This window comes from Staphylococcus sp. HMSC069E10, from assembly GCF_001809205.1.
GTDB lineage: Bacteria > Bacillota > Bacilli > Staphylococcales > Staphylococcaceae > Staphylococcus > Staphylococcus hominis.
Genome location: NZ_KV796485.1, coordinates 1 through 57,671, shown reverse-complemented (window position 1 = coordinate 57,671; position 57,671 = coordinate 1). Strand labels below are relative to the sequence as shown.

The window sequence follows — 57,671 nt, the reverse complement described above, 5'->3', positions numbered from 1 at the left end:
TGCATTTCTAAATAAAATATTACATGCAGTTTCTTTTCGTAAAATTGAATTAGGATATGAATGATGTGATCGATACTGCAAACGTATCTTATCTTTATCTACATATTGAGGACGTTGCATTGTAAATTTGTGTACCGGTGCAATTAATGTATCTAAACCATTGATATGATTTAAATAATATTCAATAGCATATGAGGCTAATTGATCATCCGCATCTAAAAACATCACGTATTGACCTTTTGCTAAGTCTAAAGCGATATTTCTAGCATGTGCATGACCAGTATTTGTTTCAAGTTGAATAAACGTCACATCTTTATCATAAGATGCTAACGTTTTATTTAAGATTTGTGTTGAATGATCCGTAGAACCATCATCTACAATAATGATCTCAAAATCTTGATTCCTTTGAGTTTTTAAGCTATTAATACAATCTTCAATATATTCTTCACTATTAAAATATGTAATAATTATTGATAGTTTATTCAATATCATTCTCTCCAATTTTATTTATGTTTATTCAATTAATTTTTAAGCAATGTGTTTGTGTACTAACTATATCTTATCAGTCTAAGATTTTTTCATCTACACTGTAAAATTATAGATTACTTTATCATCGTGATATTTGGATGTTCGACATCCATTATTTATTTATATTTTGTGTAGTCACAAATTGATGATATTTCTCATGATATTTCATTAATTCGTCATGTGTACCTTCACCTGTCACACATCCTTGATCAATAAAAATAATTTGACCTGCCTTTTTAATCGTAGACAGACGGTGTGCAATCACTATTGTTGTTCTACCTTTCATCAATACTTCTAAAGCTTCTTGAATTTTTTGTTCACTTTCACTATCAAGATTTGCAGTAGCTTCATCAAGTAACAATATGTCTGGATTTTTCACAAAACTTCTAGCGATATCAATACGTTGTCGTTGCCCCCCGGACAGTTTTAATCCACGTTCGCCCACTAATGTATCGTATCCTTCATCAAATTGCATAATAAAGTCATGACAGTTTGCTAGTTTTGCATATTTAATTAGTTCTTCATCAGAGACATTACGGTTAATACCATATAAGATATTATCTCGAATTGTTCCTGTCATCATAGAGTTTGACTGCATGACATATCCAATTTTGCTACGCCAATTTGTAATTGGAATATCATAAATACTTTCATTGCCATATGTAATATCACCATTATCGATATCATACATACGTTCAATTAAATTAAAAATAGTACTTTTCCCAGAACCTGAAGGACCAACAAAAGCACTAATGTCACCCTGAGGTATACGAAATGATACATGATCAAGAATCGTTTTTACATCATATTTAAATTCTACGTTATTAAATTCAAGTGCTCCATTCTCAATGTTGATATTAGCAATGGGTTTTAACTGTTCCATCGGTTCAACGGGTTCTTGCATAATTTCATAAATACGTTGACTTGCACCTACAGCTTTTTTGTAATCAGTAACGAGTGTAGATAAGTTCATAAGCGGCATAGATAACTGCATCACATAAAAAATCATAGCTATTAAAGCACCTGCTGTAATAGCACCTGTAGCAATTCTAATGGCACCAAATCCTAAAATAATGGCTATCATTAATAACATAATTACACTTGAAATAGGTTGAATAATCGCTACTATTTTTGCTTGTCTTAAACCTAATTTATATATTTCATTTAAGTTATAATGTGCATTATTTAATTCTTTTTGTTCAGTATTAGAAATTTTTACTAAACGCATTTCTGTCAATACACGACCTAATAACCCACTAAAATTGGCAATTTCTGCTTGGGTATGTTTTGAAATTTTTTGCATACGTCTTCCAAGTGGAATCATAATACCCATAAATATTGGAATAGCTATGAAAGTCAGTAAAGTCATTTGCCAGTCCATAATAAACAGCATAATAATAGAACCAATCAATGTGATAATAGCTGGTAGTAATTGTGGTAATTTTTGAGAGATAAAATCGTTAATGACCTTAGTATCATCAGTTAAACGACTCATCAACTGACCACTTTCATTTTTGTCAAAAAATGGCATTTTCAGTTTAATCATGTGCTCCCACAATAATGAACGAATACCATAAATCATTTTTTCTCCAATTTTACTTAAGAGGTAAATACCTAAACCGCTAAGTAATGCATTAATGATAAATATACTTGCAAATAGAACGACAATATTCCAATTAATATTATTAGTAGAAAATTTATCTACTAAGCGACCTGTAAACAGTGGAATCAATAATCCGCTAAGACTTCCTAACGAAGAAATGATAACAGCAGTTATTATTAAACCATAAGGCCAAGACAATCGTTTAAATAGAAAAAATAATGGATTGTGTTGTTTCATAAATAAACCTCTTTAATCATCAATTTGTATTTGTATTTTTGATATTATATTTAGTGTTTATCCTAATTTAAATGTACATTAAAATGTATTTTAACTGGTAATTTGATTGATTGTTCTTAGTATAGCATTTTATTTAAAATGTTTTATTACATAAAAATAGGAGTGCCCTAGAATTCGTTTTGAATTCACTGTTCACTCCCAAAAGGATGAGTCAAATCAAACAAATTATTGTTATCTACTTGATTTAATCAAAGATTGAGACATAGCTAAACTTCTAAGGCGTTTATATATGCCTTCAATACATTATTATTTTGCATCTTTTCCGTATAGCTCTTGTTTAATTTTAGTTGTTGAAATACCCTCCGTGCGTTTTAGGTATACAACTTCACATTTGTCTTTTAGGAAGTCAAATTGACCTTCCCAGTCATGGCCCATAACAAACACATCAACATCATAACGATCAACGTCTGTTTCTTTTTGACCCCATCCATCTTCTGGAATCACTAAATCAACGTAACGAATAGATTCTAACATCATTTTACGTTGTTCAAAATCATAATAAGATTTTTTATTTTTAATTTGGTTAAATTCATCTGTAGATAAAGCTACAATTAAATAATCACCCATTTCACGAGCTCTTCTTAGTAATTCTATATGACCATAATGTAATAAATCATATGTACCATATGTAATGACTCTTCTCATATTTCCTTTCTCCTTTACAAATATTTAACATTAATTAATAATCTTAATTTAGCATAAATATATTTAACATACCATTAATTTTATATTGACCAGACCCTTTCTCATTTACTTATTCATTATACGTTTCAATGATTGCTTTCCACTGAATGCTAATTTTTTAGGCATTACTTGTGCTTGAAAACGTAAAAAACCAGGTCTCCCAATTCCTACATCAATAAGTGTATGTCTCCATAACTCATAGGTCTCACGTGTCCAATGAGTCGCACTTTGCTCTACGGCTTGTACTATTCTAAACAACGCTTCTCCAGAATAATTTGTATGTTGCATATCTCTGATATATTGAGTGATTTTGTCTATAATTTGAAGTGTCACTTTACTGTATTTTATTAAATATGCTTGAATGAGATAGCTGACAATTAAGTCATCCATTCGATAACTATAATATGCTTTTTCGTTGACAAGTAATAACATATCCATGACTTCACATCGAACTTTTCTAGCATCTTCTAAGTAAGATATAAACGTATCTGCACGTTGATCTGTAATAGAACCTTCTCGCTCATTGTATCCATATACTATAAAAGGAACTAGTTGGATATCCCTTGCCATTAAATAAGCACGAGTGACAAATGTATGTTCTTCACAAAATACTACATCTTCATCGAATCTTAGTGTATTAAATTTAGCTTTGAATAACTTGCCACCTGGTCCAATAGATTGAAGTATTTCTGGCGCTTCTGCTAAAGAAACTATTGCTTCACGATGAATGTCTTCGTGTGTTGGAATAACTTTCCAGTCGCCATTCAATCCTCTACCGATTTGCCCAATCACAATATCTAGATGCTCATTTTTTTCATAATATTGAATCATTTGATCCATTTTTCCAGGTAAAAATTGATCATCTGCATCTAAGAACATAAACGCATCGATATCATCTGACATTGCAGAAAGACCCATATTTCTACTTTTTGCCGCTCCTTGATTGTCTTGATGATAAACAATGAGATGTTTAACTTCTTTTTGCAATTCAGTTAACACTTGTTTTGTACGATCTGTTGATCCATCGTTAATACAAATAATTTCTACGTCATGTGTTGTATCAATCGATTTAACTGCTTTTCGAATTGTATTTTCAGCATTGTATACTGGAATAATAACCGCTAATTTCATTCTTTCACCAACTTTTCAATAAATTTCAATACGTTTTCTAAGCTTTTTTCACTATTATATTTATGCCAATTTTTAAATAATGGTTTTATTTCTTTTTCATTATATTTAATCTTAGTCACTAATTCATCTATATGTTTCACTTTATAAAATGTTGGAATATCGCGATAAAATTGATTCAATCCACGTACCTCTTCATACTCTTCTTCGTCAAATACATAAAATAATGTAGGCTTATTGAGTAAACTAGCTTCTATTGGTAGAGAGCTATAATCACTAATAATAATATCAGCCATCATTATTAGTTCTGATGTTGGCGCAATATGCTCACTATTAGGGATTGATGGATGAAGTTGATTAATGAGAGTATAGTTGGGTAATTGCTTTTCAAAATATACTTTATCAATTTGACGATTATCCATTTGATTTTCACGATAAGTAGGCACATATAATGCTAATTTATTAGGAATATTATAATATTTTTTTAACTTTTTTTGCTCCGTCTTAAGGTCTAGTTTAAAATATTTGGTTAATCGAGGTAGACCCAACTTAAGCATTTGAGTGCGCTTAGCGTCAAAAGCACTTTCAAAACATTTACTCATCTCTTCTCCACCGACTAAATAATAATCAGTAGCCTTATAAACGCTTTTATATTGTTGAACCATTTTTTTATTATTTAAATCTACTTGATGATCCGTTAAACCAAAATTTTTTAAAGCACCTGAAGCATGCCATGTTTGGATGATGGTCTGTCCTTTTTTCTTATGATACCCTCCGAGCATAAGATAATATGTATCAATCACAATCACTTTTGCTGTACTTATCGTCTTGATATGTCTCACTATATGATTATTTCCTGCAGGAACAAAAGATACATTTTTAAATTGCTTTAGCTTAGCCCATTCTTTTTCTTTAGCAATGACTGTTAATTCATAACCTTTCTGATTTAATTGCTCAATTATTGGCATAACGTCTTCGGGAAATGTCATTAAAATCGCAATATGATTCGATTTTAGTCGTTTAAATCTAAAAATTTGGTTTACGATAGTAATAAGTGTCATATAAATATTTTTTATCACTACTCTTGTCATCATTTAATCCCCTTACTCGTTAATAAAATAATTTATAAAGAAAGAGTAGGACAGAAATACATTGATTTTGTCTCTACTCCTTATCCTTTTCACATACATCTCTATCGACATCGTCGATATTTTATATTTATTCATGATATATATACTAAAGAGCTTGAAATGCAATCTAATACATTTCAGGCTCTCTACTAATAAATGTAAGTATTGATTTATCTAGCACACATTTTATAAGAAATCTGCAAAATGATCTCGATATCTACGATGTAATATAGACCCTAATACAAAGAATACTAAAATAATAATCATATTATAAAGAAGTAATCTCCAATGTTCAATAAAGTACCATTGATGGAATAAAATTGCTGCACGGTAAGACTCAGCTAAAAAGTATACAGGGTTAAATTTCATAATGTCATTAATTACGCTACTAATTCCAGTATCTTTTGGTATCCATAAAATAGGAGACATATAGAATAAAATTCTTAGTAATGCTTGCATAATCATCTGTGTGTCACGAACAATGATTCCAAGTGTTGATGTAAAAAGTGCTACAGAAGCCACAAAGAAAAATGTTAGTGGTACGTAAATTAACAATTGGACAATATGGATAGACGGCATAATACCATTTCCCATACAAATTGCAATAATAAGTGCTAATAAGCCAATATGGCCATAAAATTTACTTGTTACGATATAAGTTGGAATAATTGATAAAGGAAAATTCATTTTCGCTACTTGGTTAAACTTCATAGATACTGATTTCGTACCTTCAAGAATACCTTGGTTAACAAAGAACCACATGCTAATTCCTACTAGTAACCATAAAATAAATGGAATGCCATGTATCGGTTGATTACTACGAATTCCCATACCGAAGACAAACCAATACACCATAATTTGAAGTGCTGGGTTAAGTAATTCCCAAGCCATACCTAAGTAATTATTTGTATTTGTTATTTTAATTTGAAATTGTGCAAGTCGTTGCACTAAATAAAAGTTTTTTATATGTTCTTTAAAAACAGTTCCTACTGCCGACATTGAAATAAACCACACTTTCAATTGTAAATTCATAATGGCTTTTAATTTCTTTAACTACTGATTAAAATCGTTTTATTATAAAATTTCTAAATCAACGTTTAAAATGATTCATATAAATCCATTATATATTTACGCAACTTATTCGTCGAAAATTTTATTAGGATAGACTTAATTCAGAAAAGAAAGTAAAATTAATATATTGTTTACAAAAAAGATACAAAATCTCATATACACTTTACACTAGGTTAATAAATTTAACAACTATTGAGTGATGTATTATAATCTATATAATAAATCATAAGAAAGGAAAAATCATGAGCGTATCTGTTAACATAAATCATGTGACAAAAGAATATCGAATATATCGCAATAATAAAGAACGTATCAAAGATGCGTTAATTCCTAAAAATAAAAACAAAACCTTCTTTGCTTTAAATGATGTGTCTATTACTGCTTATGAAGGTGATGTGATTGGTTTAGTAGGTATAAATGGTTCAGGAAAATCCACGTTAAGCAATATGATTGGTGGTTCATTATCTCCAAGTTCTGGAAATATAGATCGTCATGGTGAAGTAAGTGTCATCGCCATTAATGCCGGTTTAAATGGGAGACTGACAGGCATTGAAAATATTGAATTTAAAATGCTTTGTATGGGGTTTAAAAAGAAAGAAATTAAAAGACTTATGCCTCAAGTTATTGAATTTAGTGAGCTTGGCGAATTCATTTATCAACCTGTTAAAAACTATTCAAGCGGTATGCGTGCGAAACTTGGTTTCTCTATCAATGTAACGATTAATCCTGACATTTTAGTTATCGATGAAGCACTATCTGTTGGCGATCAAACATTTACTCAAAAATGTTTAGATAAAATATATGAGTTTAAAGAAGCAAATAAAACGATTTTCTTTGTAAGTCATAATATCAGACAAGTGCGTGAATTCTGTACTAAAATCGCTTGGATTGAAGGTGGAAAGCTAAAAGAATTTGGTGAATTAGATACAGTGTTACCTAAATATGAGCAATTTTTAAAAGATTTTAAGAAAAAATCTAAAAAAGATCAAAAAGCATTTAGACAACAACTTGATGAAAAACGGTTTGTTGTAAAGTAAAAGAGGTAGAGACCTAAGCGATTCATAGGCTTAAGTCTCATCCTCTTTTATTTTTTCTTCTTATTCTGCAATTTCCAAACTTTAAACATAAATTTAGGAATACTTTTTATACGACCTATTCGCTTCCAGTCAATAAGTAATCGGTATACCCATTCAATATTTAAATTCCTAAAAAGACGGGGCGCTCTTTTTTTAGTACCACTAAACACTTCTAACGAGCCACCTACCCCCATCATTACTGTATGCTTAAAATTACTTTCATTTTTTTGAATCCATTCTTCTTGTTTTGGAAAGCCCATTCCAACAAACAAATAGTCAGGATTGAAACGTTGAATTCTTTTCACTACAGTTTCATCTGACAGATCAATATACCCATGATGATACTCAAAAGTAACATTAGGATATTTCTGTTGTAATTTATGTTGTGCTTGCGCAACAATTTCATTTTTTGATCCTAACAAGTATACCTTTTGACTTTGCTCGTGTGCAACTTTAATACATTCTTCCATAAGTTCAATACCTGGTACACGTCGCTTTAGTGGTTGTTTTAATCTATTAGAAGCTTTAACTACACCTGTACCATCCGCAATGATATAACTTGCACTATTTATAAGCTTTCTATAGGTTACATGTTCAGAAGCATACACTACGATTTCAGGATTAGCAGTTACAATAAACAAGTTATCATTTGTATTATTTTCAAAAAAATGTTTAATATTTTCAACCATATCCAACATTGTCACATTATCGAATTGTACGCCTAATATATCTACTTTATCGTTTTTTTTCTTTTTTGAACTATACATTTACGTTAACTCCCTGCTTTCTTACCCTCTTTATATGTTGTAATGAATTTATAATAACCTCAACTTATTCATCATATATTATTTTTGTCATTGTATTCAAAAATACGTCTAAAGTCTAAAGGTCCAGTTTATCTTAATGATTTATAATAGAAGTCATACTATTAACGTGAGGTTGATTATGGATTATTTGCAACAATTTTTAACTACGACTGTTATCTTAAATATTTATTTAGTCATTATTATAGCAATATCTTATATCATTATTCATCAAAATCGACATTGTTCTTTTAATCAATATTTAGATATTTATTTAAATTATATTCCAGTACTGACTCATGAAATGGGTCATATTCTATTTAATAAGTTAAGTGGGGGGCATGCTAAAGATCTTGTCATTGTTGTACGCCCTAGTGAACGTAAAGAAACGTTACAACAAGGCTATGCAATAACACAATCTAAATCAGTTACTGGACAATGTATTACGACATTAGGTGGATATGTCATGCCACCAATCATGTTAATGATAGGTTTTTGGACCATTCATTTTAACTATCCAAGCTTATTTTTAATCTTATATAGTTTGATATTTATGTATTACCTTATTTTAACATCTCGAAAATTGTCTCCCATTATCGTTTTAATCATTTTAATTTCATTATTGTATTTTTTATTGCAAGACAATAATCAATTTATGATTTTTTATATCGTAGTCCTCCTATGCCATCTTATCTTAGGTGTCCTATTAGGAGAAGTTTTGCAATCTAGTTGGACAATTATATTATTGACTTTCCAAAGAGTAAAAACACATTGGGATGGTAATACTTTAGCTGAATTGACACATTTACCAACATTATTTTATAGTCTATTTTGGATTATGATTAACGGTTTCTCTTTATATTTAATATACAAATTTATGATTTAAAAACGGCTCATCATATTCAAATTGAATAGATGACGGTTTGTTTAATTTTTCTCTACAAATATATTCATTGCATTATCATAACTTAGAATCGTCATAGTTGTATTATTATTTATAATCATGACTTTATTGGTTTTATCTTTGGATACTATTTCAATGTTATCTCCAATTGAAATATGCTTACTGGATAGATAAACAAGTAAATCCGTTCTATCGCGAACACGTTTAATGTTTACTATGTCTCCTTCATCATATTCAAGTAATGAGTCATTATACTTTTCTTTATAAATATAATTTCTTGGAATAACTCCTCCATGCGGACAAGTTTCAGGATAATTTAACAGTTTATCTATCCTTTCTAAAAATAAGTCAGAAATTTTATGCTCCAAAATTTCCGCTTCTTGATGTACTTCTTCCCAATTATAATTTAACACTTCAATTAAAAATTGTTCTAATAAACGATGTCTTTTTATAATATCGAGTGTATGAGAGAGACCTTCTTTAGAGAGTTTTACCCCTTTATAATGTTTAGTTTCAACAAATCCAGCTTTTTCTAAACGACTTACCATTTCACTTACAGAAGGTGGTTTTATATCTAAATATTGAGATAGTATTTTATTTGAAACGAAAGCGCTATCACCACCATTAGTTAGAATTGCTTTGAGATAATCCTCTTTTTCTTCAGTTAACATGATTTCACCTCATAAACAGTTTCATCTTATTGTATCACGAATGGTTGCGTAATGTGATTGTCTTCTATTATCTTACAATAAGAGGAATATATCTTAAATTTCAATGTTAAACCTTCCATTTATACTTAAAAAAACCTAAGACATAGCGAGTTGTCTTAGGTTTAGTATTAATCATTATTGAATTATTAAATTAGTCAGTTAAACTGTCTACAATAACCATTTCATCATAGTTAATTGCCTCACGTAATTTTAAAGCTGTCGCTTCTGTAATCTCTTCATCACTAATAAGTTCAGTTAAAATACGACGTTGCTCTCTTAAAGCATTCAACTTAATTTTAGTAATTGAATCTTCAGAACGTGTGTTAAAGAAGTTAGATGGTGATAAGTTGTCTATTCTCATTAAATATCCATCACATATCATACCCACTTCTAATTTATTATCTTCATTTGCCTCTTTAACAAGTCGGCTTACAACATTATAATGGACTCTTTTATTGATTTTAGAAAGTTCCATTAAGTTTTCAGTAACACTTAATGATGAAGCTGCATTTGTACGTGTACGAATATGACGTTTCAAAAGTAATCCTCTAATTCCAACAATAATACGACGAATGAGTGAAGCTTGTCTATAAACTTGTGTACGTTCAGCAAATCGCATATAGTTTTCTAACATGCTTTCCGTAATTTCGCCTTCGTCTGCTAATTTTTCAAGCGTTTTTGTTTCTACGTTAAAAGCAATTCGTTGTAAACGTTCCAGCTCTTTTGAATTCTCGTCATCTTTTTCTACTGATTTTAGGAAAGTTAGTTTATCATGATATTCTTTAATAACATTTCCATATCGATAGCTTGTTTCAAATGAGGAACGTTTGTTTAAATAATCAATCACGTGTTCTAAAATATAAATTCTTGCTTCTTTAAAATTCATACTTCCTATTTTAGGTGGAGGCGCATTTTTCGTAACAAAAGGTAAAATGATTTGTGCAATCACTAAGCTTAAAATAACCATACCTGAAGAAATAAAGAGTAAGTCATTACGATACTTAAATGACTCATGATTTTCTAAATAGTAAGGTAACGTTAATGCGATTGCGAGTGAAATTGTTCCATGAACACCACAAAAAGTCATAATTAACGCATACATACTTCGTTTAGGGGGTTTCTCTTTCGTATTTGTTCCATCATCATTCATTAATTTTTGGAATGGACTGACTGATAGATAAAATAAAGGATATAGTACATAAACCCAAATAAATCTAAATACATATACAGCCAATGCTACTAATAAAGTAATTCCTATTAAGAAAAGTAAGTTATGTGGTTCACTTTTAATAATTTTTACAATGACTTCCGGCACTAAGAAGCCAAGTATTGAGAATACAAAACCATTTAACGCATAGCCTAAAATATTCCACGTATGGTTATAACTTAGTTGAAGGCGTGTACGTGTTTGAGCAATACGGTCACGTTCAAAACCATGAACAAGTCCGGCTACTACAGCAGCAATAATACCTGAAGCATGGAATAGTTCTGCCACAAGATAGGTTACAAAAGGTGTTAACAATTGAAGAAATACAAACATATTAATATTTTCAATACCACGTCGTGTTAATGTTAGACGGAATCGAACAAGTAATATACCGATTAACAATCCTACAATGGCCCCTCCTATTGAAGCAATTAAGAATTGTTGAATCGCTTCAAATAATGAGAAAGCGCCAGTAACAAGTACCCCTACTGCTATTTTAAATGAAATGATACCTGCAGCATCATTTAATAAAGACTCACCTTCTAAAATCGTCATTGCACCTTTTGGTAATACTTTACCTTGAGTAATAGCTTGCACTGCCGGAGCATCGGTAGGACAGAGAATTGCGGCAATCGCAAACGCTGCACCAATTGGTAAATCTGGCCATACTAAGTGAATAAATAACCCTACACCTATGACGGTAGTAATTACTAAGCCTAATGCCATTAACATGACAGGTTTAATATATCTTCGTAAATGTACCCTAGATACATTAACACCTTCAACAAATAATAAAGGTGCAATGGTAGCTAGCATAAAGAGTTCAGAATCAAAATTGAATTCAACTGGTACAGGCAATATAAAGAGGATCATTCCTAATATGATTTGAATAAATGCAAGAGGTACTTTAGGAATAAAAGTATGAACAAAGGAGCTTACAATAACAACAGCTAGAAATATGAGAATCGTTTCAAATATTTCCAAACTTTCACCCCATTATTTCATATTTAATTTGAGATATAAGATACATTATCATCTTATTTATTCTAAACGTATGTAGTTATTATCTACCGTTCTTATGCTCTCAATTTAATATCAATTTTATCATTAAACTATATTCAGATTAACTAACTTGCACTTTCAAAATAATTCACTTAAAAATTATTAAGATATGCAATTATTCTTCTAAATCTTCAATATTTTTATCACCATGTTGTTTTCTTTCTTCAGCTCTATGTTTTTTAATATCATAATACAGTTTTTCTCGTTGTTCTTCTCTTTTTTTAGCACGACTTTTTAACTCATCTGTTGTATTAAATTCTTTTGAACTTAATAAAATGGAAGATTGTCTTGGTGCATCATCTTTTCTATACATGTATGCTCCAGTTCGATAAGCTGCTCTAGCAACAAGGTGCATACCAACAGGAGATGTTAAATTAATAAAGACAATGGATAATAACAAACGAACACTAAAGAAACCTTGCACCGTTGTAAAGTATATTAATGCCCCGATTAAAGTAAGTAATACAGAAAGCGTTGAACTTTTCGTGGAAGCATGACTACGTAAAAAAACATCTTGAAATTTTACAATGCCTATTGCACTAATCACTGCAATAATACTTCCTAGAAAAATAAGGATAGACGCAATCAACTCAGTGACGCTTTTTATGAGTTCCATTGAATACCCGACCTCCTCCAATAAATCTAGAAATAGATACAGAGCTTACAAATGAAATGATCGCAATCAACATAATTGAATCTAAGTACGCATCAGTATCATAAATCACGCTAACCACCCCAACAATGCACATAATGACGGCACTGGCTGCATCAAATGCTACAACTCTGTCTGCTGTTGTAGGACCTTTAATCAAACGAAACAATCCAATAATAAATGCAATACCAAATAATATTAAAGCTCCTGTACTAAAAAAGTTAGTCATCGCTTGGATCATCGTGACACCTCCATAATTAAACGTTCATATTGTTTAATACTTTTTAACAAATTAGCTTTTTCATTTTCAGAAATGTCTATACTATGAATAAAAAATTTATTGGTTAATTTTGAAATTCTAATCACTGTCGATCCAGGCGTAATAATAATTAAAATGGTTAAAAATGTAATGGCCCAATCACTTTTTAACTCTGTTTCATATGTGAGAAGACCAGGATTCATATCTTTTGTTTTAAATAAAATATATTTAATGATACTAAGACTTGAAGTAATTAACTGATACAAATATATACCTAAAAACTTAATAGCTATCCATATTTTTACTAAATAATATTCTTGACCAAAGAATCGATGCAGTATATAAATGATAATTAATCCTATAAGATAGCCAGATACAAAGGTAGAGAATAAAAAAGAACCTTGGTCTTGAAAGAGTACCCATAGAAAAGCAATTAAGATATTCAATACAATTTGTCTCATTTATTCTCCTCCTTTAAATGCGGATTAACTAAGTGATGGAAGTAAGCATCATTTGTATTTAACTCTGTTGCATTTTTAGTAACATTCATAACAATTGGTGCCGCAAGACCCATAACTAGTACAACTACAGTTAGTATGCCAATCATACCTTTTCGATGAGCAGGTAATGGGTTGTAATCAACTTGCTCGCCATCTGCATCTCCAAAGTACATGATAAATAGTATTCTAAATAGACTATACATTGCTAAAAGACTTGTTAAAATCATGAGTGCTAATCCGATATAATTACCATTTTGAACCGCACCTTGGAAAATAAGCACTTTACCAGGGAATCCACTAAATGGAGGAACCCCGCCAATCGCGAAAATCATAACGATAAATGCTACGCCAAAGAAAGGCTCTCTCTTTGCCAAACCATATAAATACTTATATTCTCTATAACCAGACATATAAACTAAACTACCAATAATAAAGAATAATAATGTTTTTACTACAATATCGTTTGTTAGATAAAAAATAGCACCATGAATTCCAGCAAATGTATTTGATCCTAAGCCTAAAATAATAAAACCAATTGATAAAATAACTTGATATGCTGCAATTTTCTTTATGTCTTTAAATGCAATGACTCCAAAAGCACCAATAATCATTGTAATACAAGACATAAATACAAGTATTGGGTGTGTAATATTTGGATGTTGATCAAATAATAAAGTAAAGAAACGAATTAAAGCATATGCTCCCACTTTCGTCATTAAAGCTGCAAATAAAGCTGCGAGCTCAGTATTTAATACTGCATAAGCTTTAGGTAACCACATAAATAACACTAACGATGCTTTTGAACCAAATGCAATCATAAATACAATTGCAATGACAACCACCATTTCATTATTGTGAATATCATCTAAGCGTAAGGCAACTTGAGAAAAGTTTAATGTTCCTACTAATTTGTAAAGTAAGCCAATACCTAATAAAAATAACCAAGAACCAATAATATTTAAAACAACATAGATAATGGCTGCTCTTAATTGTTCTATTGATTGTCCTAATGTTACAAGCACAAATGATGCAAGTAACATAATTTCGAACATCACATAGAGGTTAAATAAATCAGAAGTTAAAAAAGCACCAATCACACCGGTAGTTAAAAATAAAATAAATGTTGGTAAGTAATAGCGATTCACACGTTTTTCAGCAGGTCCAAATCCATACGCCATAATTAAAGTCACTACAAAAGAAGCGACTGTTACCATGAGTAAACTTAAAGTATCACCTAAAAATTGAATACCAAAAGGTGCTTTCCAACCACCAAAATCTAAAGTGATTGGTTTATGATTCATCACATAAATTAATAAAGCTAGCGAAATTAGCGTATTAACCGTCATTGTTCCAATATATAAAATCTTCGAAACTCTATTTTTATTCTTCGTAAATACAAGTAATAATGCACAAAGAAGTGGTAAGAGAATCGGAAGGATTAATAAGTTACTGTTCATCATCTTCATCCTCCCTAAGCACATCAATTTCTGATTCTTTTGTAACACGATATGTTCGATAAACTAATACAAGTAAGAAAGCTGTCATACCAAAACCAATAACAATTGCAGTTAAAACAAGTGCTTGCAATAATGGATCGACATAGTTGGTATTTGAACCACGAATAAGCGGTTCTGTTACGTGGTCACTATAGTGACCCATACTCATAATAATCAAATTACCCGCATGCGTATAAATCGAAATCCCTACAATAATACGAATTAAATTTAAAGATAATATCATGTATGTCGCTAAGAATACGAGAAATCCTATGATTAGTAATAAAATAAGATTCATGATTTACCCCCACTCAATGCCAACATAATTGTGACAATCACACCCACTACTGAAAGTACTATGCCTAATTCGAAAATCGTCACTGTAGTAATATGCATTTCATTAAATATTGGTAAATGAAGTGTAAATTCACTTTGATATAAAAATGATTTGCCAAAAAAGGTAGGCGCAATTGCTGTGATTAAAGAAATAAGCGCTCCAATAATCATTAATTTTCTAAAGTCGATAGGTAAACTATCCAATACTTTTTTTACGTCGAAAGCTAAAAACATCAAGATAAAAGCTGAGCTAAAGACGAGACCACCAATAAATCCTCCTCCTGGATTATTATGACCCGCTAAATAAATGTAGAAACCAAAAGTAAGTAAAATGAATACAACAATTTTAGTTACTGTTTTTAAGACTACGTCATTTTCTTTCATCTTGACCTCTCCGATCTTTGTAATTTAATAATGTATAAATACCTAAACCAGCAATAATTAATACCAAGCCTTCAAACATAGTATCAAGTGCTCTAAAATCACCTAAAATGGCATTCACAATATTTTTACCACCTGTGAGTTCTTTTGCATTCATATAATATTTAGAAATAGTTTCTAAACCATCACCTTGTTGTGCCATAAACACAAGTGTTACCACTGCGCCTGCAAAAATGAATGCTACAACAATTTTCATCATTTCTTTTTTCTTATCTGCTTTCTTACGGGAAATATTTGGTAAGCGTGAAAAACTAACAATGAATAATATTGTAGTCATCGTCTCTACTACAAGTTGTGTTAAAGCTAAATCAGGTGCCCTCATGATTAAATAAAATAATGCAACTGAATAGCCAATAATTCCATTTAATATTACCATCGTTAAACGTTGTCTTATAAAGACAAGTGCTATACCAACAACACTGATTGAAATCGCAAGCAGCACTTCTAAAGGCCCAAAGTCAGTAACATGCATTAGATGTAGTTTAGGAAACCCTACTCTTAAAAAGCCATACGCTACAAATAGTGAAAACACTAAAAGCGTAATCACATTGTAGTAATTTAATCGGTTCGTCATTACACCACGAATACTACAACCAGCATAATGTTCAAATATGCTATAAGCTTTACGATAGGAATTTGTAATCGATGCTGTTTTGATTAAGCGGTGCGTTAACACTTTCCAATTTACTTTTGTTGCTAAAATAATTCCTAAAATAATAACAATGATACTAAAAATAAGCGGTAAATTAATACCATGCCACTGGGATACATGTGGTGCCATCTTATCAACTTGGATACCTAAGTTTGTGACATTTCTTAATGCAGGTAAAACAATCGGATGCGTAAAGGTATTTGGGATAAAGAAGATAACAGGTAGCATCACAGCAAAGATCATTGCTGGTAAACTGAACAACCACGGCTCATGAATATGCTTTTTAGGAACTTCTTTTTCATTAAATTCTCCCCAATATGTTTCTTTTAGCATGTAAACTGCATAGACAAACGTGAATATACTTGCAATCACGCCTAATGCCACAATTATGATGGTTAAAGTTAAACTAAATTGCTCTAATTCAATAGATTTAACTAAAGAATCAAAAAACATTTCTTTACTTAAAAAACCATTTAAAAATGGTACTCCCGCCATTGATAATGCTGCAAGCGTCATACTCACGTGCATTTTAGGAAAGAATTTTCTCATACCATTTAATTTTTTAATATCTCTTGTGCCCGCTTCATGATCAATAATACCTACGCCCATAAATAACGTACATTTAAATAACGCATGATTCATGACATAGAACAACCCTGCAAATAAAACTAATGTGTAAATTTTAGCCATTGGTCCACTTGGATGCTGCGCAATACCTCCACCTAAACCAACCATTGTCATAATCATCCCAAGTTGACTAACTGTAGAATAGGCAAGAATTCCTTTCAAATCATATTGTCTTAAAGCTGTAAGAGATCCAAACATCATTGTGATTAATCCTACAAAAGTAACAATATAAATATAACTATTACTTAAGCCTAATACAGGTGTGAATCTAAATAGTAAAAATATACCTGCTTTAACCATTGTTGCTGAATGTAGATAGGCACTTACAGGGGTTGGCGCAGCCATAGCTTTAGGTAACCAAATATGAAATGGAAATTGAGCTGATTTTGTGAAAGCTCCAATAAGCATCATAATGATCATTGGAATAAATAAAGGTTGCTCACTAATATGATGACTTTGCGATAAAATTTCAGTAATTGTATTCGTACCTGTCATTATGTACAACATAATAAAACCTGTTAATAATGCTAAGCCGCCAAATACCGTAATCATAAATGACTGTATTGCACCTAGCTGACTATTTGCATTACTATACCAATACGAAATAAGTAAGAAAGATGAAACACTTGTGAGTTCCCAGAAGATATACATAAGAATGGTATTATTAGATATTACTATACCTAACATACTAAACATAAATAAAAGTAAGTATATGAAAAATCTAGGTAAGTTATCACCATTAGGCGTTAAATATTGAGTAGCGTAAAAGAAAACAGCTATCCCTATAATAGAAATAATTAAAGCAAACATTAATCCAAGTCCATCTAGTCTTAAATCTAAATTCAAATCGATAGCTGGCATCCAAGCTAGTTTAAAAGAAATCACTTTCTGATGAAGTACACTAGGAATTTGAGATAAGAAATAAACAGAAGCAATTACTGGAGCAAATAGGGAAATATATCCCGCATAGCGTCTTAGAGGTCTAATAAATAAAGTGATTAGAACCATACCTATGATTAGTAAAAGTGCCCCTAGTAAATAAATTAAACTCATCAAAACCCTCCTTTTTATAAATTCAAAGCAATAATTGTATGATGATCTTCTTTAGGTGACAAACCAATAAATTTCAAAGTTTCATGCGTAGTCTGGTGTCCTAAATATTTTTGAATAATCGCAATAGAAATACCCGATTTATAAGCATGATATGCAAAAGTTTTACGTAGAGTAGTTAAACCAATATGTAAAAGGCCTAATTCTTTAGCTGCGTGGTGAATAATTCGATAAGCTTGCTGACGTGAAAGTTCTTTATGTGTACGAAGAGACTGAAATAAAAGATGATCATCTTTCAACTGATTTTCATAGATATATGTATCAATTTCATTTCTTAAATCAGAAGGAAGCATAATTTTGATAAATGGGGCACTTTGTTGAATCCAAGCTGTCTTTATTTCTTTATTTTCTTTATTCTTTATATCTTCAACTTTAAGATGTAATAAGTCAGTAAGTCGCATACCTGTATGTATAGCCAGTTTAAATAAAAGATAATCTCTGTCTGATTTCATTTGTAACACGTGATACATCTTCTTAATATCATTCTTTTTCTTAATAGGTTCTACATAATTCATTTATCCACCTCAAAAAAGTTTCTTATTTAATGATATATCATATTTTAGTAACATTAAAATATTTCGCTCAATTATTTTTGACTTCAAGTTACTTTTTTTAAAAATATTTTCGATATATAAAGTGTAAGGAGGTGAAAGTAAGATGAACGAAATTACTCAGTTATCTGTTATTTGTACTCACGTTACACATGATACAAATGGAAAAGCTAAAGAAATTAAACGTCGATTTAATAACATTAATACACGTGCTTCTGAAGCAGACATCAAATCATTTGTAACAACAATTTCAAATTTGATTGAAGAATCTTTCGATAAAGTTGAAGTTGTAAAAACTCAAGGATTAGTTTAATGAATGCTTTTATTAAAAAGGAGGTATGAACAATGTCAAAAACGTTAGAACTTATATTTAAGACAAACCTAAACAAAACAGCTAAGTTACAATTACCACAAATTTCAGCAACAATAACAGAAGCTAATGTACAATCAGCAATGGAAAATATCATTAAGTTAGATGTTTTAAGATTTACCAGTGGCGCTCCAAGTAAAGTCGCTTCAGCTCAGATTGTAGATAAAACAACAACTGTTTTATTTGAATTAAATTAATTGACATAGTAGACGTAAGTTACAATATCAAATTTTACTTCACGTCTTCTAAACAGTAGATTGAGAATGGATAGAGAGTTCTAACAGAATTCTTTCCGTTCTCTTTTTTAGTATAGAATTTTTTTATAAATTTACGTATAATAATCATATTTGATAGTAAAAATAATGGAGGAATTAAGTTTGCTTTTTCTATTTGTACTTGGAATTATTGCTGGTATGATGGTGCCTATTCAAACATCGATTAATTCTAGATTAGGTCGATTTACAGAATCATCTTTTTATGCCTCTACGATTTCTTTTTTTGTAGGCACTCTATTTTTATTAATACTTAATATCATTTTTAATATCCAAATGTTCTCAAGCTCATTTTATGCTGGTCACTCTATTGATTATCATTGGTGGGTTGGTGGCTTGCTTGGTGTATGTTTCTTAACAGGTAACTTATTACTTCTTCCAAGATTAGGTGCAGCACTTACGGTTGTGATGACAGTTGCTGGTCAAATCATAATGGGTGTTATTATTGATACATTGGGATTACTTGGAGCCAATCAAACATCTTTTACTTTTTTAAAAGGTGTGGGAATTATTGTTTTATTATTCGGAATTCTTCTTATGAATCATATACCTAAAAATAAACTTAAAGATAAAAGAAATATCTCACTTTATATTTGGTTGTTCATTGGCTTTATTTTCGGATTTGCGCCTCCACTACAAACTACAATCAATAGCGGACTTTCAAAGCAAATGCATTCTTCTTTATTCGCTGCACTAGTTTCTTTTACTGTTGGAACTATTGCGTTATTTATTCTAACAATCATATTTAATAGAAGTTTAAAAATTAAACTATCACAACATCATTTCGGTCGTATTAAACCGCTCTATTTTATTGGTGGAATTTTAGGTGTCGTATTCGTTACATCTAATATTATATTAATGCCCTATTTAGGTGCTGCTCTTACAACTATTGTCGCAATGCTTGGTCAAATGATAATGGGCGTCATTATTGATCACTTTGGCATTGGTGTACCTAAAAATGAAATGACTTTCCGTAAATTTATAGGATTAATCGCTATAGCAATTGGTATTGTTTTATTACGTTTATTTTAATGGCTAATAAAATTAAACTTTTATCTAAATCTTCGTCTTCTTAATGAAATAATTGAGAAGACTTTTTTGATGTCATCATTTAATTATGTTGTATTTAGCTCTAAACTTGTATAATAAATGCATATTAATGTTTAGAGGTGATTATATTTGAAAAAGTTTTTATCCCCTTTACCAATACTGGTAACCCTCCTCCTTCTCCTTATTATTTCGTTTGGATTTTATATTTATTCTAAGATTCCTAAAACTACTCATTTAAGCAAAATAGAAACGATGACTGTAAAACCACATTACTCTCTTTCTTTTCAAGGCGTTCAGCAAGCTAAACAAAGTTATACACTTTATTATGAGCCCTCATTAGGTATTAGTTCAGATATTCTAGTAAAAAATAACGAAACGATATCTAAAGATACACCCATATTTAAATATTATAATCCACACATTGAAAAACATATTCTTGCAAAAAAGAATCTTTTATCTTCAATACAACACTCAAATAAAATATCCTCCGATAACTTCAACCAACAAGTTCAATTATCTAATGATATACTCAACTTACAGCAACAACTTCAAACACGTATTTATGCTCCTATTAAAGGTCGAGTCACTGTACTTCACCCTTTCCCTTCAAAATCTCATACTGAAATTATGCAAATTAATAGTGATGAACGAATCATTCGTGCTAAAATCAATGAATCTCAACTCAAACAGCTTAAAAATAATCAACTTGTTCAATTTTCTATTAAAAATACTAGGCAATTTGAAGGAAAAATTTTATCTATTTCTTCTATTCCTTATAAAACTGAGACATCTTCCTCTTTTTATAACGTAGATATTTCTACAGATCCTTCCTACCCTATTGGATACCATTTTAATCTTCACTTAGGAACAACAGAATATGAATTACCCAATAAAGTCATTTACAATAAAAATTATGTTCTAGTTATACATAATAAAAAAATTATAAAAAGAAACATTAAATATATTAAAAGTAAAAAAAGTGGGTATATTATGGTATCCAATGGATTAAATATTGGTGATAAAATTATTACGCATCCTTCTACATCTTTATTAGAAAGCACCGAATAATCTTTTATTTTAGTATATTAAACTTTAATTTTATAATATGGAGTATCATAATAATTGTTCTTAATTAAATCTTTTATAAAATTTGCTTATTTTTATAAACAAAGTATTAATTAATCAAAATATTGTTTTATTAAGTGCATTTTCGTTTACTTTCTAATTTTATTTAGTTATAATTAACTAAATAAAATAGAATTAAATTAATTTATTTAATCTAAATTATTAATAGCTTTTTTAAACTAATAGTTGACGTTATATATAGATAAATTTAACGGATGCATAAAAAATAGAAAGAATATTAGTTGGGGAGGTCTTAAAATGGCTATTTCAAAAATTAATGACTGCTTTGAATTATTAGCAATGATTACTTATGCAGATAAATTAAAAAGCATTATTAAAAAAGAATTTTCAATTAGCTTTGAAGAATTTGCTGTTTTAACTTATATTAGTCAAAGTAAAGAAGAAGAGTATTATTTAAAAGATATTATTAATCACTTAAACTACAAGCAACCTCAAGTAGTAAAAGCAGTGAAAAATTTATCTCAAGAAGATTACTTCGATAAAAAACGTAATGAGCATGATGAAAGAACAGTATTGATTCTTGTAAATGCAACGCAACGTACAAAAATTGATGAATTACTTAATAGAGTTAACAAACGAATCGAAGAAGCTAATAAAGAAACAGAATTATAATAGTAAACCCTAAAGAGACTAGAACTTAAAAAAACCTAGAATAATAGCCCGTAGATAACATTCGTCTACGGGCCTCTTTTATAGCCATAATTCATATTATATGATGTTGTTTTCTGTAGAATAACTTCATTCTAATATTTATAAACATTGTTTAATAATTTTTTTATATCTAGAACCCCACCCTTTAGGTTGTTCTGTTTCCTTAGATATTCTATTGTAGATAATTTTGACTCTATGCTTATAATTTTATATCAATAAATTTGTAGTATGAGATGCATCATTTTTTTCTACAAAATTTAAATATAATGTTAAAAATTTCTCTTCTTCTTCTATATGAGGTGCATGCCCTGAGTCATTAAATAAAACATAATTTATATTTTTAAATTGATTTTCAAATTGTTGATTCTCTTTATTGATAATAATTGGGTCATAACGTCCTTCTACTATCATAGTTGGAACATTGATTTCATGTGTGACTGTATTTGATTGATTCTCTGTATCTAATAAGGCTCTTGATGCTACTGCACTATCTTCATCGTCTTGTTTACTATATAAACGTTGACGTTGAAACCACTTCATTGCAACGTCACTTTTTTTGTAAATATATGGAAATAATATAAGTAACGCTTCAGATTTATTAAACCCCGCTACTTTATCTTGGTGCTCAATCATTAATTTTGTAAAACCATGGACAATATCTTCAGATTTAGAAGATATAATTGTTAAAGATCGCACTTTCTCTTTATATTTTTCGGTAAAAGCTTGTGCAATAATTCCACCCATATCATGTCCTAATAAATGTGCGCTTTTAATACCTAATTGTTGCATTAACATAATTAAATCTTTAATGTGATCATTTAAGTTATAACTCGTAGGATGTGTAGATTTCCCATGACCTCTCACATCATAAACAATGACTCTATAGTGTTTTTTCAACTCTTTTTTTAATGAGTAAAACCCAGCTAAATTACCATCTAAACCATGAATTAAAATAACGGGAATGCCTGTACCTGCATCTTGATAAGCTATCTTTATTTGATTAGACGTTTCAATTTTTTTCATATCGGCACCTCCCTTAGTATTTACTATACCCACTAAAACATATTTAACGCTATAAACATGTATACAATTAATTATTTTTTTATTTAAAAATTTTTATATAATTTAAATAAAAAAACTCAACCCTATTAATCAGGGTTGAGTTAAAATCATATATTTTATTAAATACTTCTTCTAGATGATAATCGTATAGTATATGTAACAATTAGTACGACGATAATAATCCAAATGATAAGTGAAACAGTTTGAGCGACATTTGAATTTACAATAACAGCATCAATCGTCTTTTGAGAGAATAATAAACCTACTGCTGTATATTCTAATCTTTTAAAAATAACCCCGCATAAACTCATTATAAGTCCCATAAAGAAAATAAATTGATGACTATACATAGTAATAGGAACAATGCCTATAGTGAGATTAAATGCACGCATAATAATAAGAATTAAAGCAATAATTGCAATCATATAGCCTATGATTATCTCTGTGCGATTACTATATAAATATTTTTTTCGAGCAATTTGTATATGAATAAAAATAGTAATCGGGAAAATAACAATACAATAAAACAAAGATAATATAGTTGCAGCTTGGAATGGAACGTATTGCTTATCATATAAATATGAAATTAAAATAAAATTGATAATAAAAAATATAATAGGATTCAATTGTAAACCAAATAAATTTCGTTGAATAATTAGGATAATTTGAGCCGTTGATTTCCCTCTAAAATCAAGATAATCTTGCTTTTTTTCTTCAGATTTTTTAAAGTCATTACGTATATTTTCTTTAATGTCATCGATAAGTTTAGGGGGCATGCCTTTATGAGTAAAATAATCATTCACATTTTCAAGTAATACTTTATCGTTTGATCGCATATGTTGCTCCTTTATCAAATGTAAGTTTTAAAATACATTCAATTTATTCATTTCAACATTTTATCATAGATTTCAATTGATTTCTTTTCATAAAAAGAAGTAGGATAGCGAATCCCAGATTGAATTCGTTATCCTACTTCTATATATTTCATTACCTTTTAAATGAAATGGATTATACGTCACTTTAACTAACTACTTCATTACATTATTTATTAATATCAATACGATATAATTTTAATACTTTGTCTTTAGGTGATCTTGAACCAAATTGATAGCTTGTTTTACCGTTTTGAATATAAGCAAAATTGCCACTTACACTATTATATTGAACACGTTTAATGGCTTTTTTACCTACGCTTTGTGCTACTTTTTGATAAGTTGGACCATTGGCTTGATTATAAGTCATTGATACTCTAGTCACATAACCAGTATTTTTTTTACCGATGGCAGTAACAACTAATACGCCTTTATTTGTATGGAATTCATAATATTTTTCTTGATTATTTGGATTATATGAATAAATAGGTGTGCCATAGTGATTAATAACATTTTTAATTGATTCACCTATTGTCACATTTTCTAATGTTTTTTGACCTTGAGTTAATTGTTGTACAGTCTGAATCGAATTACCACTAGCTGCTTCAGCATGATTATAGCCTACTCCTGTCATTACTAGTCCTGAAACTAATAGGGCTGTTGCTAACTTTTTCATAAGCACTCGCTCCTTTTTCTTTTATGCTTAATTACAGTATACCCTATCCATTACAAAAATAACAGGAATATTACAAAAACATTACAAAATATTCCTTTTTTATAATCCATTCATTTTGGTAAATAATATTATTTAGTGTTGAGGCATATGTTTTTTTATAAAAGGTGTCACATCATGGATAAACTTCTCTTGTTCTTCTTCAAAAGGATACATGCTTGACTTCGAATACACTTCAAAATGTACATTTCCTATTAAATCTGCTACTTCTTTAGATTCAAGAGATGTTATTCTTTCTCCATACGCACTTGCAACTATAAATGTGGGTTTAGTGATGTACTCAAATACTTCTGCAATTCCTCTTTGTTTAAATACTTCATCTACTGCTTCTGTCTCTTCTTTAGTAGAAATTGAATTAGTATCTTCGACATTTTTTAAGAACTTATTCACTTTACGATGTTTATAATAGCGATGTTTATCTAAAAACTTCTCTTGTTTATCTTCATTCCAGTTACGGATTTTATGTGCATATTTTCTAAACAATCGTTCTTCTGGTAACTCTCCTTCAATAGATGTCGGATTGATCATTGTTAACGAAGAGACATACTCTGGATATTGCTTTGATAAATGCGCAATAATTGTAGCACCCATTTCATGGCCAATAAAAGCCGCTTGATCTATGTAGAGATAATCTAATAATAAAATAATATCATCTGCAAATTCATTGAATTTAATATGTCGTGGTTTATCTGAATATCCATGACCACGTAAATCCAATAATACGACTTGAAATGTTTTTGAAAGTGCATGAGCTAAATTTTGAAAAATTGAAGCATTTTCAAACGCAGTATGTACAAGCACTACTGGGTATCCTTGTCCCATAGTATTGTAATTTAATGTAAATCCACCTTTTCTTGTAAATAATTCCATTTAATTATCTCCTTTTTTTTGTTTATTTATGGATAAAATCGTTAAGAGCTCTTCTATTGTTGTAATGATATAATCTACTTCTTCTTCTAAAGGTTCTAATTCAGCATTTTCTTGTTTATACCAAACGCTTACCATTCCCATAGCACGTGCAGGAGCAACATCATTTAAGGCATCATCTCCAACATACATAATTTCTTCTGGTAAAACGCCGAGTTGATCAATCATATCTTCAAAAATACGTGGGTGAGGTTTGCGATAACCTACTGTTTCAGAAGTTGATAAATAATTAATCACGTGTTCTATTCCTAATGAATAAATCCGAAATTGTTTAATCTTTGATTTCCCGTTTGCAATTACACCGAGTAAATAATCATGCTCTGACAACTTTTCAAGTGTGTATAATGTATCGTAGTATGGAAATACATATCGATAGAAATGCATTTCGAAATCATGAAATAAATCTTTCCATTTCAATCTATCGATGTGAAATTGTTTTATTATCTCCTTATATACATAAGGTTTATCGTTATCTTCATCATCATCTAATTCTATAAATTTATGTTTAAAGTCAGCAAGTTGTACATGTACAAAATAATCATGAAAACGTTCATATTGTTCTTCTATAAATTTATCTCGAGACTTAGTTCTATCCAATAATGTGCCTTCTAAATCGAACACAACTGCTTTGATTTGGCTTAAGTCCATTTTTATTTACCTCTTATCACTATAATTATTCTTATTTTAATAATTTTTGTTCACTTCACTAACGTGTTGTATTAGATTGAGTGACTAAAATATAAAATAATATGGGTATCCCAACAAGTGATAAAATAATACTTGCTGGAATTTGCACTGGATTGATAACAATCTTCCCTACAACATCAGCGAATAGCATCGTTAATGCACCTATCAATATGTTTAATGTCATTTGTATAGCAAGACAATATTGAAAATAATATCGTCTAATTAATTGAGGTACAATGATGCCAATAAAACCTATAACACCTATAAACGCTACTGCTACAGCTGTCATAATAGATGTTAACAAAAGTACAATAAATGTTATCCATTGCACATTTAACCCTAGAGACTTACTTTTAGCTTCTCCTAATTGCAAGAGCTTAATTGGTGTAACTAAACTATATATCACAATAATGATTGGCAAAGAAACCATTGTAATATAAACGAGCTCATTCATTTCGGCATTCGCAAATCCTCCGAAATAATAGGCTAACATACGATTCGTACGTTCTGGTTTAATGAGTGTAAGTATATATATTAATGCATTAAAAAAAGCGCCTACCATAAGTCCAGATATGATGAGTACTCTAATTGGAAAATTTCTAGACAATACGATTGTCATTATAACAACAAGTAAAAGTGTCGTGATACTAAAAATGATAGAAAAAATTGGAATAAATAGAAAAGATACACCTAAAAATATAGCTAAACTTGATCCAAAAGTCGCTCCACTCGCTAAACCAAGTGTAAAGCTATCTGCTAAAGGATTATTTAATACCGTTTGAAATAATTGACCCGTCAACGTTAATATGGCTCCTACCATAAGCGCCTCAAATGTTCTAGGAACTCTAACTTTTAAAAAAATCATTTGATTAAATGCTTGATGTAATGACCCTAAACCCCAAAAAAGACTTATAGCTATTATAATACATAAGCAAAGTGTCCAAACTGAAAATGTTAAATATAGATGTCGTTTCATTTCCACTCACATTTCAATTATTATTTATTTCTTATATTACAATGAATATATCCTTACTACTAATTAAAATAAGATTACAAAATGATTCTTTCTCTGCTTTGCTAAACTTACAAGAATATATGTTGTATAAAAAGCCTACAACATTGTCAATATCGTTGTAGGCTTTTGAAAAGTCTCTCATCTTAACGTTTTAACGTTTATAAATTGCATCACGTAATTCTTTCATACCCTCATCAATACGAGGTCCTGGTCGTGAAATTTCGTCACCATTGACTGTTTCCACACGTTCATTTTTTACTGCGTTGACTTCAGAGAAACCATCACGTTCTTTAATCACTTCATAATATTCTTCTTTTGAAATACCTTCAGTTGAAATTAAAATATCAGGATTTTTTCTAATAATACTTTCTTTATCTACTGCTTTCCATCCACTAACATTTGAAAATACATTTTTTGTATCTAGTTTTTCTATCATATCATTGAAAAAGGTTTCTTTTCCTGCTGTATATATTTCGGGTTTTGAAGACACTTCTATAAAAACACTCTGTTTTTTATGATGTGCTGGAATGGATTCAATTACTTTTTGAACATTATCTTTTGTTTCTTTGACTAACTGTTTCGCCTCTTTTTCACGATGCGTCACTTTACCTACTTGCTCAAATGAATCGTAGACTTGATTTAAAGACTGAGCGTCTTTAACATATACTACCTTCACACCACTATCAGCTAAACTATCAAGTGTTTTTTTAGCAGATGATTTTTGAGATTCATGAGCTAAAATCAAATCAGGTTTAGCTTTTAAGAGTGCTTCCTTATTTAAATTCATTGCATCAAATTGTTGCTTGCCTTTTTTCACGTTTTTTGGATAATCATCAACTGTTGATACACCTATAATATTTTTTCCAAGACCAAGTCTATATAATATTTCAGTATTACTTGGAATCAAAGATATAATACGATGATATGTATGAGTATTATTATTGTGATCCGTTGTTTTTTGCTCAGTTGAATGCGTAGAATGATGTCCTTTTTCACTCGATTGATTTTGTCCACATGCTGCTAAAACTAATACTAATGTAAATAAAATAATCCACAGCTTCTTATTGTTCATTTATAAACAATACCTTCCTTTCACAATTTTGTTTATTTCATATATTTATCATACCAAATTATTTATATCATTAATTTAATTCTATAAATTTTTATTGTGTAATTTTATATTATTGGTTAAACTTAATGATTTAATTCTATTTCAAAATAAAAAAAGAAGGAAACAGATTTCAAAATACATTCTGTATCCTTCCTGTTTTCATACTATACAGTAGCTATTTTAGGATTTGGGCCATACTTATTTGTCCCCTCATCACTATCTTTTATTGTAAATGCAAAAGTAATCACAAGAATAATAAGTAAGACTAAAGACATCGCTGCCACCATAATTCCTAATTCAAGCGCAATCATTCCGTTGAAAAAACCATCAATTGAAATACCGTATGTTCTATCTACAATACTTGAAATTTTTCTGATTGATGTAAAAATTAAAATAATAAGAGGTAGAACCATTGTGTGCCCTGTATCATGTAAACGACGTACCGTCATCGTAAACGTTCCTATAAAAATAATGATATCAATGATTTCATACACAATATCAAAAAATGTATGCCCTCCATTTAACCCCAAAGTAATGATATTAAAAAGTAAACTCATAATCACTAAAATAATACAATTAGCTAAAATAGCAAACCAATAATGGCGTCTTCTAGTTCGACTTTTTATATTAAAATAATTTTGCCAAAATAATTTGAACGCTTCTATCATGTTTAAGCTCCTTTTATTCATCAGATATATTATATATATATATATCATCACATATTATAGAACTTAAAAACATCTTTTATTAAATATCATTTCGAATCGCATCAGCAATATACTGATTTAAATTATCGTGTCGTTTGTTATTAATTGTTTTAGCAAATCGCTCATCATTCTCATAAATCGAGGCAATATATTCTAAAAATTGTTCATCTACGTTAGGTACTTGTGTTCGAAGAATATCTTTTAGTTCAGAAATTGCTTGTTTAACCTGTACATGATTTATTTTATAGTTTGCAATAAATAATTCATTCATTTTATCAAAGAATGAATGTAACCTCTCCATTGTTTTCTTATTTTTTTGTTGTTTTTCTGTAGAATTCAATCGTTTTTGATTCTCTTTAAAAGCTTGATAATAAGGAGTATGACTATATTTCATTTCAGCTTCTTTCTCATATTGATTCTGTATATTATCATTATTCCATTTACTCATATTAATCTCCTCTTTTCTATGATTAACGAGATGATGATTAAGAAAATGAATCATTTTGTTTAATTGATCTCTTTGTGCAACAATACGCTGATAATTATTTTCTAATATTATATTTTTCTCTTCTATACTGTTACTAAAATAAAGTTGAATATCTGCTAATGATAAATTCAGTTCCCTTAGAAATTGAATGGTCTGTAATTTAGAGATGTCCTTAGAAGAATAATAACGATAACCATTAGATGCAATATAAGTGGGCACAAGCAACTCGATTTCATGGTAATAATGAAGTGTGCGTTTAGTTACTTCGGTAATTTGACTCACGTCATTGGGTGTAAAATATGCCTGATTTTCCATTCTGACATCCTGCCTTTTTCTTAATCTATTTGATTCACTACTCTTTTCATCTCTCTATAAAAGAGACTAAGCTATGACGTCACGTCAAGGTCAATCCATTTTTGTAAAATATTGATCTAAGAAATGATATCTTTGTTCAATGGAACCATTAAAATAATTTTTTCCAAAGTTATCTAGTAAAGCATGAAATTCATTTGCATCTTGATTTGTAAAGTTTGAAGGTAATTCTACATATCTTTTTAATTTATCGTAATTCTCAGTATTGGCATAACCGAGTTTTTTATATAATCGACGTGTATAATGATCAGGAATAAATTCGACCCTCTCAAAAATATAAACTAGCAATACATCTGCTGTTTCACTTCCAATACCGTGTAGCTTAAGTAATTCATTTCTTAAATGTTCTCCATATACTTCATTAATCTTGCAATAATCAAACTGATATTGATTTAACCAGTTGAATAATGTAGAAATTGCTTTTGATTTATTGTTATAGAAACCACTAGAGCGGATTAATATTTTTAGTTCTTCTATCGGCAGATTTAATATGTTTTGCGGTTCAAAATGGGTTGCTTCTTTCAGCCGTCTAAGAGAAAGTGCAGCATTATTCCAGTTTGTATTTTGAACTAATATAGCACCTAATATCATCTCTTCACGTGTATCTGCTGGCCACCATCCTTGAGGCCCCATATGTTTTAATAATGCTTTGTAAAGTTGTTCTGTAGTCATCATTGACATCTTTTTACCTTTCTATAGAAAATAAACACCTTCACAAATAAGTATTCGTAAAGGTGCTTTTTAACTTAAAAGTATCTATATTACATTGATTCTGGTGCTGATACACCCACTAATGCTAATGCATTGTGTAATGTAATTTTAACAGCTTCAATAAGAGCAACATGTGCTTTTGTTTTTTCAATATCATCAGATAATACCTTTTCAGCATTATAGAATTTATGGAATGCTGAAGCTAGGTCTTGAATATAATTAGTTAATCGATGTGGTGCACGACTTTCAGCAGCACTTTCAATTGTAGGCTCAAACTCTGCTACTTTCTTCAACAAATCAATCGCTTTTTCATTTGTAATGGTACTAAAATCAGCGTTTTTGTCTATTTCAATACCTTTTTCTTTAGCTTGTTTTAAAATTGAACAAATACGTGCATGTGCATATTGTGCATAATAAATTGGATTATCTTGCGATTGCTCTTTTGCAAGTTCCAAATCAAAATCAAAGTGCGAATCAGGACTACGCATTGTTAAGAAATAGCGCGCCGCATCAATGCCTACTTCATCCATAATTTCACGTAACGTAATTGCATTACCTGTACGTTTACTCATTTTAACTTCTTCGCCATTTTGCATTAAACGAACCATTTGCATAATTTGAATTTCTAAACGATCGCTATCTACACCAAATGTTTCTAAACTTGCTTTTAAACGATTAATATAACCATGATGATCTGCACCCATTAAATCAATTAAAATATCATTGCCACGATTAATTTTATTGTAGTGATACGCTGTATCAGGTGTAAAGTACGTATAGTTACCATCTTTTTTGATTAGTACTCTATCTTTATCATCCTTAAAGTCTGACGTACGTAACCAAGTGGCACCATCTGCTTCATACGTATAGCCTAACTCATGCATTTTTTCTAATGTATTATCAATCGCACCATTTTCGTATAGTGATGTTTCACTAAACCAATTATCAAAATGAACATTAAAATCTGATAAATCTTTTTTCAATTTATCCATTTCATAATCAACACCCAGTTGTCTAAATGTTTTTAAGCGTTCTTCATCAGAGTAATCTTTCATTTCTGGATGTTTTTTGGCTAAGTCTTTACCAATTTCGACTATGTCTTTACCATTATACCCATCAGCTGGCATTTCATGACTTGTATCCCCTAATGCCTCAAAGAAGCGTGTTTCAATTGAACGTGCTAAATTTGTAATTTGATTACCAGCATCATTAATATAATATTCACGTGTTACATCGTAACCTGCTGCAATTAAAATATTTGCTAGTGAATCACCTACAGCAGCATTTCGAGCATGTCCAATATGTAAGTCACCAGTTGGATTTGCTGATACATATTCTAATAATATTTTTTTGTTTTTTGGTTCTTCTGCATAACCAAATTTATCACCTTTTTGAATTGCTTCTGAGATGACAGCTGTTAAATATTGATTATCTAAATAAAAATTGATAAATCCTGGCCCAGCGATATCTACTTGTTTTACATTTGCTTTACTTGTATCTAAATTGTCTACAATAGCTTGAGCAATATCGCGTGGATTACGTTTAGCAATTTTAGTTAAGACCATTGCAATATTAGTAGAATAGTCTCCATTTTTAGTATCTTTAGGGATTTCAACTTTAATTTCAGGAATATCTTCTGCTAGATTTGCTTTTTTTATACTTGCTTCAATTTCTTGTATTAAAGTTTTCTTTACTTTTTCAATAATATTCATTCGCCTATCTCCTTATACTTAATTTCATATTGATATGAGCCCATTTTTTCGTCATTTTGATGTAATTCGTATTGTATTTTTAATTTCCCACCATTTTCATTTACAAAATGTAAAATATTCTTAGTTCTTACTATTAATGGAATGCGTCCTGCTGGTATAGTGTAAAGTGTTGTAGTGTCCTTACCTTCAACGAAGTGTAAGTTCATATTGATATCACCTTTACGTATCAACTTCACGCCATTGTCTTCAATTTTAATTGTTACATTAACAATTGCACTTTCAATTTGTTCTTGATATCGAATATAATCGGCATGTTTTTGTTGCCATGATCCTTGAGAAGAAAACTCAAATGTTTGTTTTTCTCCATTTTGTTTTAAGACTTGTTTCGTTTGAATGTGTATATTCTTATCCAACGTGTGACTCACCTTAATCTTTAAAATATTACACCACATTATAGCATAAATCCTATAGTGCTTGAAGTTAACAAAATTCTATCAACATTAGTTAAATAGTTATCATAACAACGTCAGTAAAACAAAAGTCATTTTGCGTTCATTGTCCCATTTAAGTCCTTTCCCCAACTTACGTTACCCGTTGACTTTCTCTTTGAAAGTCTTTGTGTTGGGGCCCTGCTACAATTAAAAAATCTTGATATCCTGTGTTTTTAATTTAATTATCTACTTCTATGTAATGAAAAAGAGTCTAAGACGCTTATTTTTTAAGTCTCAGACTCTATTTTTCCAAGCTATTATGTTTTGAATGTCACCATTAGTATCATGGTATTACTTTTTTCTTTCTAATATGTCTGCTTTTGATTCAAGTTCAACAATATCATAATGATACTTTTCTAAAAGTGTTCTATATTTATAGAAGAAAATGATGCCGAAACCGATTGATGATACAAATAATAAGATATTTTTCATTTGTTGTCCTCTTTACTCCATAAATTAGATATAATCTTTTAAATAATTATATCATTAAATAACATTTCTTAATAACTAAATTAGATTAACTGTACCTTATTTCCCAGAAATAAATACTTTTGCTTCACTATCTTCTCCGCATCTATGAAATAAAACCTTTATATATTTTTTATTAATATATTAGAATTTAATTACCATTCGACCTGTAATAGTTCCTTTTTCCATTTCTTCAAAAATATCATTTATTTCTTCTAATTCACGTGTTTGAACTTTAGGTATAACCTTACCTTCAGCAGCAAATTGAAATGCTTCTTTTAAGTCTTGTCGTGTTCCCACTAAAGAACCTACCACTTCGATACCATCGAGAACTAAACGAGGAATTTCTAAATCCATTTTTTCAACAGGTAAACCAACCGCTACAACACGCGCGCCAGCTTTAACAACATCTACTGCTTGATTAAATGGCGTTTTAGCTACAGCTGTAATTACTGTTGCATCAAGTCCTTTTTCATCAGTTAATTTATTAACTTCTTCAACAGCATCTTGATTTTTTGTGTTAACAACTGCATCTGCACCTAGTTCTTTCGCAAAATTTAATTTATCGTCACTAATATCAAAAGCAACCACTTTAGCGTTGAATACATTTTTCGCATATTGTAATGCTAAGTTACCTAAACCACCAATACCGAATATCCCAATCCATTGACCTGGTTGAATTTGACTTACTTTAACTGCTTTATATGTGGTTACGCCTGCACATGTAATTGAAGACGCTGCTGCTGGATCTAAAGTTTCAGGTACTTTAACTGCATAGTCTGCTGTAACAATTACTTGTTCCGCCATCGCACCATCAACTGTATAACCTGCATTTTTCACATTACGACATAAAGTTTCACGGCCTGTTGTGCAATATTCACAATGACCACAGCTTTCAAATAACCAAGCAATAGAAACGCGATCACCTACTTTTAAAGATGTCACATCATCTGCTATTTTGATTACACGTCCAATACCCTCATGTCCTAAAGTTCGACCTGTTACATCTCCGAAATCTGCATTTTTAATGTGTAAATCTGTGTGACATACACCACAATACTCTGTTTGAACTAAAGCCTCACCTGGTTCTAAGTTACGTAATTCTTTGTTTTCCACATTTACTTTATGATTATGCGTTACTACTGCTGCTTTCATGGCAAATCACTCCTTATTCAATATAATTACAACCTAACTTCATTATATGTAAATGCTTACAAAAATGGAAATATTTTACTTTTTATGATTAATTATTTAATTACTTATATTTCTATTAATTTCCTTTAATTAAAAAACGAGCATTAAATATGCTATACTTTTAATTGTAATAAACATATAATTTACTATTTATCATCATGACTTATTGGAGGGGAAAACTGTGAAAACACATGTTTTATATGGGAAATCCGAAGTTGAAGTCGAAGTGCCGGATGATAGTACAGTCATAGAACCACAAAATATCGAGGCCCTTGAAGATTATACTTCAGCAATTCAAAATGTCTTAAGACATCCTACTGGCTCAAAGCCATTAAAAGAATTAGTAAATAAGGATGATATTGTTTCAATAGTCATAAGCGATATTACACGTCCAACACCTAACCATATACTGGTCCCCCTACTCATTGAAGAATTAAATCACGTTCCTCGTGAAAATTTCGTCATTATTAATGGCACAGGAACACATCGTGATCAAACACGTGATGAATTAATTCAAATGTTAGGAGAAGATATCGTTGATTCTGTTAAAATCGTTCAGAATCACTGCAATGAAAAAGAAAATCTTACTAAAGTTGGACACAGTAAATATGGTTGCGATGCTTACTTAAATAAAGACTATGTAGCATCTGATTTTAAAATTGTTACTGGCTTTATCGAACCTCACTTCTTTGCAGGTTTTTCTGGTGGACCTAAAGGAATCATGCCTGGCATCGCTGGTCTTGAAACCATTCAAACATTTCATAATGCAAAAATGATTGGTGATCCAAGATCGACTTGGGGAAACCTAGAAGATAATCCTGTTCAAGATATGGCACGTGAAGTTAATAAAATGTGTAAACCAAACTTTATGTTAAATGTCGCTTTAAATAAAGATAAACAAATCACTGCAGCTTTTGGTGGTGATGTATTTGAAGCTCATAAAGAAGGGTGTGCATATGTTAAAGAACATGCCATGTTTAAATGTGATGATCGCTTTGATGTTGTCATTGCTTCAAATTCTGGTTATCCACTCGATCAAAATTTATATCAAACCGTTAAAGGTATGAGTGCGGCAAGTAAAGTTGTTAAAAAAGATGGGAATATTATTATGGTTTCAGAATGTGCAGATGGTTTTCCAGACCATGGTAAATTTGCTGAAATTTTCAAAATGGCTGATACACCGCAAGGTATCTTAGATTTAATTCATGATCCAAACTTTTCAGAGGTTGACCAATGGCAAGTACAAAAACAGGCAAGCATTCAAACCTTCGCAAATGTGTATGTTTACTCAGAACTTACTGACCAACAATTAAAAGATTCAATGTTAAATCCTACTTCAAATATTGAAAAAACAATTGCTGATTTAGAAGAACAGTATGGTCGTAAATTGAGTATTGGTGTAATGCCACAAGGACCCTTGACAATTCCTTATGTAGAAGATGAAGACTAATTGAAAGGATTGATAAATATGACTGAATTATTAAATAAAGAAAATACTTTAGATACATTATTAAAAGAAATGGAAAGTGTTGTTATTGCATTTTCTGGTGGCGTAGATAGTAGTTTAGTATTAAAAAAAGCCATCAATGTATTAGGTAAAGAAAATGTTAAACCCGTCGTTGTAAAATCAGAACTTTTCAGAAATGAAGAATTTAATAAAGCTATTGAATTGGGGCATGAACTAGGTATTGACGTTGTAGAAACTGAAATGGCGGAATTACAAGATGAAAATATTGTTAGAAATACACCTGAAAGTTGGTACTATAGTAAACGATTAATGTATAGCAAATTAACAGACATTAAAGAGACACTTGGTTTCAACTATGTATTAGATGGTATGATTATGGATGATTTAGAAGATTTCCGTCCTGGTTTAAAAGCAAGAGATGAATTCAAGGTACGTAGTGTACTTCAAGAAGCTAAATTATATAAAACTGAAGTTCGTGAACTTAGTAAAAAATATGATTTACCTGTTTGGAATAAACCAGCATTGTGTAGCTTAGCTTCTCGAATCCCTTATGGCGAAGCATTAAGTTTCACTAAAGTAAATAAAGTAAACGAAGCTGAAAAACATATCTTAAACTTAGGTGTCAACAATGTTCGTGTACGTTATCACCAAAATATTGCACGTATTGAAGTTTCAGAAGAAGATTTAGCTACAGTAATTAAAAATAAAGATAATATTACGTTACGTTTAAAAGAATTAGGTTTTGATTATGTAACTGTAGACTTAGAAGGTTACCGCACAGGTAGTATGAACGAAGTCATTGATACAAAAAATACTAAATTAGTATAAGGACGTACACTTATGAGTAATAATCAACATTTTATTGAAAATCTGCTCGAAGGTGTAAAATCAAACCAAATATCAATTGATGAAGCTAAAGCCCAACTTAGTCATTACGACGAATTGGGCTTTGCTAAAATTGATTTACATAGAGCAAAGCGTCAAGGTTTTCCAGAAGTTATCTTTGGACAAGGTAAAACAAAAGAACAAATTGATACTATTATAACTAGTTTATCTCGTCATCACCATGTAATTCTTGTTACACGAATTAATGAAGAAAAAGCAAATTATGTATTAGAAAAACATCCGCATTTAGAATATCATCCTGAAGCTCGCATTGTTTGTACTCCGATTGCATCGGTTCAAAAATCAAAACATTATATTTCTGTGCTTTGTGCCGGAACTTCAGACTTACCGGTTTCTGAAGAAGCAGCTATTACTGCGGAACTTATGGGCATTAATGTGAAACGTTACTATGATGTTGGTGTTTCGGGGATACATCGTTTGTTTGAACATATTCATGAAATTCGACAAGGTAAAGTAAGTATAGTCATTGCTGGAATGGAAGGTGCACTTGCAAGCGTGGTAGGCGGACTCGTAGACCATCCCGTTTACGCTGTTCCTACCAGTGTAGGTTATGGCGCTAACTTTAATGGTGTCACTACTCTTTTATCTATGGTAAATAGCTGTGCACCAGGTACCAGTGTCTTAAATATTGATAATGGATTTGGCGCAGGGTACAATGCCGCAATGATTATGAATATGTTAGAAAAAAATGAGGATGAGAGAAATATATGAGTAATGCATTATACTTAGATTGTCATGCAGGTATTGCTGGAGACATGCTCCTATCTGCGTTGGTAGACTTAGGTGCTTCACCAAACGAAATAGAACATGAACTTAAAAAATTACCTATTGATAATTTTAAGTTAAATTTTAAAAAAGAAATGAAACAAGGTATTCATGCAATGACTTTATCCATTGATTTTCATGAGTCACATCACCATCGAACAGCATCTGATATATTTAAAATGATTGATGAAAGTGATTTAGATGACAGAGTAAAAATGAGAAGTAAGTCTATTTTTGAAATGATTGGTCATGCAGAGGCAAAAATTCATGGCATGTCTATTAAAGACGTTCATTTTCATGAAGTCGGTGCCATGGATTCTATCATTGACATCGTTGGAGGGTGTATCGCTTTAGAATTACTTAATATCGATCATTTGTACTGTTCACCCATTCCTACTGGAAATGGGAAAATTAAAATAGCTCATGGTATATATCCAGTACCGGCACCTGCCACAGCAGAAATTTTAAAAGGTATACCATTAACAAACTTTGACGTTCACAGCGAACTGACTACACCGACAGGTGCAGCAATTGCTAAAAGTTTAGTGACAGAATTCGGCCCTTTTCCAGCTGCTACAATACATCATATCGGATACGGCGCAGGGACTAAAAATTTTGATTTTCCAAATGTAATTAGAGCGATTCAATTTACAAATAATGAGACAAGTTATGATCAAGTACAAGTGTTAGAATGTCAAATGGATGATATGACACCAGAAACGTTAGGCCATTTTATGGATACTGCATTACAAAACGATGTATTAGACATATACTATTCTCCTATTATTATGAAAAAGAATCGACCAGCTACTCAGTTAACTATTATTTGTAAAGTTGAAGATAAATTACGTATTGAAGAGTTGATATTAAAACATACCTCATCACTTGGCGTACGTAGTTATAAAGTGAATCGTCGAATTTTAGATAGAACATTTCGTGATATTCAAACGCCATATGGAAATGTTTCAATTAAACTTTCTTTAAAAAATGGAAAAATTTTTAAAATAAAACCTGAATATGAAGATTTAAGAGTTATTAGTAAACAAACTGAACAATCTTTTCAACAGATTTATCATCATGTAATGAAATCAGTTTATCAGTTTTATAATGTTGGAGATACTTTAAAAAAATAAAAACTCGAGATACTCAGTCATTGAATATGCACTGCTGAGTGTCTCGAGTTTTTTCTAATCAAATGCCTTGAATAACGTTTCGTTTGAGTTATTCCACATCGTTTCATTATGGGATATTAAAAAATCTTTTAATACTTTTTTATTTTCTTCACCAATTTGTTCAATAATAAATTGATGTTTCATAGACTTATCCATCATATTGACATGTTCTGGCATACTCTTATAACCTCGACGAATACTTTTATTTACAAGTAAATAACATGCAGTGACGCCCGCGTAATAAGGACCATTTTCACCACGTTCAGTAGTCACCCAACATAACCAATATTCCTTAGCCTCTGGACCTTCCACTGATTCTTTATCAGTAATCCACTTTACGCCTTTTTCTACTTCCGCACGTGCATGCATACCGCCAATATCAACAAATGCTTCTTTATTTGCAACATCGATAAATACAGGTGCAATATTATCTAAACTAATCGCTCCTATATTTGTACCTTTATGACCATCTAAAGGATCATTTTTTATAATATTAAATTTAAACCCTTTATTTTCTGCCACGATGATTCCTCCAATACTTCTTTACCTTTTCACACTCGCTATTAACTAATAGCGTATATTATCATCAAATATTTAATTTAATTCATTCAATAAATTAATAATTGAACCTTTCACTTCCGAATCTTTAATATTAAGAATCATTTCTTTAGGATAGTATAGTTTATAGTCTTCTCGATTAATCCCAGTAATACTTGAAATGACTAACGATTGGCTACTAATTTCTTTAATACTACCATTTCGTCTTAACAAATGGATAGGTTGTCGATTAGAACCAGGTCGATCATAATCATATGGTAAATCTGAAAATGCTTCACTAACAAAATAATATTCCGGGTCAATGTCACCTTCAATAAATAAATCCTGTAATTCAGTAATTGTAATAATCGAACCATCAAATGGAATATACTTAAAGAGATCACGATTAATAAATCGACGCGCTAAATCACTTAAGATCTCATCTTCTTCATGTATCCATTTCTTCAAATAAAATAATACAGTTACTTCATCTAATTCTACATACTGATCAATTGTAATTGTACCTTCAAAAAATGGAATAAATTCTTTTGGATACATTTTAAATTGATAGTCTTCCTTATAAAGCTGTTTGACTCGCTTAAGACAATTATTTAATAGTACTTCTCCACCACGACTTACGGGATGAAAATAGATTTGCCAATACATTTGGTAACGACTCATAATAAAATTTTCTACAGCATGCATACCACTTTCTTTAATAAGTACTTCATCTTTTGATGGTCTCATTAATCGAAGTATACGCTCCATATCAAATGTACCATAAGATACACCGGTGAAATAAGCATCACGTTGCAAATAGTCCATACGATCAGCATCAATTTGAGATGAAATCATGGAAATGACTAATTTATTTTTATGCGTTTTATTAATAACATCGGCTACTTCCTGAGGAAAGGTCTCAGACACTCTACTTAATACTTCGTTAACCTCAGTGTTTCCAGTAATAATTTCTTGGGTAAACGCTTCGTGATCCGTATTAAATATCTTCTCAAAACTATGTGAAAACGGCCCATGACCCAAATCATGTAATAAAGCTGCACATAAAGCAAGGGGGCGATCTTTATTATTCCATGCTTCACGCCCAACAAATGATTCATCAATCATACGTCTTACAATTTCATAGACTCCTAAAGAGTGTCCAAAACGACTGTGTTCTGCAGTATGAAAGGCAAGGTATAATGTACCTAATTGCTTAATACGACGCAAGCGCTGAAATTCTTTAGTTTTAATTAAATCCCATATTAGTTGATCTTTAACATGAACATACTTATGAATTGGATCTTTAAATACTTTTTCTTCAGCTAATTTTTTAGTTACATAAGATGATTGTGTCAAGTTCATCCTCCTCTTTCATACTTGCTTTCATCAGTAGTAATATGAATTTAAGTTGATTAATTCTTATAATACTTTCTTCATTAATGCTAAATCTAATTGTTCACCATACATTTCTGGTTGATATGAACGAACTATTTCAAAACCATGATGTTGATAATAATGAATAGCTTCTTTGTTCTTATTATCAACTTCTAAAAAGACCGTATCATATTCATTTTCAAATTCATGTAATCCTTCTTCAAGTAAACTTGTTCCATAACCTTTATGTTGTACACCTGGGTGAACATAATGTGCGGCTAAGTATAATTCTTTACCATAGATAAAGTTAGCAAATCCTACAATTTCATTATTTTCTTCAACAACTAAAAAAAGTTGATCTTCTAATCGCTTTTTTAAATGGTGTTCATTATACGAAGCTGCTAATAATTCATTAATTGTTGATACTGCATAAATATTTAAATACGTATTATACCAAGCTTTTGTAGCTACATCTCTTATTGCTATAACGTCATTAGTTGTCGCTTTTCTAACTGTATACATGCTTCATTCTCCTGACATTTTATTGTAATTTAATAACAAAATTATATCATAGTATATTAATAAACGCTTTCACTCAACTTTAAGATGCATCTTATTAAGACAGTACTGCATTCCATTCCTGTGCTCTTTCTAGAGCATATACATCTTTCATAACATCTCCAGGTCTTTCTGCTGTACCAATAATATAACCATTTAGTTTTGCTCCGAGAAAATCTAAACTATATTCTAACTGTTTAATGCAAGGTTTCGCTTTTACTTTCGGACAATCTCCCCCAACTAAGATTAATCTAAAATCAATGTTAGACATTTTAGTTTTAAAATCCTGATATTTAGGATCGATTAATGATTCTGACCAATGATCGATAAATGCTTTTACAGATGCTGACACACTATACCAATACACAGGTGATGCAAAAATAACTGTATCACTTTCAAGCACTTGGTCAATAATCAATTGATAATCATCTATGTATGACTCAATTTGCTTTGATTCATGTCTATAATCTCTTACAGGTTTAAAATGATATTGTGTTAAATCAATCCAATTATATTGTTTTCCTTCTAGAGCATATTGTGTTAATTGAGCAGTATTTCCTTGTGGACGACTTCCACCAAATAATACAGTAATCATGTATCTTACCTCTTTTTTAATTTATATTATTAATGTGTTTTTTCTATTTACTTATTATGTACCCCATCTTTTTACTTTTATTTATAATAAAAACTCCTACACCTATATAAACGGTGTAGGAGCCATTATTACTTTTATTTAACGTACTTTATTCAACTGGGAATAAATCATCTATTTTCTTAATTTCTTCTTCAGTCAGTTCAATATTTGCTGCTTCAATGTTTTCTACAACTTGATCAGCACGTTTCGCACCAGGAATAACAACATCAAGTGATGGACGTGTTAAGTAGAATGCTAATACAATATTAGCAATACTTGTATTATGAGTTTCAGCAATACTTGATAATTCTTTTACTCGACGTACGTTATCATTGAACACTTCTGGTTGGAAATCACGACGAGGTGCACGATGATCATCGAAAGTTTGATTTTCTTCATACTTACCAGCTAAAATACCAGAAGCTAATGGGAAATATGGTACAAAAGTAATATCATTTTCAGCTGCGTATTTCATTACTTCTTCATTTTCACGATGTAGTAAATTATATTCTAATTGAACAACATCCACATATCCGTCTTTATTCGCCTCTTTAAGTTGATCTAACGTAAAGTTTGAAACACCTATTGCTTTAATTTTTCCTTCTTTTTTAAGTTCTTGTAATGCTGCCACAGCTTCATCTTTTGGTGTATCCTCATCAGGAAAATGAATGTAATACAAGTCAATATAATCCACTTGCAAGCGTTCTAAGCTCTCTTCAACTTGTTGTTTTAAATAATCAGGTTGGTTATTTTGAACAACATCGCCATTATCTTTAATAACATGTGATCCTTTAGTTGCAATTTGAACTTTTTCACGAGGATATTCCTTTACAACTTCTCCTACAAGTTCTTCTGAGCGTTTAGGTCCATAAATAAACGCAGTATCAATTAAAGTAATACCATTATCAATAGCTTTTCTAACGACATCTTTTCCTTGCTCTTCATCTAAATTGGGATATAAATTATGTCCTCCGACTGCATTTGCACCTAATGCAACTGGAAATACATGAACATCAGATTTTCCTAATTGTACAAATTCTGCCATGATATTCACCACTCCTTAAAAATGTAGTTTCTATTTATAGTTTACCCGATTAGTAATGATAAATTCATTCAGTAGTGTTTAAAACATTAAATTTGACATATGTTTTATTTTATATTTAAATGTAACTAATAAAGTTACATTTAGGAGGTGCATCATTTGAATTTAGAATTTAACATTGCCGTTCACGTACTTAGTTTTTTAGTAAAGCACGACAACCAACAATTCAGTAGTCAATCTTTAGCAAAATTAACTTGCCTCAATCCAGTTCAATTACGTAGAGTGACTACTGTTTTAAATCAATACCAGTTTATTAATACTTCCCGTGGTAAAAATGGTGGATATAGTGCAAATCATTCAACTGCTAGCATTAAACTATCAGTACTATATCGTATATTTATGCTTGAAAAAGATAGCCAACAGCGTATTTTCACAGGTCATGAGCAGAGCGATTGTGAAATATCAAGAAACATAGCAAAGACCATGTCACACTATAATCAAAAGGAACATCGTGTTATTTTAAATTTTTATGATACCCTCACAATTAATGATGTAATTAATGATACACTTCAGGAGGATACAACATATGACACATTATAATTTAATCGTTATTGGTTTTGGTAAAGCCGGAAAAACACTTGCCAAATATGCATCATCACAAGGACAACAGGTTGCTTTAATTGAACAGTTTACAGAAAGCTATGGCGGTACATGCATAAACCATGGCTGTATTCCATCTAAAGTGCTTGTTAATGATGGTATTAAACATGTCGATTTTTCAACTGCCTTTTCAAGAAAAAAAGAAGTAGTCAAAGCATTAAATCAAAAAAACTATTTAAACTTAGAAAATGATGAAAATATTACCTTGTTAAACTTTAAAGCACAATTTAAATCTAATACAGAAGTAGAATTAATTGATGAAAATGGTAAGTTAGTTCAAACACTGACAGCAGATAAAATTTTAATTAATACAGGTGCAAAATCTAATATTCCAAATATTGAAGGTATAGACTCAGCACAAAATGTATATGATTCAAAAGGACTATTAAATATTTCTTATCAACCTAAAGAATTAGTGATTATTGGTGGAGGATATATTGCATTAGAATTTGCCTCAATGTTTCAAAGCTTTGGTACAAACGTAACTGTACTAGAATATAATAAACAATTTATGGCTAGAGAAGATCAAGAAATAGTCACACACATGATTAATGATTTTAAAGATAAAGGCGTACGTTTAATTACTAATGTTGAAACAAAAGCATTAAAAAATGAAGGTGATTTGACAACAGTTGAAACCTCACAAGGAAACTTTACTGGTGATGCAATCTTACTTGCTACAGGACGTGTACCAAATACAGATTTAGCTCTGAACAATACAGATATTGAGTTAGGCACTCACGGAGAAATAAAAGTAAACAACCATCTACAAACCTCTGTATCACATATTTATGCTGCCGGAGATGTAAAAGGTGGATTACAATTCACTTATATTTCTTTAGATGACTTTAGAATCTTGAAATCTGAATTGTTCGGTGATCGTTCACGACATACTGAAAATCGTGGTATTATCCCTTATACAGTATTTATCGATCCACCACTTTCTCGTGTTGGTATCACCGCTTCAGAAGCACAACAATTAAATTATAATTACGTTGAAAACACTTTATTTATTAATACTATACCAAAACACAAAATTAATAACGATGGTCGCGGTCTTTTCAAAGTTGTAATCAATAAAGATAATAATGAAATATTAGGTGCTACTTTATATGGTAAAGGTTCTGAAGAAATTATTAATTTAATTAAACTTGCTATCGATCAACATATTCCTTATCAAGTATTACGCGATAATATTTATACTCATCCAACAATAGCTGAATCATTTAATGACTTATTTAATATTTAATTAAAAAAAGCTCGTAAACCCATTTTTAAATGAGTTTACGAGCTTCTTTATCATCGATATTTATTATTTATTTGCTTTACGCTTTGCTAATTTTTCTTTTAATTTTCTATCTTGTTCTTCTTTACGACGCTTACGTTCTTCATTACGTTTTCTCAAACGTTCTTCTTCTTCAGGATCACGTGGTTTTTTTAATTGTGCAGTCACTTTTTCCATAAGTTCATCTTCAGTCAATGCAGCAAGTGGGCGATTATTAACAAAAGCAAATGTCTTACGACGACCTGGACCACAGTATGACTGACAGCCTATTTCAATTTCAGCATCAGGATCTAATTTTTCTAATTTTTTCTTTAATGATTTTAAGTTAACTGCCTGACATTCGTCACAAATCAAAAATTTATTCTTCACTTCGCTACCCACCTTTACATTATTTTCTCTCATATTGACTTCCATTCATTTATTACAACTCTAATTATTTTACTCTTTTTAATTAAAAATTCAAGCACTAAAAAAGATTTGCTATAAATAAAAAGCAAGACATATATTTTCTTAATAAAATGTCTCGCATCATCATAATAGTAGTCTTATTGTCCGTGATATATTTTAAATTTCAAAGGTTTAATTCCCTCTTTTTCCCATACTTCATAAATAGAGTGCTTATCAACTCTATTATCGATAATTGTAATGCCACAATCTCCTCCACCAGCTCCAGAAGTTTTTGCTGCACCACCAAAACGTTCACCAATATCACATAATAATTTTAATTTTTTTGTTTCAATATCAACCGTAGCCTCTTTATCCATTTGCTGAATAATACTACGATTTTGACGAATCATTTTTTGTACACCTTTTATATTATTCGTTTTAAAAGCATAGATTAAATTTTCCACACACGTATTTGATTGATCAAGAAATTTACCATAAAAAATAGGGTCAGATTTTAAACGCTTGACTTCGCTTACTAAGTGAGGTGACGAAGCAGGAGAACCGGTCCATCCTATGAGAACTTCCATATTTTCAGGCGCTTGTAAAGGTTCTATATGAAGACCTGGCCAGTTTTTTTCTAATACTTCATCTACAGATGTTTCTTTCATTTGTTGTTTTACCCATTCGTGATCAAACGTACTATAGGCAAGCCATCCACTATAAACACTAACAGCAATATCTCCGCATGAACTTAAACTTTGTAATCTCATATTTGAAATAACCGCAAGCTTATAAATATAAAGATTGGATAACTCCATTTCATAAAATTCATTTAGAACCTTAATCACAGATACTAAAACTGCAGCACTAGAACCTAAACCATACTTTTGTCCTGATGCATCTGCAAGATTACTATCAATAGTAAGATGAAAATGTTTTAATTTTATATTACAACTTTTCGCATACTGCTCAAACACTTCAATAGCAGTAACTACATATTTGAGTTGATTGGCTGCATGTACATCTGATATTTCTATTTTATCTTCATTACGATTAAATGTGACAGGTTTATAGTGTAATGTTTTAGAATGAATCGTACCTGTGATTTCATTTGAAGCTTCAATAGCAGCCGTGACAAAACGATCTACTGCAATTAACACTGATTTATATCCAGGTTCGGTTACAGCATATTCGCCCGCTATATAAAGTTTTCCTGGCGCTTTTGCCTGAATCATTATATCTCTTCCCTACTTAATTATTTCGACTCCTGCGTGTGTAATATCACTTGTTATAATTTGATCTTTATTAAATACTTCTAAAAATTGATTCACAATCGCTTGTTGATGTTTCTTTTCTATTAGAACTTTTACATTTGGTCCTGCATCCATAGTAAAATAACAAGGTAATCCTGCTTCTCTACATTCATGTACAATTCTCATAGCTTCGTAGCTTTCTGGCACAAGATATGTAAATGGTGGCTGTGCACCTAAATTTGTTGCGTGCATTCTCAAACCGTTTGCCTCAATCACTTCACCCATTCGTTTAAAATCTTTTTGGGCAATCGCTTGTTTTGTGACTTTTAAATCTTCCTCTACATGATCTAACCAGTATTGATAAAAACGTGAAGTCTCACGAGTTAAAGACATACCTGAACGACTTGATACTTTCTTTGATTTATTGTTAATAACTACAAAAATCATAGCTAAGTCATTCTCGAAACCATCTGACTCAATTTGATGGGCGTAAGACGTTTTATCATCATAGCCTTTTTCCCATTCAGCAAAACCACCATAAATACTTCTTGATGCTGATCCAGAACCACGACGAGCAAGACGAGATAAATCTTTATCTGATAGGTTTAAATCAAGCGCTTCATTGCAAGCACCAGCTAAAGCTGCATATGCACTAGCTGAAGAAGCTAAACCGGCAGCAGTAGGTACAAAATTATCACTTTCTATTAGTGCATACGTTGAAATACCAGCTTCTTTTCGAATCATATCCATATAACGTTGAATTTTGGCGCTTTCTTTAGCGTTAACAGCTTCCTTATTTAAAATAAGTTGATCTTCTGTTAATGAAGCATCAAACGTTACACGTGTTTCTGTATAGAAACGCTCTAATGTCACTGATAAACTATTATTCATAGGAATAATTAGATCTTCATCTGCTTTTCCCCAATATTTTATTAGAGCAATATTCGTATGAGCGCGTGCTTTACCACTTTTTTTCAAAGATTTATCCTCCTAACTTTTCAATCCAAGTATGTTGCGCTCCAGCTTTTTCGGCTGCTGCAACAATAGTTTTAGCAGTCACTTCTTCTTTAGTTAGAATTAACATGCTACCTCCTCGTCCACCGCCAGTTAATTTCCCAGCTACTGCACCATGTTGTCTTCCAATTTCGAGTAATGTTTCGATTTTATCATGACTGACTGTCAATGTTCTTAAATCGTCTTGACATTGATTAAATATATTAGCAAGCTGATCAAAGCTGTGATGGTTAATTGCATCACTAGCTAAATAAACAAGAGAGCCAATATGTTCAATGACATTCATATATGACTCATCGTTATCACATAAACGATGTACATCTTCAACTGCTTGTTTTGTAGAGCCTTTAACTCCTGTATCAATAACAACCATATAGCCATCTAAATCAAGGGATTTTAAAATTTCCACTTCTCCTTTTTGATACCAAACAGGTTGATTCGTTACAATCGTTTTTGTATCAATACCACTTGGTTTACCATGAGCAATGCGTTCAGCCCAGTCTGCATTTTCTAGTAACTCTTCATCAGATAGCGGCAATTCTAAATAATCATAACTTGCTCTTATAAAAGCTACTGCTACTGCTGCACTCGAACCTAAACCTCGAGAAGGTGGTAAATTAGCTTGAATTTTAATCAACAATGGTTCTTCAACATGTTTGCTTTCTACGAAGTGTGTAATAAGTGATTTCAAATGATCAGGTGCATCGTATAAAGGACCATCATAAACATCACTCTGAATTGCTGAATAATTACCTTTTTCTAAGCTTTCAATAAGCACTTTTACTTTTCCTGAAGTAAATGGAATGGCGATTGCTGGCTGGCCAAAAGTTACAGCATGCTCACCAATCAATATAATTTTTCCGTTAGATTCCCCATAGCCACGTCGTACCATGATATCTCACCTTTAATATTCTTTCTAAAATGATTTCAACATTCATTAATGTTGTTTTAAAATTGAACGTATTTATACATTTGTACATTTCATTTTACACATATGTTTATACTCATTTACTTCAAATCTTACATTTGTGTTAATACATCAATAAATAGTATAAAACTTTGTCAAAAATAGTTCAAAACTTTGAAATATTTATATCCTAAAAAATGTTATAATCAACATAATTATAGTTAAATTATCGTTCCTAAATGAATCCACCTCATCTATATTACTATAAAAAATAATAAGAATGTAGCAATTTTTATATTTTTGAATATAAATATACACTTTAGTTGTATGATTGCATGCTAAAAAGGGAGTAAGCTAAAATTCACTTAGAATTTTTCTTACTCCCTTTTATCTTATTTTAATCTAAGGAACGATTCATTTTCTCATTACGTTCAATCATTTTATCGAAATATCCTTCATAACGTTGCCACTCATCCTCTGTAATTGGATCCATATTTAGCTGGCCACCTAAGTCTTTAATCGCATAAAGTAATTGGAACATCACATCTTGAACTTTAATGTCCCGATGAAGTAATGTTTCCAAAGATGCCATACATTCTGGTTTAATATCCGGATATTTAAATTTCGTAACTTCACCTTTCAAGGCACGTTTATAAAATTCATGCATCATTTCAGCTCTTTCTTCACCAGAACCTTCAACACATAAATAAATTTGAACTGCAATACCTCCACGTACACGTCGTTGTGAAATACCAGCAAATTTTTTCCCATCAATACTTAAATCAAATCTTCCAGGACAATATGAATGCTCTATTTCTTTAGTATCTATATCTACATTTTCATTTTCGAACATTTTACAAATAAGTAAATACATAACTGTGAATGCTTCATCAATTGTTATCTCAGTCTGTCCTTTAAAAATAAGCGAAATATTTAAAACACCTTGGTCTAATACAACCCCAAGACCACCAGAATTTCTAACGATTGCATTATAACCCACCTCATCAGTTAAGTATTGAATACCGTCTTTTAAAAATGGTAAACGTGAATCATGTATACCTAAAATGACAGTGTGTTGGTGAATCCATGTTCTTACAACGTTACAAGATATATCTTTTCCTACACTTTCTGAAAACGTGTCATCAAATGCAAATGACTGCATTGGCGCTAAACCTGAAGAATGGTCTATATAGCGCCAATGAATGTCATTAAAATACTTACTCGCTAAATCCATTATTGTAATGTTTGAGCAGCAGTAATAATTGATAAGTTATAAACGTCTTCAGTAGAGCAACCACGAGATAAATCATTTACAGGTGAATTAAGACCTTGTAAAACTGGACCAATCGCTTCAAATCCACCTAAACGTTGTGCAATTTTGTAGCCAATATTACCTGCTTCTAAACTTGGGAATACAAATACATTTGCGTCACCTTGAATTTTTGCTCCAGGTGCTTTTTTCTCTGCAACTGCAGGTACAATCGCAGCATCAAATTGAAATTCTCCATCAACCACTACATTATCTAAACCTTCAGATTCCACTTTTTCTTGTGCTAATTTTACTGCGTTAGCGACTTTTTCTACATCATCTGATTTAGCTGAACCTTTAGTTGAGAAACTTAACATAGCAACACGTGGGTCCATACCAAAACTTTTTGCTGATTTTGCACTTTCTACGGCAATTTCTGCTAAATCAGAAGATTCTAATGTTGGATTGATAGCGCAATCACCAAATATATATTGTTTATCTTCTTTAATCATAAAGAAGATACCAGATGTTCTAGATACGCCAGGTTTTGTTTTAATAATTTGTAAGGCAGGACGGACAGTATCTCCAGTTGAATGTGCAGCACCACTTACTAATCCATCAGCATGACCAGCGTATACTAACATTGTTCCAAAATAGTTAACATTGTTTAATAATTCTTGAGCTTGTTCTTCAGTAGCTTTACCTTTACGACGTTCTACGAAAGATTTGACTAATTCAGGTTTCAAATCACTTTTAGAAGGATCGATAATTTGAATATTAGAGATATCTAATCCTTTATCTTGAGCTAAAGTATTTACTTTTTCTTCATTACCTAATACTAAAGGTGTAACATAGTCAGTTGCTTGTAACTTTGTAGCCGCTGTTAATACTCGTTCATCTTCACCTTCCGGTAATACAATTCTAACGTTTTTTCCTGAAAGTTTTTCTTGTAATACATCTAATAAACTAGACATAATGCCCTCCTCAAATTTTTTAAATAATAGTATTTTCACCTTAATTATACTTTATTTCTTTTAATATTTCTATTTCATTAATTTGTAATCTTTTAAGTATGTGTGACAATTCTCTTTATGATAAAATTTAATCTGTATTGATAGAAAATATAGTTAAAGGAGCGATAGATATGAGTGAAGCAGCTGAAACATTAGATGGTTGGTATAGCCTTCATTTATTTTACGCTGTCGATTGGGCAACTTTTAGATTGGTGCCAGAAGATGAGCGCGAAGCAATGATTAATGAATTTAAAGTATTTATCGAAAATAAAGCCACTGCCAGAGAAAAACAAGCTGGAGATTATGCTTTATATAATATTACAGGTCAAAAAGCAGATATTTTATTATGGTATTTACGTCCAGAAATGAAAGAATTGAATGAAATTGAAAATGAATTAAATAAATTAAGAATTGCTGATTTCTTCATTCAAACTTATTCATATGTATCTGTGATTGAGTTGGGTAACTATTTAGCTGGTAAATCAGACGAAGATCCTTATGAAAATCCACATATTAAAGCAAGATTATATCCAGAATTGCCTAGAACAGAATATATTTGTTTCTATCCAATGGATAAACGTCGTAATGAAACATATAACTGGTATATGTTACCAATGGAAGACCGTAAAAAATTAATGTATAACCATGGTATGATTGGACGCAAATTCGCTGGTAAAATTAAACAATTTATTACTGGTTCAGTAGGTTTTGATGATTTTGAATGGGGCGTCACATTATTCTCAGATGATGTTCTACAATTCAAAAAAATTGTTTATGAAATGCGTTTTGATGAAACGACTGCTCGCTATGGCGACTTTGGTAGTTTCTATATCGGCCATATTTTAACTACTGATCATTTCGATCAATTTTTTGCAATTTAATATATAAATGGAGCAAAGACTAGCATAGTAAACGCCAGTCTTTGCTCCATTTTTCAATAAATTAATATATTTATATAAGACAATTAGTTTCCGAGATAAAGTACACTTTTTACAAAGTGTACTTCAAGTAGTGTGGTTTGGGAGAACTTCATTACTACTCTGAACATTAACAAATCACAAAAGTGCTGTCGCTACCCAGCACAATTTTGATTTGTTAACTATTATTATTTAACCGAATTGTAATGTTCTGAAACATTATTGTTATAAATCAATTGTTTTTTTACAATTGTTTTTTTACATTAAATTTTATTTTCATTAAAATATATTTACCTACTATTGAGATATAAATATGAATGTTCATCATATTATGATTGTTAAGTTTTATAATGTAAGGTAGTTATTTTCATGTACTTTTACTATAATAATGATTACATCTTAACGAATGGTGATGAAATGGAAAATATAAATAAGCAAGAACATATAGATGAAACTTTAATCAAAGACGTCGTCATGATGGCTGGACGTATATTACTTGAATCTGGTGCGGAAGGAACACGTGTAGAAGATACAATGACCCGTATTGCTCGAAAACTAGGATATCCTGAAAGCAATAGTTTCGTTACAAATACAGTCATTCAATTTACTTTACATAACGAATCTTACCCACGAATATTTAGAATTAATTCCCGTGATACTAATCTCATTAAAATTTCACAAGCAAATGAAATATCACGATTAATCACAAAAGGGGATATCTCTTTAGAAGATGCAAAAGAGCGATTAGAAAAAATATATATTGCAAAACGAGATAGTAGCTTAACATTTAAAGGGATTGCTGCTGCCATTATTGCAATTAGTTTCCTATATTTGCAAGGTGGCCAATTTATCGATGTGATTACTGCTCTACTTGCAGGTAGTATTGGATATCTGGTTGTTGAAATTCTGGATCGCCGATTACACGCACAATTTATTCCAGAATTCGTCGGATCCTTAGTTATTGGTATTATCGCAGTATTCGGTCATTGGTTAGCGCCAAGTGGTGATTTAGCTACTATTATTATTGCTGCAGTCATGCCTATTGTACCTGGAGTACTGATTACGAATGCTATACAAGATTTATTTGGCGGTCATATGATGATGTTTACCACTAAGTCTTTAGAAGCACTTGTAACCGCATTTGGTATTGGTGCCGGTGTAGGTTCGATATTAATATTAGTTTAGGAGTACGCATACATGTTTTGGTTATTTAATTTTATATTTAGTTATACAGCTTCTCTCTTTTTCTGTGTCATCTTTGACGCTCCTAGAAAGCTGTATTTATCGTGTGGTTTTGTTGGAGCTTGTGGATGGATGGTATATATTTTATTCTACCAAGGTTTGAATATACATACGATTTATTCAAGTTTCTTCGGTAGCTTTACATTGGGTTTAATCAGTCATTACATGGCTCGTAAAAAACGTGAACCTGCAATCATTTTCATGGTTACTGGTATTATTCCATTAGTTCCTGGTGGACTTGCTTTTGATGCAACTAAAAATCTAGTCTTATTACAATTTGGTAAAGCAATCAATACAATGCTCGAAGTCACACTTATCGCTGGTGCGATTGCATTAGGATTATTATTCGCAGACCAAATTTCAAAAATCATCGTTTCTGGTTTCGCTCGGCGACGTAAACGTATATAACAATAAAACGCGAGAGATTGTAGGTAACTAACCCTCATCTCTCGCGTTTACGTATATTATTTTTTATCTTTTATCATTTCTTTAACTTCTCGTTCTGATTGATTTAAAATCAGACGACTTAATTCATCATTATTCATATTTTTTAATTTAGGGTATCGAACTACAAAGAAAATAAGACCAATCACTAACCAACTACCCAATGCAATATATGAAGGCATTGAAAGTGAAGCCGGTGATCCTGGAACTAATAATAAAAGTAAAAAGATAAATGAAACAATAGAACCTAAAATAGCAAAGGTCTTATAAATAGGACCATACGTGTTACTTTGTTTATTGTAACTAAATAGCTTAGCAGCAGATAAACAAGTAATAAAATAAGCAATCGATACACCTGTTGAAGACATATCAACAATCCATGTCAATGCGGTACGTCCTAACCATGGCGCAATTAAAGTAATAGCTACTAAAAAGATAATGGCTACATAGGGTGTTTTATATTTTGGATGTAATTTACTAAACGCTTTAGGCATGATACCAGCACGTCCCATTGAGAATAGTAATCGACTTGAACTCATTAAGAATCCATTTAATCCAGTAAAAATCCCCATAATAATAGCAATCGCTAATACGCCTAAGCCAATATAACCAAAAGCAGTTTGTGTTTCAGCGCCTGTTAACCATAAATTTCCATTAAAGTTCGCATTATTCGTACCCAACCATCCTGTGTACAAAATCATAATGACATAAGTTAAAGCTGCCGCTAATAAACTGTATACAATCAATTTAAACGTTTTGTTTGGCGAGAAATTAAACTCTTCTGCTGTTTGTGGAATATTATCAAATCCCACATAAGCCCATGGTGCAATAGCTACAATCATAATAATGGAATTAAACCATCCAAGCTCTTTACTTGCTAAAGGTTGTAAGTTGCTTAACGAAAAGTTATTTCCGAAAAATGAACCTATAAACATAAGTACAACAACAATAACCATTGCTACACAAAAGTAATATTGGAGTGTACCAGAAACACTTGCACCACGAATTGCAATAAACATAAATACTAGTAATAATACCGTAGCAATAACTATTTCTGTTATGTAAACATCCCATCCAGCAATCGTATATAATCTTCCACTATTCAAAATGTTTGGCAGTAAAAACTTAATTAATAAACTAAATGCTGTCGCATTTAACGCTACTACACAAACATAACCGAATGTTAAGAACCATGATGAAAAGAAACTCACATATCTTCCAAAACTTAAATAACTAAACGCGAATGCACCGCCTGACACAGGAAAACGTTCGACTAATGCACCATAACTTACAGCAATTAATATCATCAATAAAGCACCAATAACAATACCAATTGCCGAAGCAATCGGACCTGATTGTTTAATCCAATCACCGGGCAGTATGAATGCTCCCCATCCGATACACGAGCCATAAGCAATCGCCCAAACAAATTTTTCAGAGAGGTTTTGCTTTAAATCTCCTCTATCTATCTCTCGATTTTTATCATTCATAAAATAAACTCACCTCGAGTACTTAACATACCCTAAAAGGTGAGTTTACTAACCAAAATATAAAATATAATTATCCTGCAAATTTAAATGTTGCAATAATTAACATTAACCATCCCACAATAAAGAGTATGCCCCCTATTGGTGTAATCGCTCCTAAAATACGAATTTGAGTCAATGCAAGAATATATAATGAGCCACTAAATAGCACAATACCAAAGAACAGAAGCCATCCTGCCCAATTCACATTAATAGAAGTTGTACCACTAATGATGCCAATCAGAATTAATCCTAGACCATGATACATTTGATAATTCACTGCTTTTTCCCATACTGACATATATTTATCAGAGAGTTTTCCTTCAAGTCCATGTGCACCAAAAGCACCCGTACCAACAGACATCATCGTACACAATGCACCTAAAATTATAAATACTTTCATCATAATGTTTTAGTTCTCCTAACTTATTTTTAATTAAAAATCAAATATTGATTCACCATTTCCAATTTCATCATCTGTCACCATCATATTAGACGATTTAGTTTGATGCTTCATTGTTTGTGGAACTTTACCACCCATCGCTTCAATTTCAGCAGCAGTAATCGCTGAATGATTTGAAGGCTTATTTGAAAACGAAGATTCAGAAGTTACACTATTAGTAAAATCATGCTTTGATTTTTTAGAAGGTCGTTTCGAAACATCGGAATAAAGAGATGTTAAGGTATGAATCGCATACATATGCTTTTCAAACTGCTGTTCATTTTGAGATTCATCTGCTTGCACTAATTCGTGTTCTATAAGTTGAATTAATTGTTCTTTGTTCAATTAAGATTCCCCACTTTCGCACCATTGTATGGGTGTTTTACCTTTAGATTTTAAATAATCATTTGTACGAGAGTAAGGTTTAGACCCAAAGAAACCTCGATAAGCAGATAATGGACTTGGATGAACAGATTTAATGATATGATGCTTTGCTGTATCAATTAATTTTATCTTTTGCTGCGCAGGTTTTCCCCATAAGATAAAGACAACATCTTCGCGATAATCTGAAATAGCCTTAATAACTTCATCTGTAAAGAGTTCCCATCCAATGTTCTTATGGGAATGCGCTTCACCTTTACGTACAGTTAATACAGTATTTAATAACAGAACACCTTCACGCGCCCAGTCCTGTAGATGTGGAGAAGTTCTATGACAGCCAATATCATCTTCTAATTCTTGATACATATTTCTTAAAGATGGTGGAAATTTAGCATTGGGTTGAACTGAAAATGCTAACCCATGTGCTTGGTTAGGTCCATGATATGGATCTTGACCCAAAATAACAACTTTAATATCTTCAAATGGTGTTAAATCAAAAGCTTGATAAATATTTTCTCTATCTGGATAGACGATTTGTGTCGTATATTCTTTTTCTAAAAAATCATGCATTGCTTTAAAATCATGTTTTGTTGTAATGTCATGAAAAATGTCTGACCATTCCATCGTTTTCACCTCACTTCTATTTTAACATAGGACTCCTCTGAAACGTGATATAAATCGCCTTACTATCTTCATGCTAGAACAATAGTTGAGTTACATGATATGATAAATAAAGATGTAAATAATTGACAGGAGTGATAATACATGGCATTAAAAAAAGTATTAACAATTGCCGGTTCTGATACAAGCGCTGGAGCAGGTATGCAAGCCGACCTTAAAACATTTCAAGAACTAAACACTTACGGTATGGTGGCTTTAACAGCTGTTGTAACAATGGATAAAGAAACTTGGTCCCACGATGTGACACCACTTCCAATGGATGTATTCGAAAAACAATTAGAAACCGTCATTTCAATTGGTCCAGATGCTGTTAAAACAGGTATGCTTGGAACTGAAGACATCATTAAACGTGCTGGCGAAGCATTTGAACAATCAGGTGCAAAATATTTCGTAGTAGACCCAGTTATGGTATGTAAAGGGGAAGACGAAGTACTTAACCCAGGAAATACAGATGCAATGATTAAATATTTATTACCTAAAGCAACGGTCGTAACACCTAATTTATTTGAAGCTGGTCAATTATCTGGATTAGGTAAATTAACGTCAATTGAAGATATGAAAAAAGCTGCAAAAATCATTTATGATCAAGGTGCTCAACATATTATTATTAAAGGTGGTAAAGCATTAGATCAAGATAAATCTTACGACTTATATTATGATGGTCAAACATATTATCAATTAACAACTGATATGTTCCAACAAAGTTATAACCACGGTGCAGGTTGTACATTTGCAGCAGCTACAACAGCTTACTTGGCAAATGGTAAATCACCTAAAGAAGCTGTTATTAGCGCTAAAGCATTCGTAGCATCAGCAATTAAAAATGGTTGGAAAATGAACGACTTTGTAGGCCCAGTTGATCACGGCGCATACAACCGCGTAGAACACATCGACGTCGACGTCAAAGAAGTTTAAAGAAGTACTGCATTTTTGAAAAAAATGCTAGTAC

At 31.0% G+C, this 57,671-nt stretch carries 63 protein-coding genes (1 of these 63 running past the window's edge); 17 read left to right on the top strand and 46 right to left on the bottom strand.

What is annotated here, in order from left to right:
- The 6 genes from HMPREF2561_RS10610 to HMPREF2561_RS06835 all read right to left on the bottom strand — a co-directional run.
- Window positions 1-486: the start of a bifunctional glycosyltransferase/CDP-glycerol:glycerophosphate glycerophosphotransferase gene (locus HMPREF2561_RS10610; protein WP_079118803.1), read on the bottom strand. It extends 1,686 nt beyond the left edge of the window; only the first 486 of its 2,172 coding nucleotides appear in the window; it begins with the start codon at window positions 484-486; its stop codon lies beyond the left edge, outside the window.
- A 154-nt stretch (window positions 487-640) separates the two neighbouring features.
- Window positions 641-2,368: an ABC transporter ATP-binding protein gene (locus HMPREF2561_RS06855; RefSeq protein WP_070468570.1), complete on the bottom strand. Its 1,728-nt coding sequence runs from the start codon at window positions 2,366-2,368 to the stop codon at window positions 641-643.
- Between the two features lie 306 nt (window positions 2,369-2,674).
- Window positions 2,675-3,073, bottom strand: a complete 399-nt coding sequence (gene tagD / locus HMPREF2561_RS06850; RefSeq protein WP_017176012.1) for a glycerol-3-phosphate cytidylyltransferase — start codon at window positions 3,071-3,073, stop codon at window positions 2,675-2,677.
- Between the two features lie 105 nt (window positions 3,074-3,178).
- Window positions 3,179-4,243, bottom strand: a complete 1,065-nt coding sequence (locus HMPREF2561_RS06845; protein WP_017176013.1) for a glycosyltransferase family 2 protein — start codon at window positions 4,241-4,243, stop codon at window positions 3,179-3,181.
- Window positions 4,240-5,334: a teichoic acid glycerol-phosphate primase TarB gene (tarB, locus tag HMPREF2561_RS06840; RefSeq protein WP_025987151.1), complete on the bottom strand. Its 1,095-nt coding sequence runs from the start codon at window positions 5,332-5,334 to the stop codon at window positions 4,240-4,242. The genes HMPREF2561_RS06845 and tarB overlap by 4 nt, the downstream gene beginning before the upstream one ends.
- A 222-nt stretch (window positions 5,335-5,556) precedes the next feature.
- Window positions 5,557-6,369, bottom strand: a complete 813-nt coding sequence (locus HMPREF2561_RS06835) for an ABC transporter permease (RefSeq protein ID WP_049379655.1) — start codon at window positions 6,367-6,369, stop codon at window positions 5,557-5,559.
- Between the two features lie 314 nt (window positions 6,370-6,683).
- Here HMPREF2561_RS06835 and tagH point away from each other — a divergent pair, with 314 nt between their 5' ends.
- Complete coding sequence (gene tagH, locus HMPREF2561_RS06830; protein ID WP_017176016.1) at window positions 6,684-7,478, top strand: teichoic acids export ABC transporter ATP-binding subunit TagH; 795 nt, start codon at window positions 6,684-6,686, stop codon at window positions 7,476-7,478.
- A 47-nt stretch (window positions 7,479-7,525) separates the two neighbouring features.
- Here the strand turns inward: tagH and tarA are convergent, their stop codons facing one another.
- A complete protein-coding gene (gene tarA, locus HMPREF2561_RS06825) occupies window positions 7,526-8,284 on the bottom strand; it encodes an N-acetylglucosaminyldiphosphoundecaprenol N-acetyl-beta-D-mannosaminyltransferase TarA (protein WP_049379656.1) in 759 nt (252 codons plus the stop codon).
- 178 nt (window positions 8,285-8,462) lie between these two features.
- Here tarA and HMPREF2561_RS06820 point away from each other — a divergent pair, with 178 nt between their 5' ends.
- Entirely contained in the window at window positions 8,463-9,206 is a 744-nt protein-coding gene (locus tag HMPREF2561_RS06820) for a M50 family metallopeptidase (RefSeq protein ID WP_049379657.1), read from the top strand.
- Window positions 9,207-9,247: 41 nt separating this feature from the next.
- Here HMPREF2561_RS06820 and HMPREF2561_RS06815 read toward each other — a convergent pair whose 3' ends face one another.
- From HMPREF2561_RS06815 to HMPREF2561_RS06770, 10 genes are all read right to left on the bottom strand, one after another.
- Window positions 9,248-9,895 (bottom strand): metal-dependent transcriptional regulator, encoded by a 648-nt coding sequence (locus HMPREF2561_RS06815; protein ID WP_049379658.1) that lies wholly within the window; start codon window positions 9,893-9,895, stop codon window positions 9,248-9,250.
- Between the two features lie 190 nt (window positions 9,896-10,085).
- Window positions 10,086-12,125 carry a cation:proton antiporter gene (locus HMPREF2561_RS06810; RefSeq protein ID WP_019834900.1) on the bottom strand — a complete coding sequence of 680 codons (2,040 nt, stop codon included), beginning with the start codon at window positions 12,123-12,125 and terminating at the stop codon, window positions 10,086-10,088.
- Window positions 12,126-12,318: 193 nt separating this feature from the next.
- Window positions 12,319-12,819, bottom strand: a complete 501-nt coding sequence (locus HMPREF2561_RS06805; RefSeq protein ID WP_019834899.1) for a Na+/H+ antiporter subunit G — start codon at window positions 12,817-12,819, stop codon at window positions 12,319-12,321.
- Entirely contained in the window at window positions 12,794-13,096 is a 303-nt protein-coding gene (gene mnhF2, locus HMPREF2561_RS06800) for a Na+/H+ antiporter Mnh2 subunit F (protein ID WP_017176022.1), read from the bottom strand. The genes HMPREF2561_RS06805 and mnhF2 overlap by 26 nt, the downstream gene beginning before the upstream one ends.
- On the bottom strand, window positions 13,093-13,575 hold the full coding sequence (gene mnhE2 / locus HMPREF2561_RS06795) for a Na+/H+ antiporter Mnh2 subunit E (protein WP_019834898.1): 483 nt from the start codon (window positions 13,573-13,575) through the stop codon (window positions 13,093-13,095). The genes mnhF2 and mnhE2 overlap by 4 nt, the downstream gene beginning before the upstream one ends.
- On the bottom strand, window positions 13,572-15,071 hold the full coding sequence (gene mnhD2 / locus HMPREF2561_RS06790; RefSeq protein WP_025987150.1) for a Na+/H+ antiporter Mnh2 subunit D: 1,500 nt from the start codon (window positions 15,069-15,071) through the stop codon (window positions 13,572-13,574). The genes mnhE2 and mnhD2 overlap by 4 nt, the downstream gene beginning before the upstream one ends.
- Complete coding sequence (mnhC2, locus tag HMPREF2561_RS06785) at window positions 15,061-15,408, bottom strand: Na+/H+ antiporter Mnh2 subunit C (RefSeq protein ID WP_002448875.1); 348 nt, start codon at window positions 15,406-15,408, stop codon at window positions 15,061-15,063. The genes mnhD2 and mnhC2 overlap by 11 nt, the downstream gene beginning before the upstream one ends.
- Entirely contained in the window at window positions 15,405-15,830 is a 426-nt protein-coding gene (gene mnhB2 / locus HMPREF2561_RS06780; protein ID WP_002455676.1) for a Na+/H+ antiporter Mnh2 subunit B, read from the bottom strand. Before mnhB2 ends, mnhC2 begins: the two co-directional genes overlap by 4 nt.
- Window positions 15,817-18,219 (bottom strand): DUF4040 family protein, encoded by a 2,403-nt coding sequence (locus tag HMPREF2561_RS06775; protein ID WP_070468568.1) that lies wholly within the window; start codon window positions 18,217-18,219, stop codon window positions 15,817-15,819. The genes mnhB2 and HMPREF2561_RS06775 overlap by 14 nt, the downstream gene beginning before the upstream one ends.
- A gap of 14 nt (window positions 18,220-18,233) precedes the next feature.
- Window positions 18,234-18,791: a tyrosine-type recombinase/integrase gene (locus HMPREF2561_RS06770; protein WP_048683106.1), complete on the bottom strand. Its 558-nt coding sequence runs from the start codon at window positions 18,789-18,791 to the stop codon at window positions 18,234-18,236.
- A gap of 142 nt (window positions 18,792-18,933) precedes the next feature.
- On the opposite strand from HMPREF2561_RS06770, the gene HMPREF2561_RS06765 reads away from it, so the two are divergent.
- From HMPREF2561_RS06765 to sarA, 5 genes are all read left to right on the top strand, one after another.
- On the top strand, window positions 18,934-19,140 hold the full coding sequence (locus tag HMPREF2561_RS06765; protein ID WP_002448893.1) for a sigS mRNA-stabilizing protein SroA: 207 nt from the start codon (window positions 18,934-18,936) through the stop codon (window positions 19,138-19,140).
- A 32-nt stretch (window positions 19,141-19,172) separates the two neighbouring features.
- Window positions 19,173-19,394, top strand: a complete 222-nt coding sequence (locus HMPREF2561_RS06760; RefSeq protein ID WP_017176027.1) for a DUF2922 domain-containing protein — start codon at window positions 19,173-19,175, stop codon at window positions 19,392-19,394.
- A 180-nt stretch (window positions 19,395-19,574) separates the two neighbouring features.
- Window positions 19,575-20,501 carry a DMT family transporter gene (locus tag HMPREF2561_RS06755; protein ID WP_049379660.1) on the top strand — a complete coding sequence of 309 codons (927 nt, stop codon included), beginning with the start codon at window positions 19,575-19,577 and terminating at the stop codon, window positions 20,499-20,501.
- Window positions 20,502-20,771: 270 nt separating this feature from the next.
- Window positions 20,772-21,587, top strand: coding sequence for an efflux RND transporter periplasmic adaptor subunit (locus tag HMPREF2561_RS06750; protein ID WP_256275919.1), 816 nt, complete (start codon window positions 20,772-20,774; stop codon window positions 21,585-21,587).
- Window positions 21,588-21,902: 315 nt separating this feature from the next.
- Window positions 21,903-22,277, top strand: a complete 375-nt coding sequence (gene sarA, locus HMPREF2561_RS06745) for a global transcriptional regulator SarA (protein WP_002448898.1) — start codon at window positions 21,903-21,905, stop codon at window positions 22,275-22,277.
- Between the two features lie 246 nt (window positions 22,278-22,523).
- On the opposite strand, the gene HMPREF2561_RS06740 is transcribed toward sarA, so the two are convergent.
- From HMPREF2561_RS06740 to adhP, 14 genes are all read right to left on the bottom strand, one after another.
- Window positions 22,524-23,339, bottom strand: coding sequence for an alpha/beta fold hydrolase (locus HMPREF2561_RS06740; RefSeq protein WP_017176030.1), 816 nt, complete (start codon window positions 23,337-23,339; stop codon window positions 22,524-22,526).
- Between the two features lie 158 nt (window positions 23,340-23,497).
- Window positions 23,498-24,214, bottom strand: a complete 717-nt coding sequence (locus HMPREF2561_RS06735; protein ID WP_019834891.1) for a hypothetical protein — start codon at window positions 24,212-24,214, stop codon at window positions 23,498-23,500.
- A gap of 205 nt (window positions 24,215-24,419) precedes the next feature.
- Window positions 24,420-24,926 carry an SA0570 family protein gene (locus HMPREF2561_RS06730; RefSeq protein WP_049379662.1) on the bottom strand — a complete coding sequence of 169 codons (507 nt, stop codon included), beginning with the start codon at window positions 24,924-24,926 and terminating at the stop codon, window positions 24,420-24,422.
- A gap of 132 nt (window positions 24,927-25,058) precedes the next feature.
- Window positions 25,059-25,853, bottom strand: coding sequence for an alpha/beta fold hydrolase (locus HMPREF2561_RS06725; protein WP_017176033.1), 795 nt, complete (start codon window positions 25,851-25,853; stop codon window positions 25,059-25,061).
- On the bottom strand, window positions 25,854-26,558 hold the full coding sequence (locus HMPREF2561_RS06720; RefSeq protein WP_017176034.1) for an HAD family hydrolase: 705 nt from the start codon (window positions 26,556-26,558) through the stop codon (window positions 25,854-25,856).
- A gap of 58 nt (window positions 26,559-26,616) precedes the next feature.
- Window positions 26,617-27,573, bottom strand: a complete 957-nt coding sequence (locus HMPREF2561_RS06715; RefSeq protein WP_069723784.1) for a FecCD family ABC transporter permease — start codon at window positions 27,571-27,573, stop codon at window positions 26,617-26,619.
- Window positions 27,574-27,763: 190 nt separating this feature from the next.
- Window positions 27,764-28,684, bottom strand: a complete 921-nt coding sequence (locus tag HMPREF2561_RS06710) for an ABC transporter substrate-binding protein (protein WP_048682710.1) — start codon at window positions 28,682-28,684, stop codon at window positions 27,764-27,766.
- 203 nt (window positions 28,685-28,887) lie between these two features.
- Window positions 28,888-29,391 carry a DUF805 domain-containing protein gene (locus tag HMPREF2561_RS06705; RefSeq protein ID WP_017176037.1) on the bottom strand — a complete coding sequence of 168 codons (504 nt, stop codon included), beginning with the start codon at window positions 29,389-29,391 and terminating at the stop codon, window positions 28,888-28,890.
- Window positions 29,392-29,470: 79 nt separating this feature from the next.
- The gene (locus tag HMPREF2561_RS06700; protein ID WP_069723783.1) at window positions 29,471-30,232 is read right to left on the bottom strand and encodes a MerR family transcriptional regulator; all 762 of its coding nucleotides are present in this window, start codon (window positions 30,230-30,232) and stop codon (window positions 29,471-29,473) included.
- Window positions 30,233-30,322: 90 nt separating this feature from the next.
- Window positions 30,323-30,970 (bottom strand): endonuclease III domain-containing protein, encoded by a 648-nt coding sequence (locus HMPREF2561_RS06695; RefSeq protein WP_017176039.1) that lies wholly within the window; start codon window positions 30,968-30,970, stop codon window positions 30,323-30,325.
- Window positions 30,971-31,050: 80 nt separating this feature from the next.
- Complete coding sequence (gene argS, locus HMPREF2561_RS06690; RefSeq protein WP_002448884.1) at window positions 31,051-32,712, bottom strand: arginine--tRNA ligase; 1,662 nt, start codon at window positions 32,710-32,712, stop codon at window positions 31,051-31,053.
- A complete protein-coding gene (locus tag HMPREF2561_RS06685) occupies window positions 32,709-33,125 on the bottom strand; it encodes a YwiB family protein (protein WP_049413741.1) in 417 nt (138 codons plus the stop codon). The genes argS and HMPREF2561_RS06685 overlap by 4 nt, the downstream gene beginning before the upstream one ends.
- A gap of 369 nt (window positions 33,126-33,494) precedes the next feature.
- Window positions 33,495-33,635, bottom strand: a complete 141-nt coding sequence (locus tag HMPREF2561_RS10880; RefSeq protein ID WP_002448878.1) for a hypothetical protein — start codon at window positions 33,633-33,635, stop codon at window positions 33,495-33,497.
- Between the two features lie 180 nt (window positions 33,636-33,815).
- A complete protein-coding gene (gene adhP, locus HMPREF2561_RS06680; RefSeq protein WP_002488591.1) occupies window positions 33,816-34,826 on the bottom strand; it encodes an alcohol dehydrogenase AdhP in 1,011 nt (336 codons plus the stop codon).
- 220 nt (window positions 34,827-35,046) lie between these two features.
- Between adhP and larA the strand changes: the two genes are divergently transcribed.
- The 4 genes from larA to larC are packed head-to-tail and all read left to right on the top strand — an operon-like array spanning window position 35,047 to window position 39,137.
- Window positions 35,047-36,315, top strand: a complete 1,269-nt coding sequence (larA, locus tag HMPREF2561_RS06675; protein ID WP_002488564.1) for a nickel-dependent lactate racemase — start codon at window positions 35,047-35,049, stop codon at window positions 36,313-36,315.
- An 18-nt stretch (window positions 36,316-36,333) separates the two neighbouring features.
- Entirely contained in the window at window positions 36,334-37,161 is an 828-nt protein-coding gene (gene larE / locus HMPREF2561_RS06670) for an ATP-dependent sacrificial sulfur transferase LarE (protein WP_002488593.1), read from the top strand.
- 12 nt (window positions 37,162-37,173) lie between these two features.
- Window positions 37,174-37,950, top strand: a complete 777-nt coding sequence (larB, locus tag HMPREF2561_RS06665) for a nickel pincer cofactor biosynthesis protein LarB (protein ID WP_002488579.1) — start codon at window positions 37,174-37,176, stop codon at window positions 37,948-37,950.
- Window positions 37,947-39,137 (top strand): nickel pincer cofactor biosynthesis protein LarC, encoded by a 1,191-nt coding sequence (gene larC, locus HMPREF2561_RS06660; RefSeq protein ID WP_048682979.1) that lies wholly within the window; start codon window positions 37,947-37,949, stop codon window positions 39,135-39,137. The genes larB and larC overlap by 4 nt, the downstream gene beginning before the upstream one ends.
- 54 nt (window positions 39,138-39,191) lie before the next feature.
- Here the strand turns inward: larC and HMPREF2561_RS06655 are convergent, their stop codons facing one another.
- From HMPREF2561_RS06655 to HMPREF2561_RS06635, 5 genes are all read right to left on the bottom strand, one after another.
- The gene (locus tag HMPREF2561_RS06655; RefSeq protein ID WP_048682982.1) at window positions 39,192-39,698 is read right to left on the bottom strand and encodes a YwhD family protein; all 507 of its coding nucleotides are present in this window, start codon (window positions 39,696-39,698) and stop codon (window positions 39,192-39,194) included.
- A 72-nt stretch (window positions 39,699-39,770) separates the two neighbouring features.
- Window positions 39,771-41,075, bottom strand: a complete 1,305-nt coding sequence (locus HMPREF2561_RS06650; protein WP_172473780.1) for an HD domain-containing protein — start codon at window positions 41,073-41,075, stop codon at window positions 39,771-39,773.
- A 57-nt stretch (window positions 41,076-41,132) separates the two neighbouring features.
- Window positions 41,133-41,609: a GNAT family N-acetyltransferase gene (locus HMPREF2561_RS06645; RefSeq protein ID WP_002488589.1), complete on the bottom strand. Its 477-nt coding sequence runs from the start codon at window positions 41,607-41,609 to the stop codon at window positions 41,133-41,135.
- Between the two features lie 94 nt (window positions 41,610-41,703).
- Entirely contained in the window at window positions 41,704-42,240 is a 537-nt protein-coding gene (locus tag HMPREF2561_RS06640; RefSeq protein WP_017176045.1) for a flavodoxin family protein, read from the bottom strand.
- A gap of 148 nt (window positions 42,241-42,388) precedes the next feature.
- Entirely contained in the window at window positions 42,389-43,324 is a 936-nt protein-coding gene (locus tag HMPREF2561_RS06635; RefSeq protein WP_070468564.1) for an aldo/keto reductase, read from the bottom strand.
- Between the two features lie 156 nt (window positions 43,325-43,480).
- Between HMPREF2561_RS06635 and hypR the strand changes: the two genes are divergently transcribed.
- Together hypR and merA are read left to right on the top strand one after the other, a co-directional pair.
- On the top strand, window positions 43,481-43,921 hold the full coding sequence (gene hypR / locus HMPREF2561_RS06630; protein WP_049413734.1) for a redox-sensitive transcriptional regulator HypR: 441 nt from the start codon (window positions 43,481-43,483) through the stop codon (window positions 43,919-43,921).
- The gene (merA, locus tag HMPREF2561_RS06625) at window positions 43,908-45,230 is read left to right on the top strand and encodes a hypothiocyanous acid reductase MerA (protein ID WP_017176047.1); all 1,323 of its coding nucleotides are present in this window, start codon (window positions 43,908-43,910) and stop codon (window positions 45,228-45,230) included. Before hypR ends, merA begins: the two co-directional genes overlap by 14 nt.
- Window positions 45,231-45,293: 63 nt before the next feature.
- Here merA and HMPREF2561_RS06620 read toward each other — a convergent pair whose 3' ends face one another.
- The 6 genes from HMPREF2561_RS06620 to pta all read right to left on the bottom strand — a co-directional run bounded on the left by HMPREF2561_RS06620 (window position 45,294) and on the right by pta (window position 51,050).
- The gene (locus HMPREF2561_RS06620) at window positions 45,294-45,635 is read right to left on the bottom strand and encodes a YuzB family protein (protein ID WP_017176048.1); all 342 of its coding nucleotides are present in this window, start codon (window positions 45,633-45,635) and stop codon (window positions 45,294-45,296) included.
- Between the two features lie 176 nt (window positions 45,636-45,811).
- Window positions 45,812-46,888 (bottom strand): phosphomevalonate kinase, encoded by a 1,077-nt coding sequence (locus HMPREF2561_RS06615; RefSeq protein WP_017176049.1) that lies wholly within the window; start codon window positions 46,886-46,888, stop codon window positions 45,812-45,814.
- A 12-nt stretch (window positions 46,889-46,900) separates the two neighbouring features.
- The gene (gene mvaD / locus HMPREF2561_RS06610; RefSeq protein WP_049382090.1) at window positions 46,901-47,884 is read right to left on the bottom strand and encodes a diphosphomevalonate decarboxylase; all 984 of its coding nucleotides are present in this window, start codon (window positions 47,882-47,884) and stop codon (window positions 46,901-46,903) included.
- A gap of 4 nt (window positions 47,885-47,888) precedes the next feature.
- On the bottom strand, window positions 47,889-48,812 hold the full coding sequence (mvk, locus tag HMPREF2561_RS06605; protein WP_049382089.1) for a mevalonate kinase: 924 nt from the start codon (window positions 48,810-48,812) through the stop codon (window positions 47,889-47,891).
- Window positions 48,813-49,224: 412 nt separating this feature from the next.
- Complete coding sequence (locus HMPREF2561_RS06600; protein WP_049413732.1) at window positions 49,225-50,061, bottom strand: lipoate--protein ligase family protein; 837 nt, start codon at window positions 50,059-50,061, stop codon at window positions 49,225-49,227.
- Window positions 50,061-51,050 (bottom strand): phosphate acetyltransferase, encoded by a 990-nt coding sequence (gene pta / locus HMPREF2561_RS06595; RefSeq protein WP_002488580.1) that lies wholly within the window; start codon window positions 51,048-51,050, stop codon window positions 50,061-50,063. The genes HMPREF2561_RS06600 and pta overlap by 1 nt, the downstream gene beginning before the upstream one ends.
- A 170-nt stretch (window positions 51,051-51,220) precedes the next feature.
- On the opposite strand from pta, the gene hemQ reads away from it, so the two are divergent.
- The 3 genes from hemQ (at window position 51,221) to HMPREF2561_RS06580 (ending at window position 53,656) form a co-directional block, all read left to right on the top strand.
- A complete protein-coding gene (hemQ, locus tag HMPREF2561_RS06590) occupies window positions 51,221-51,970 on the top strand; it encodes a hydrogen peroxide-dependent heme synthase (protein WP_002455697.1) in 750 nt (249 codons plus the stop codon).
- A gap of 453 nt (window positions 51,971-52,423) precedes the next feature.
- On the top strand, window positions 52,424-53,191 hold the full coding sequence (locus HMPREF2561_RS06585) for a threonine/serine exporter family protein (RefSeq protein ID WP_002455698.1): 768 nt from the start codon (window positions 52,424-52,426) through the stop codon (window positions 53,189-53,191).
- 12 nt (window positions 53,192-53,203) lie between these two features.
- Window positions 53,204-53,656: a threonine/serine exporter family protein gene (locus tag HMPREF2561_RS06580; RefSeq protein ID WP_002448879.1), complete on the top strand. Its 453-nt coding sequence runs from the start codon at window positions 53,204-53,206 to the stop codon at window positions 53,654-53,656.
- A 56-nt stretch (window positions 53,657-53,712) separates the two neighbouring features.
- Here the strand turns inward: HMPREF2561_RS06580 and HMPREF2561_RS06575 are convergent, their stop codons facing one another.
- From HMPREF2561_RS06575 to HMPREF2561_RS06560, 4 genes are all read right to left on the bottom strand, one after another.
- Window positions 53,713-55,182, bottom strand: a complete 1,470-nt coding sequence (locus HMPREF2561_RS06575; RefSeq protein WP_049413731.1) for an APC family permease — start codon at window positions 55,180-55,182, stop codon at window positions 53,713-53,715.
- Window positions 55,183-55,252: 70 nt separating this feature from the next.
- Window positions 55,253-55,621, bottom strand: coding sequence for a DUF423 domain-containing protein (locus HMPREF2561_RS06570; protein WP_002455700.1), 369 nt, complete (start codon window positions 55,619-55,621; stop codon window positions 55,253-55,255).
- A 33-nt stretch (window positions 55,622-55,654) separates the two neighbouring features.
- Window positions 55,655-56,005 carry a DUF5327 family protein gene (locus HMPREF2561_RS06565; protein ID WP_002448883.1) on the bottom strand — a complete coding sequence of 117 codons (351 nt, stop codon included), beginning with the start codon at window positions 56,003-56,005 and terminating at the stop codon, window positions 55,655-55,657.
- Window positions 56,006-56,665, bottom strand: coding sequence for a uracil-DNA glycosylase (locus tag HMPREF2561_RS06560; protein WP_002448873.1), 660 nt, complete (start codon window positions 56,663-56,665; stop codon window positions 56,006-56,008).
- 141 nt (window positions 56,666-56,806) lie between these two features.
- Here HMPREF2561_RS06560 and thiD point away from each other — a divergent pair, with 141 nt between their 5' ends.
- Complete coding sequence (thiD, locus tag HMPREF2561_RS06555; RefSeq protein ID WP_049413728.1) at window positions 56,807-57,637, top strand: bifunctional hydroxymethylpyrimidine kinase/phosphomethylpyrimidine kinase; 831 nt, start codon at window positions 56,807-56,809, stop codon at window positions 57,635-57,637.
- Window positions 57,638-57,671: the final 34 nt, after the last annotated feature.

Excerpts from the sequence above, each read along its gene's own strand:
- HMPREF2561_RS06585 (WP_002455698.1), top strand. The coding sequence starts at position 52,424 with ATGGAAAATATAAATAAGCAAGAACATATAGATGAAACTTTAATCAAA.
- HMPREF2561_RS06650 (WP_172473780.1), bottom strand. The coding sequence starts at position 41,075 with ATGAACTTGACACAATCATCTTATGTAACTAAAAAATTAGCTGAAGAA.
- HMPREF2561_RS06735 (WP_019834891.1), bottom strand. The coding sequence starts at position 24,214 with ATGCGATCAAACGATAAAGTATTACTTGAAAATGTGAATGATTATTTT.
- tagD (WP_017176012.1), bottom strand. The coding sequence starts at position 3,073 with ATGAGAAGAGTCATTACATATGGTACATATGATTTATTACATTATGGT.
- HMPREF2561_RS06705 (WP_017176037.1), bottom strand. The coding sequence starts at position 29,391 with ATGATAGAAGCGTTCAAATTATTTTGGCAAAATTATTTTAATATAAAA.
- mvk (WP_049382089.1), bottom strand. The coding sequence starts at position 48,812 with ATGGTACGACGTGGCTATGGGGAATCTAACGGAAAAATTATATTGATT.
- larE (WP_002488593.1), top strand. The coding sequence starts at position 36,334 with ATGACTGAATTATTAAATAAAGAAAATACTTTAGATACATTATTAAAA.
- thiD (WP_049413728.1), top strand. The coding sequence starts at position 56,807 with ATGGCATTAAAAAAAGTATTAACAATTGCCGGTTCTGATACAAGCGCT.
- HMPREF2561_RS06600 (WP_049413732.1), bottom strand. The coding sequence starts at position 50,061 with ATGGATTTAGCGAGTAAGTATTTTAATGACATTCATTGGCGCTATATA.
- HMPREF2561_RS06560 (WP_002448873.1), bottom strand. The coding sequence starts at position 56,665 with ATGGAATGGTCAGACATTTTTCATGACATTACAACAAAACATGATTTT.
- mnhE2 (WP_019834898.1), bottom strand. The coding sequence starts at position 13,575 with ATGAGACAAATTGTATTGAATATCTTAATTGCTTTTCTATGGGTACTC.
- HMPREF2561_RS06805 (WP_019834899.1), bottom strand. The coding sequence starts at position 12,819 with ATGGAACTCATAAAAAGCGTCACTGAGTTGATTGCGTCTATCCTTATT.
- pta (WP_002488580.1), bottom strand. The coding sequence starts at position 51,050 with ATGTCTAGTTTATTAGATGTATTACAAGAAAAACTTTCAGGAAAAAAC.
- mnhD2 (WP_025987150.1), bottom strand. The coding sequence starts at position 15,071 with ATGAACAGTAACTTATTAATCCTTCCGATTCTCTTACCACTTCTTTGT.
- HMPREF2561_RS06835 (WP_049379655.1), bottom strand. The coding sequence starts at position 6,369 with ATGTCGGCAGTAGGAACTGTTTTTAAAGAACATATAAAAAACTTTTAT.
- HMPREF2561_RS06710 (WP_048682710.1), bottom strand. The coding sequence starts at position 28,684 with ATGAACAATAAGAAGCTGTGGATTATTTTATTTACATTAGTATTAGTT.
- HMPREF2561_RS06815 (WP_049379658.1), bottom strand. The coding sequence starts at position 9,895 with ATGTTAACTGAAGAAAAAGAGGATTATCTCAAAGCAATTCTAACTAAT.
- mnhC2 (WP_002448875.1), bottom strand. The coding sequence starts at position 15,408 with ATGAATCTTATTTTATTACTAATCATAGGATTTCTCGTATTCTTAGCG.
- HMPREF2561_RS06765 (WP_002448893.1), top strand. The coding sequence starts at position 18,934 with ATGAACGAAATTACTCAGTTATCTGTTATTTGTACTCACGTTACACAT.
- HMPREF2561_RS06760 (WP_017176027.1), top strand. The coding sequence starts at position 19,173 with ATGTCAAAAACGTTAGAACTTATATTTAAGACAAACCTAAACAAAACA.
- sarA (WP_002448898.1), top strand. The coding sequence starts at position 21,903 with ATGGCTATTTCAAAAATTAATGACTGCTTTGAATTATTAGCAATGATT.
- HMPREF2561_RS06575 (WP_049413731.1), bottom strand. The coding sequence starts at position 55,182 with ATGAATGATAAAAATCGAGAGATAGATAGAGGAGATTTAAAGCAAAAC.
- HMPREF2561_RS06715 (WP_069723784.1), bottom strand. The coding sequence starts at position 27,573 with ATGAAACGACATCTATATTTAACATTTTCAGTTTGGACACTTTGCTTA.
- HMPREF2561_RS06570 (WP_002455700.1), bottom strand. The coding sequence starts at position 55,621 with ATGAAAGTATTTATAATTTTAGGTGCATTGTGTACGATGATGTCTGTT.
- mnhB2 (WP_002455676.1), bottom strand. The coding sequence starts at position 15,830 with ATGAAAGAAAATGACGTAGTCTTAAAAACAGTAACTAAAATTGTTGTA.
- HMPREF2561_RS06695 (WP_017176039.1), bottom strand. The coding sequence starts at position 30,970 with ATGTCAATGATGACTACAGAACAACTTTACAAAGCATTATTAAAACAT.
- hemQ (WP_002455697.1), top strand. The coding sequence starts at position 51,221 with ATGAGTGAAGCAGCTGAAACATTAGATGGTTGGTATAGCCTTCATTTA.
- HMPREF2561_RS06580 (WP_002448879.1), top strand. The coding sequence starts at position 53,204 with ATGTTTTGGTTATTTAATTTTATATTTAGTTATACAGCTTCTCTCTTT.
- HMPREF2561_RS06635 (WP_070468564.1), bottom strand. The coding sequence starts at position 43,324 with ATGGCAGAATTTGTACAATTAGGAAAATCTGATGTTCATGTATTTCCA.
- HMPREF2561_RS06640 (WP_017176045.1), bottom strand. The coding sequence starts at position 42,240 with ATGATTACTGTATTATTTGGTGGAAGTCGTCCACAAGGAAATACTGCT.
- HMPREF2561_RS06855 (WP_070468570.1), bottom strand. The coding sequence starts at position 2,368 with ATGAAACAACACAATCCATTATTTTTTCTATTTAAACGATTGTCTTGG.
- HMPREF2561_RS06725 (WP_017176033.1), bottom strand. The coding sequence starts at position 25,853 with ATGGAATTATTTACAAGAAAAGGTGGATTTACATTAAATTACAATACT.
- merA (WP_017176047.1), top strand. The coding sequence starts at position 43,908 with ATGACACATTATAATTTAATCGTTATTGGTTTTGGTAAAGCCGGAAAA.
- HMPREF2561_RS06740 (WP_017176030.1), bottom strand. The coding sequence starts at position 23,339 with ATGAAAAAAATTGAAACGTCTAATCAAATAAAGATAGCTTATCAAGAT.
- HMPREF2561_RS06615 (WP_017176049.1), bottom strand. The coding sequence starts at position 46,888 with ATGATTCAGGCAAAAGCGCCAGGAAAACTTTATATAGCGGGCGAATAT.
- larC (WP_048682979.1), top strand. The coding sequence starts at position 37,947 with ATGAGTAATGCATTATACTTAGATTGTCATGCAGGTATTGCTGGAGAC.
- HMPREF2561_RS06730 (WP_049379662.1), bottom strand. The coding sequence starts at position 24,926 with ATGAAAAAGTTAGCAACAGCCCTATTAGTTTCAGGACTAGTAATGACA.
- HMPREF2561_RS06645 (WP_002488589.1), bottom strand. The coding sequence starts at position 41,609 with ATGTATACAGTTAGAAAAGCGACAACTAATGACGTTATAGCAATAAGA.
- tarB (WP_025987151.1), bottom strand. The coding sequence starts at position 5,334 with ATGATGACAAGAGTAGTGATAAAAAATATTTATATGACACTTATTACT.
- tagH (WP_017176016.1), top strand. The coding sequence starts at position 6,684 with ATGAGCGTATCTGTTAACATAAATCATGTGACAAAAGAATATCGAATA.
- mnhF2 (WP_017176022.1), bottom strand. The coding sequence starts at position 13,096 with ATGATCCAAGCGATGACTAACTTTTTTAGTACAGGAGCTTTAATATTA.
- HMPREF2561_RS06775 (WP_070468568.1), bottom strand. The coding sequence starts at position 18,219 with ATGAGTTTAATTTATTTACTAGGGGCACTTTTACTAATCATAGGTATG.
- HMPREF2561_RS06750 (WP_256275919.1), top strand. The coding sequence starts at position 20,772 with ATGACTGTAAAACCACATTACTCTCTTTCTTTTCAAGGCGTTCAGCAA.
- HMPREF2561_RS06700 (WP_069723783.1), bottom strand. The coding sequence starts at position 30,232 with ATGGAAAATCAGGCATATTTTACACCCAATGACGTGAGTCAAATTACC.
- adhP (WP_002488591.1), bottom strand. The coding sequence starts at position 34,826 with ATGAAAGCAGCAGTAGTAACGCATAATCATAAAGTAAATGTGGAAAAC.
- argS (WP_002448884.1), bottom strand. The coding sequence starts at position 32,712 with ATGAATATTATTGAAAAAGTAAAGAAAACTTTAATACAAGAAATTGAA.
- larB (WP_002488579.1), top strand. The coding sequence starts at position 37,174 with ATGAGTAATAATCAACATTTTATTGAAAATCTGCTCGAAGGTGTAAAA.
- HMPREF2561_RS06820 (WP_049379657.1), top strand. The coding sequence starts at position 8,463 with ATGGATTATTTGCAACAATTTTTAACTACGACTGTTATCTTAAATATT.
- HMPREF2561_RS10880 (WP_002448878.1), bottom strand. The coding sequence starts at position 33,635 with ATGAAAAATATCTTATTATTTGTATCATCAATCGGTTTCGGCATCATT.
- HMPREF2561_RS06720 (WP_017176034.1), bottom strand. The coding sequence starts at position 26,558 with ATGGACTTAAGCCAAATCAAAGCAGTTGTGTTCGATTTAGAAGGCACA.
- HMPREF2561_RS06845 (WP_017176013.1), bottom strand. The coding sequence starts at position 4,243 with ATGAAATTAGCGGTTATTATTCCAGTATACAATGCTGAAAATACAATT.
- HMPREF2561_RS06770 (WP_048683106.1), bottom strand. The coding sequence starts at position 18,791 with ATGAATTATGTAGAACCTATTAAGAAAAAGAATGATATTAAGAAGATG.
- tarA (WP_049379656.1), bottom strand. The coding sequence starts at position 8,284 with ATGTATAGTTCAAAAAAGAAAAAAAACGATAAAGTAGATATATTAGGC.